The sequence below is a fragment of the Ornithinimicrobium sp. genome (assembly GCF_051004135.1).
GTDB lineage: Bacteria > Actinomycetota > Actinomycetes > Actinomycetales > Dermatophilaceae > Ornithinicoccus.
In genome coordinates this window covers 1-56199 of sequence record NZ_JBPCKQ010000247.1, presented here as the reverse complement: position 1 = coordinate 56199, position 56199 = coordinate 1, and the positions used below count along the sequence as shown (strand labels likewise).

The following is a 56199-nucleotide window of genomic DNA, read 5'->3' as shown; positions in this document are numbered from 1 at the left end:
ATGCACATGGGCGCTGCGCCCCAGGTGGCCGGCGAGCTCGCTCTCCCAACGGTGGGTCACCGCGGTGAGCGCGGGCAGGCTCACCGTCCCGATCCGGCGGTCGGACCGGGTGCCGGCACCAGCGTCAGTCGAGCCTCCTGGTCGACGCTGGAGATCACCGCCGCCACATCCGCGGCGGGCACGACCACCTGCACGGCCGCGCGCCCGACGCCCATGCCGAGCGCGCCGGGATCGGCCGGCACGTCGGCGACCAATGCCTGCTGCACCAGCAGCTCAGGATCGAGGTAGCGAGTCCCTGGGGCCTCGTCGTCCCGCCGACTGACCCAGATGTCGACCACGCTCCCGACGTCGAGGGTGGACGCGGCGGCGGGGTCGATCGGCACCGTGACGGTCTTGTCGCTCACCTGCTGGGCGCTGCCGACGGCAGAGAGGGGCAGCAGCTCACCCACCTGCACGGTGCGCAGCACGAAGGTGCCGGGCCGGACCGGCCTGGCGGCGTCCACATAGCGCCCAGCGGTGTCCTGCAGCCGCACCGAGATGCTGGTCAGGTCCTGCTCGGAGACCTCCTGGCCGGGCAGCAGCGGCCGGGCTGCGGCATACACCGGTGTGGAGTCGTCGAAGGAGGCGATCAGGCGCGCGCCTCCGAGGACGGACAGCAGCACCAGCAGCACACCGATCACCAGCCTGGCGTCTCGCCAGTTGGGACGGTGCAGTCGTCGTGCCGTCGGCACGGAGACCTCTGACATCAGGCTCACCTTCCTGGTACTGCCCCACTTTGTCCCGCAGCCGCTCACGACACGACCACTTCCCGCCATTATGGAGTCCGCACGGCCCGTCTCGCCAGCTTGTCCACAGGGCCCGTCTCGCCAGCTTGTCCACAGGGCAGCAACCGTGCAGGCCGTCGATCACTAGACTTGAGGGCGATCAGCAGTCGCAGCGCGACCCCGGCCGGGTGGAGGACATCATGGAGGCACGCTTTCTCACGCTGACCGACGTGGCCGAGACGCTCAACATCACCCTGGCCCAGGCCAAGTCGCTGGTGCGAAGCCAGGATCTCGCGGCGATCAAGGTCGGTGGTCGTGGGGTCTGGCGCGTCGAGCGCTCCGAGCTCGAGGCCTACATCCAGCGGATGTACGACGACACAAGGGCCTTCATCGCCCGCGGCGAGGGTCAGGAATCCGGACCTCAGATCTGACGCACCGTGGCCAGCGCCCACAGCGGCACGCTGTGCCAGGAGCGCACCGCCTCCGCGCGGCGGGGCAGGTCGGCAGCGTGGTCGGCCAGGTCCACGTAGTCCCTGCCCACCCGGTCGATGGTGCCGCTCTGCTGCCCGCCGCCGACATCGGTCAGCCTCAGCACCGACCGGTCGCGGGCAAGGGCGCGCAGAGCTGATCCCAGGGCGAAGCGTCGCTGGCCCGCTCCCTCGCGCTGGTCGACGTGCACGGGCAGTCCCTGGATGCGCAGCACCGTGGGCAGCCGCACCAGCACGTCCTGGCGCCGCTGCGGCCCGACGATGTCGGTGCGCAGCACACACCAGTCGGAGCCAACCTCGCTGAGCACGCCGCTGAGCTGGCCGGCGCCTTGGACGGTCAGGGTCAACGGAGCCGAACCGCTGGCCACCAGTCGCTGCACCAGGTCGGTCCGTGAGTGGGCCGCGCGGGCGTGCTCGGCGGCATCGGCGGCCAGCTCCGCCTGGTCCTGCCGCGCAAGCTGGGCCTCCAGGTCGTCGAAGAAGCGACTCCATCGCATGCCGTCCAGTCTGGCAGCACGGCAGCCACCGCACCCGGTATCCACAGCCCTTGCCAAAACGCAGCAAAGCGACTTAAATAACTGCAAACAACCGCAAATGGACGCAACTGAAGGGTAGTGGTTAGGATGGACCCTCGAGCAGTCCGGTGCGGCTCCTGGCCGGCCGCGGTCCTCGGCGTGACGCTGACCGGCGTCATGCTGGCCACCGCGTGGACCTGGTGGAGCGCCGTCCTGGCCGATGCGGCCACCCTGTGGTCGCTCAGTGCTCCGGCGCCCATCCTGGAGGGGACCCTTGTCCTCGTCCGGCTGGCGGCAGCCACCGCGTGGGCCCTATTGACCGCGATCCTGGCGGCGGGCACGGCCGCGGTGTTTCCAGGGCGGCGGGCCGAGCACGACGAGGTCGTCCGTCGCGCCCTGCCTCCCCGGGTTCATGCCCTGGCCTCTCGGGTGGCCACGGCGTTGCTGGTCGCGACCTTCACCAGCCCGGGCCCCTCCTCCGCCGCAGCCGGACCTGGCTTCGTCAACGCAGGCTCGGAGATCTCCTCCACCAGCTCGGTCGGCGAGATAAGCGACGCGCGGCAGAGCCAAGACGATGCCGAGGAGCCTGACGGCCACGATGCGCAGGGCAGTGACGCCAACTGCACCGGCGTCGGGATCCCGGTCCCCGGCTGGCTTCCTGCCTCCCGCGACCACGCAGCGGGGGCCGACGTCACCCTGGTGGCCCGCGGCCAGCACGACGACTTCCTCGTCACGGTGCGGCGGGGCGACACGCTGTGGTCCATCGCTGCCGACCGGCTCGGCGGGTCGGCGACGATCGAGCAGGTGGCGCAGGCCTGGCCGGCGTGGTATGCCGCCAACCGAGACGTGATCGGACCCGACCCGGACCTCATCCTGCCCGGCCAGCAGCTGCACCCGCCGGCCACGTCCCGCGAGGGAGCCCTGCCATGACTGGCGCTGCCGCCCTGCGAGTGCGGCCGATCCCCCGCACCGAACCCCCCGTCGTCCAGCTGCACCCGGAGGACTGGGGCCGGGCGTACCCGTCGGCGCTCGAGGGCGCCTACGTGCAGGGAACCCTCGCCGTCGACTTCGACCCCGCACGCGAGGATGACTTCTTCGGGCCGCAGGCCACCACCGCCAGAGAGCTGCCGGACCCGGGGCCGTGGGCCCGGCAGATGATCCGGGTGGCGCTGGAGATCATCGACGGTGTGCGCCCAGCCGCTCAGCTGAGCCGGTGGCTGACCCCGGAGATCCGCGACCGGCTGTCCCGGCGGGGGTTGCTGGCGCGTCGCCGCAGAGGTCGCCCCTGCCACCCCAACACGGTCCGCACCGTGCTCACGTGTGCCCCCGCGGACGGCGTCGTCGAGATCTCGGCCGTAGTCACCCACGGAGGACGGGTGCGGGCCGTGGCGGTGCGCATGGTCGGCGTGGACCGTCGGTGGCTGATCACGGTCTTCGACCTCGGCTGACCCCCGCCCCCACCGCAGGCCCTAGGACCTGGAGGATCTGGCGGACTTGCGTCGCTCGGCTCGGTTGTGGCCGCGAGCCTCCGCCCGCGTACGCGGAGCGCCGTCGGAGCCGACCTCATGCTCGCTGACCGACCCGTCCTCGCTGGGTGCCGAGTACGTCAAGGTTGCGGGCCGGCCGGTCCGCCCTGCCGCGCCCGCGGTGGCGGCAGCACTCGCGGCGTCCAGGGTCACCCCGCCCTCGCCGGCCGTGCCGGGTTGGTCCGCGCCGTCGGCCCGGGTGACCTCGGCGTGGAAGAGGAAGCGCACCGCCTCCTCCTTGATGGACTCCATCATCGCCTGAAACAGCTGGTAGCCCTCCCGCTGGTACTCCACCAGGGGCTCTCGCTGGGCCATCGCCCGCAGGCCGATGCCCTCCTTGAGGTAGTCCATCTCATAGAGGTGCTCGCGCCACTTGCGATCCAGCACCTGTAGCACGACGCGTCGCTCCACGTCGCGCATGAGGTCCTCCCCGACGCTCACCTCGCGATCGTCATAGGCGTGCTGAGCATCGGAGGTGAGCTGCTCCAGGAGCAGCTCGGGGGTGAGCGCTGCAGCACCACCGGCGGCCGACTCGACCTCCTGCACCGTGATCCCCACCGGGTAGATCCGGCCCAGCTGGCTCCACAGCTCGCTCAGGTCCCAGTCGTCGGCGAAGCCCTGAGCGCTGTTGGCGTGCACGTAGTCGGTCACCACGTCGTTGACGAAGTGCCGCACCTGCTCGTGCAGGTCCTCGCCCTCCAGTACCTTGCGCCGCTCCTCGTAGATGACCTCACGCTGGCGGTTGAGCACATCGTCGTACTTCAGGACGTTCTTACGGGTCTCGAAGTGCTGGGCCTCCACCTGGGTCTGGGCGGAGGCGATGGAGCGGCTGACTACCTTGGACTCGATGGGCACGTCGTCCTCCATGCCTGCCGTGGTCATCACCCGGTCCACGATCGCCGCATTGAACAGGCGCATAAGGTCGTCCTGCAGGGACAGGTAGAACCGGCTCTCACCCGGATCCCCCTGACGCCCGGCACGACCACGCAGCTGGTTGTCGATCCGGCGGGACTCGTGCCGCTCCGTGCCCAGCACGTAGAGCCCGCCCACGTCGCTGACCTCGTCGTGCTCGGTCGCGACCCCGGCCTCGGCCCGTTGCTCAGCCTCGTCCCACGCCGCTTCGTACTCCTCCGGTGTCTCGTGCGGGTCAAGCCCCCGCCGCCGCAGGTCCTCGACCGCCATGAACTCCGGGTTGCCGCCGAGCATGATGTCGGTCCCGCGCCCCGCCATGTTCGTGGCGACCGTCACGGCGCCCTTGCGGCCGGCCTCGGCGACGATCGCCGCCTCCCGCGCGTGCTGCTTGGCGTTGAGCACCTCGTGGGGTATGCCGCGCCGGCGCAGCTGCCCGGAGAGGTACTCCGACTTCTCCACGCTCGTCGTGCCCACCAGGACCGGCTGACCGTCCTGGTGGCGGTCGGCGATGTCCTGGACCACGGCGTCGAACTTGGCCTCCTCGGTGCGGTAGACCAGGTCGGATCGGTCCGCTCGGACCATCGGCCGGTTGGTCCGGATGCTGACGACGCCCACCTTGTAGATCTGGTGCAGCTCGGCCGCCTCGGTCTGCGCCGTGCCGGTCATCCCCGCCAGCTTGTCGTACATCCGGAAGTAGTTCTGCAGGGTGACGGTGGCCAGCGTCTGGTTCTCGTTCTTGATGTCCACCCCCTCCTTGGCCTCGATCGCCTGGTGCATCCCCTCGTTGTAGCGCCGGCCCGCCAACATCCGGCCGGTGTGCTCGTCGACGATCATGATCTGACCGTCCACGTTGACGTAGTCCTTGTCGCGCTTGAACAGCTCCTTGGCCTTGATCGCGTTGTTGAGGTAGCCGATCAGCGGGGTGTTGGCGCTCTCGTAGAGATTGTCGATCCCGAGGTAGTCCTCGACCTTCTCGATCCCGGACTCCAGCACCCCCACGGTCTTCTTCTTCTCATCCACCTCGTAGTCGCCCTGACCGTCCTCACCGCGGTCGAGCCGCTGGACGAGCCGGGCGAACTCGTTGTACCACTTGGTCGCCTGGTCTGCCGGTCCGCTGATGATCAGCGGCGTGCGGGCCTCGTCGATGAGGATGGAGTCGACCTCGTCGACGATCGCGAAATGGTGCCCGCGCTGCACCATGTCGGTCAGCGACCAGGCCATGTTGTCGCGCAGATAGTCGAAGCCGAACTCGTTGTTGGTGCCGTAGGTGATGTCCTTGGCGTACTCCTCCCGGCGCTGGGCCGGGGTCATCGAGGACAGAATCACCCCGGTCTCCAGGCCCAGCGCTCGGTGCACGCGCCCCATCAGCTCGGCCTGGTACTCGGCCAGGTAGTCGTTGACGGTGATGACATGCACACCGTCGCCGGTCAGCGCGTTCAGATAGCAGGGCAGGGTGGCCACCAGGGTCTTGCCCTCACCCGTGCGCATCTCGGCCACGTTGCCCCAGTGCAGCGCCGCACCACCCATCAGCTGGACGTCGAAGTGCCGCTTGCCCAGAGTGCGCTTGGACGCCTCGCGAACAGCGGCGAACGCCTCCGGGATCAGAGCATCGAGCTCCGCACCGTCGGCCAGGCGCTGCTTGAACGTCTCGGTCTCCGCGCGCAGCTCGGCGTCGGTCAACGCCTCGAAGTCGGACTCCAAGGCGTTGACCTGCTGGGCCACGGCCTCGAGGCGGCGGGTGATGCGGCCCTCGCCGGCGCGCAGGATCTTCTCGAAGAGTTTGGGCACACCCCTAGGCTAAGCGCTCATGGCCACAGGGCTCGCACGGCGTCACTCACGTCGGTGCTCAGGGCGGCCGAACCCCCCAGCAGCGTGATCCTCGTCGGGTCCAGCTCGAGCAGCGCCTGTGCGGTGCTGTCCATCAGCCGGTCCTGTCGGGTCAGCAGCAGTGGCGCCGGGATCCGTCCCGCCAGCACACTGCCGCCCAGCGCGTCGGGGAAGTCCTGTCCCGAGGCCAGCAGCACCCGCTCCGACTCCGGCATGAGGGCGGCAATCATCACTGCCGTCTTGTATCGGTCGTTGCCGGCCAGCCGGGACGTGTCGGCTGCGTAGGCCGAGGCGGCCACGAGCACGGCGTAGTCGATCCGGGCCTCTCCGCCGAGGACGACGATGCGATCGGGCGCCAGCTCCTCCAGAGCGGCCGCAGTCTCCGGGGGCAGCTCCTCGTCCTCGGTGAGCAGGACCGGGTCGTTGCCGACCCCCGCGAGCGGGCCGGCAGCCAGCGCGTCGGCGAACACCTCCCCGGAGGCCAGGTAGACGGTGTCGACGTCGGCGGGATCCCAGCGCTCGGCGATCCGGGCCGCTGTGTCGTAGCGGTTGGTCCCGGCGATCCGAGCCGGCGCGGCGCCGGTCAGAGCGGTGATCTCGGCCACCACGGGGAGGCCGATCCGGCGCTCCCCGCCGAGCAGGACCACCTGCTCGGGGTCCAGGTCGGTCAGCGCAGCGGCACTGGCATCCGGAAGGTCGTCGTCCTCGGTCAACAGGACCGCGGCGTCCTCGCGGATCGCCAGCGGCGCTCCGGACAGCGCGTCCGGGAAGACCTGCCCGCTGACGACGTAGACCGTGTCCACAGGTCCGAGCTCGCGGGCGATGTCCGCGGCGGTCGCGTAGCGGTCGACCCCCTCGAGCCGGTCCACCGCACGCTGCACGGGCTGCAGATCCATCCCGACCAGGATCGGGTCGTGGTCGCTGGAGCGGTAGGCATCCGGGGCGTAGAGCGCGTCCTGCGCGTCCTTCTTGAAGGAGGTGTCGTAGTCGAGCAGGCTGGGCTCGTCGGCGTTGATGTGCCACGCGGCGCTGCCCGTCACCTCGGGCAGGGCGCTGGGACTGGCCAGGGCGTAGTCAAGGTAGCCGAGCTGCCCGTCGAAGACGTAGGAGTAGGCGCGCTCGCCCCGCTCCTGGCGCAGCAGGTCGGTCCAGCCGGCCTCACGCAGCACGTCGATCGGGTCTTCCAAGTCATAGGAGTTGAGGTCGCCGATGATCAGCGACTCCGACGACCCCGAGTCCGTCGGGTCTCCGGCCAGCCAGTCGGCCAGTGCCCTTGCCGCGTCGGTGCGCACGCCGTTGCAGTTGCCCTGCCCGTCCGGATCCGTCGGGTCTCCGACGTCATCACACGATGACCCCTTGGACTTCAGGTGGTTGACGGCGACCGTCACCTCACCGCCGGTCTCGTTGTCCTGGAAGGTCTGGGCCAGGGCGGGCCGGTTCTTGCTGTCCAGGAACCGGGGGTCGTCGGCCGAAGTCAGCGTCGCGAAGTCGCCGACCGGGCTCACCCGGGCCGGCCGGTAGACGAAGGCCGTGGTGATCTCGTCGGTGCCGACCGGTCCGGTGGTGATCTCGGCGTAGGTGTCGGCCCCGGCCTGCTCGTTGAGCGCCTGCACCAGGGTGGTCAGCGCCGTGCCGTTGTTCTCGATCTCGATCAGCCCGACCACGTCGGCGTCGAGTCGGGTCAGTGCGGCCACGATCTTGGCCTCCTGGCGCTCGAACTCCTCCGCGTCGTCCGCCCCGCGGCTTCCGAGCGTGGTGAAGTAGTTGAGCACGTTGAAGCTCGCGATGGTGGTGTTGCCCCCAACGCCCGGCACGTCCGGGCGAGGGTTGGCCACGGTGAACTCCGCCCCCTGGGTCGGCTGCACCCGGTAGCGGTCGAACCGGTAGTCCAGCACGCCGGTCGCGTCGGTGACCAGGTCGCCCCCGCGGAACCCATTGTCCATCGTGAACTCCTCGCCGTTGGGGTGGATCGCGGGATCGGGGTTCTGCGCACTACGCCCGTCGTCGAGTGTGATCCGGGACAGCGCGTTGGCCTGCACGAGGGCTTCCGCGTCGGCCGAGCCGGGCTCGAAGACCGCCGTGGGCTGGAACTGACGGTCCGTGCCCAGCGCGATCTCGCCGAAGCGCCCGTAGTTGAAGTACTCCAGGATCGCCAGGGACTGCGGCAGCGTGACGTACATCCCCTCCGTGCTCTCCAGCTCGGCGTCGTCGGTGGGCAGCGTCACCGCCACCGGCCCGGGCAGCGTGGCCCCGACGGCGCAGACCTGGACCTCGGAGGCCGAGATCTGGGTCATCTCGTTGAACTCGCCGGCGGTGCCCGTGACCCGCACTCGGTCACCCTGGCCGACGTCGGCCCCGGAGGGCGCATAGACGAAGATCCCGTCGGACGTCGCAGGGTCGCCGTCACCGCCGTCCTGCACGTAGTAGCCGTTGAAGCCGCCCTCCTGGAAGTCGCCGACCACGACCCCCTCGACACTCACGCTCTGCCCGGCCAACGGGGTCTGCTCCCCGGGGCCCTGGACCTGCCCGATGACGGTGGCCGGTTCGCCGCAGTCCTGAGGCGGCGGCGGTGGCGCGGTGCCCGAGCAGTCGGTCGTGTGCGCCCCGAGACCGTCGAAGGTGTCCCGGGCGAACGCGGTCCACTCGGCGGCCGGGTCGAAGGCGTCGTCGACGACCGTGTCGCCGGCGCACACCGAGGCCATCCGGCGCAGCGTCATGTTCTGGGTGCTCACCTGACCGGAGGTCCAGGCCGATCCGGGGTCGACCCCGACCTGGCCGAGCGAGTCGACCACGCCGCCGGGCCCGCGCAGCACCACCGCGTCGTCGCCGTTCCAGAATCCGCCGGTCGCGGTCTGGTCGGCGAGGCTCGCCAGGTCCTCGTGGGCGTGGACGAAGGTGTCGCCGTCGGCCACTGAGCCCGTGAGCGCCACCGGCGTGGTGTCCGTGGCCCCGTTGAAGTAGACCTCGAGCACGTACCCACTCAGGTCGACCGGAGCCCCGGTCCCGTTGTAGAGCTCGACCGCCTTGTTGTTGCCGCTGCCCTCGACATACTCGCTGATGATCAGGTCCGCCGGCTCCTGGGCGGTCGCGGTGACCGGCACCAGCACCCCGGCACCGGCGAGGCCGAGCACGCCGATCAGCGCGGGGAGCAGACGGGTGGGCGAGGGGGCCTTCGGCATGGTCGCTCCGCAGGTTGGTCGAGGACGCTCGGACGAACCGAGACTAGGGCACAGTCACTGCTCGTGCAGCAGCGCCAGACGAACGAGGGATGACATCTGGGTGACGCTCACGGGAGTGCCACCCGGGCGAGGCCCAGCCACTGCGCGAGCGCATCCAGCTCGGCGTAGAGCTCCCGCAGGGTGTCCGGCGGGGCGTCCGGCTCCAGGTGCAGGGCGCGCACCAGCAGTCGGCCCCCTTCACGATCGGCCTTGAGGTCCACCCGGGCAGCCAGTCGATCACCGAGCAGGAAGGGCAGCACGTAGTAGCCGTGCACCCGGCGGGCGGCGGGGACGTAGATCTCGAGCCGGTAGCGGAAGCCGAAGAGTCGCTCGGTGCGCTCGCGCTGCCAGATCAGCGAGTCGAACGGACTGAGCAGTGCTCGGGCGCGCACGGAGCGGGGGCGGCGCGCGGTCGGGTCGAGGTAGGCCGGCCGGTCCCAACCACGGATCGCCACCGGCTCCACCTCCCCCTGGTGCAGCAGAATTGCAAGTGCCTCGCGGGAGCGGTCCGGTCGCAACCGGAAGTAGTCGCGCAAGCACGGCTCGGTGCCGATCCCGTGTGCGCGGATCGACCGGCGCATCAGCTGCACGGCGCACTCCTGGTCATCGGGCGCGCTTCCCTGACCGGGGGCCCGGGCGAGGACCTCCGCGGGCAGGACGTGCTCAGGCATGGCATACCGGCGCTCGAACTGCGCCGTGCGTCCCGCGCTGGTCACCCGGGTCAGCAGGAAGAGGTGCTCGACGCACGTCTTGACGGCCGACCAGTTCCAGCCCCATCCGTCGGTGCGGCGCTGCGCGCCGTGCGGCAGATGCTGCTCCACGGCCCGGGCGGTGAGCGGGCCGTGAACCGCAACGACGTCGAGCACGGCCTCGAGCAGACCCGGGTGGCGATCCTCGATCTCGGCGCTCCAGCCCTGCACCCTTGGCGTTCGCGACCGGTAGCCGAGGTAGGGCCAGGTGGTGACCGGCACCAGACTCGCCTCATGGGCCCAGTGCTCGACGAGGGCCCGGCCCTTCGCGGTCGGGACCTCGCCTGTGCCGTGGGACCTGCCATCCCGGAGCGCGTCGAGGCCGGCCTGCTCGTAGGAGCCCAGCCGGGACCAGAACGGCAGGTAGTGGCTGCGCGCCAGCACGTTGACGCTGTCGATCTGCACCACCTGGAGGCGGGCTGCGGTGCCCACCAGGTGCCGGCGCGTCACCGGTCCCGCGGGCGTCGGGCGACCGAAGCCCTGCGCGGCCAGCGCGATGCGGCGAGCCTGGGCCACGCTGAGCGTCGGGGTCACGTCGCTGGAGCCTAGGCCCGAGCACCGACATCGGGCGGGCACCCTGCCCCGCCCGTCGTCGAGTCAGCCGGCGGCAGCCGGCTGGACACGACTGTCGGTGGTCTCGCTCGCGTGGTCGGCGTCGTCGACTCCGTCGAGGCGAAGCACACCGTAGGACCAGCCGCGCCTGCGGTAGACGACGCTCGGCGTGCCCGAGTCGGAGTCGTGGAAGAGGTAGAAGTCGTGACCGACGAGCTCCATCTGACTCAGCGCCTGGCCCACCGACATGGGGGCGGAGGAGTGGGTCTTCTCGCGCAGCTCGATCGGGCTGTTGCCCTCGGTCCCCAGATCCCGGTCGACGGCCTCCTCGGCCGTGGGGGCCTCCTGCTCCTCCGGCTCGACCAGCGGCTCGGTCGGCAGACCGAACGTCGCCTCGGCGACGGACGCCGGTCGATGCTTGCCCGTGCGGCTGATCCGCCGCTTGTCGTGAGCCCGGCGCAGTCGCTCGGTGAGCTTGCCCATCGCGAGGTCGAGCGCGGCATACTCCTCGTCGGCGCTGGCCTCGGCGCGCACGACGGTGCGCTTGATGTAGCAGGTGATCTCCACGCGCTCACTGCTCTTGGCCAGGCGAGGGTTGGCCTCGGTGGTCAGCACCACCTCGATCCGCGAGACGCTGGGGGCCAGCTGGGGGATCTTGTCGAGCTTGTCGTCGAGATGACGGCGGAAGCGGTCGGAGACCGCCTTCCTCCGTCCGGTCACGGTCACATCCATGGGTGCTCCTTTGAAGAGGGTTCGGGGTCCGGGGCTGGTGCGCTGCCCTCATCGCGTCTGGCCCCACCCCCCAGCCCTCGCACCGAGCAGGTGCGGCGTCGACGACGGGGGGTGTCCCATGCACCCCACCCTAGACCGCCCTGCCGATGCCCGCCGGGATGTCATTCTGGTGATGACCCCGGTCATCTTCGTCATCGCCGTCGTGCTGACCTCGTGCACGACGCACCATCAGGCGTGCCGGTGGGTGGCGGCCAGGGTGACCGCGACGACGTCCGCGGCGCCCGCAGCGCGCAGTGCACGGGCGGCCTCGCTCAAGGTTGCGCCAGTGGTCACGACGTCGTCGACCACCACGGCCAGGGCGCCGTCCACCGACGCGGTATGGCGGGCGGACACCGTCATCGCGCCGCGCAGGTTGGCTCCCCGCTCCCGCGCGCCCAGCCCAGCCTGGTCGGCCACGGCCCGGGACAGCCCCAGAGCGGGCAGAGCCTGAACCTCGGGCTCTGCGGCAACGGCACGCAGGCTACGGGCCAGCAGGTCCTGAACCGGCCACCGACCGCGCCGCGCGGTCCCGGCCCGAGCGGAGGGAGCCGGCACGACATACACCTGCCTGCCGCGGCGCAGACCGGCGCGGATCCCGGGACCACCACGCAGGGCTGCGGCGAGCCCGCCGGCCAGCACCGCCGCGAGCACACCGGTCAGGTCCACCCGGTCCTCGTCCTTCCACGCCACCACGCAGGAGCGCACCGCCCCCTCGTACGGCAGGCAGGACCACGTCGGAGGCAGTTCCCGCGGCGCCGGCGTGGGCCACCACCGCGCGGGCTCCGCCCGACCGAGGACCCTCCGACAGTCACCGCACAGGCGCGCCCCACCTGCCGCGCAGCCGGCGCACACCACCGGCAGCCCCAGGTCGAGCAGACCCTGCAGCACCGGCAACACACCTCTGGCTCCCTGTCCAGGCACGCCACACAGCCTGTCACCTGCCGCGTGCCGGCAGCAGCCGTCCGGGCGGACTGTGGACAGCCCCGGCTCAGCCGACCGGCACGATCAGGGCATCGCCGTTGCGGTAGGAGTACCACCCGCCCCCGGACCGGTTGAAGATCTTCCCGTCGGTGGTCACCAGGAACAGCTCGGCCCCCTCTCCGTCGGGGACGGCGCGCAGCTGCTGGGACGACGACTCGGCAGGAAGCTCACCGATCCAGCCGTTCAACGGCACCTGGTATGGGGTGAGGATCTCCTCCTGCGCGGCCATGCCCAGCACGGCCAGCGACGTGGATGTGGCCCAGGCGACCGTGCTCACCGTTTCGAGGTCCCGCGCGACCGGGCGCGGCTCGGTCAGGGCTAGCGCGGTGCCGTCGCGATCACGGACGACCCCGACGACGCCGACGCTCTGCCGCCCGCTCGACTCGTCCTGCAGCAACACCACGCCACGTTGGGCGTCCGGGGCGAGGCGTAGGTCCTGCACGAGCGTGCCCGCCTGCAACCAGGGGGTCTGCACCCGCCGGGCCACGGCGTCCAGGGGGTCACCTCGGTCGAGCACCCAGACCCTCGGGCCGGTGGCCGACTGCCCGGCGACCCAGAGTGCTCCTGTGCGGTCGAAGGCAGGCGGCGACAGGTCGGTGCCGATCTCCTCCCTCGAGACCTCCTGATCCCCACGCCAGCGCCACAGCGTCGCATGGTCGCGGCTGATCGCGGCGAACTCATCGAGCCCGGCGTTGGTGGCCAAAGCCTCCCAGCGCACCGAGGGTCGCGGCAGGTCGAGGTCGTCGGCCCGCGCGGCGGAGAGGTTGTCCAGTGCGTAGTTGGTCGCATCGACGGGGGTGAGCTCCTCGCGCACCCGCAGCACGGCGACCTCCACGGCCGGGTCGACATCCCGGTAGCCGAGGTCGGTCACCGAGGCAACCGGGGAGCGGAGGCCGGGCACCTGGACCGGGGTGCCGTTGAGCTGCAGGTCGACTGAGCGCACCCCACCTGCCTGGGTGAGGGCGTAGACGAGCTGTGCCCACAGCAGTCTCATCATCTCGGGGTCCTCCCCCAACCCTGGAGCCCGCAGGTTGACCGTTGCCACCCCGCTCGCCGCGTCCACGGGAACCGACCCGGCGATCAGCTCGGTCTGGTCGTCCGGCGCGGTGACCACGGCGCCCGCCAGGTAGTCGGGCACCGGGTCCAACACTCCGCGGGCCAGCGCCGTCGGCAGTCCGTCGTCCCGGGCGAAGTACCGCACGTCCGGCACCAGCACGTCCTGGGTGCCTGCGCCGTAGCCGATGGAAGCGGTGCGGAACTGCCGCTCGAAGTCGCTGGCCGACAGCCACAGACCGAACTCCTCGGGGAAGGACTCGATGCGCCACTCCCCCTGGACCAGGGTGAGGGAGAAGGATCCCGCTCGGGTGGTCTCCGCGGGAAACTCCCGAAGCAGGCCGTCGCCGTCGAGCTCCCCCCGAGCCAGTGCACTGACCTCGATCTCGCCTTCGTCGACCGCCTCGTAGTCGGGCTCTCCGTCCAGGACCAGCACGTGGTCGGTGGGGACCCAGGACTCGCTCAACCCCTCGGTCAGGTGGGTCCGGGCCACCTCATAACCGTCGGCGAAGCCCACGCTGGCCAGGAGGAACCCGCGGACGACCTGCTGCGGGCTGGCTCCGGGCACGGGAGGGTCGGGCTGGGCCTGCACCAGCTGGCGGGGCTGCCCGAGCACGGCTTCGCCCGGGCGCGGGGAGCGGTCGGTGGGCAGACCCGTGCAGGCCGTGAGCGTGAGCAGTCCGACGAGCAGGGCCACGACCAGCCGGCACAGGACGCGAGGGGGCGAGGTCATCGGCGCGGCGCCCCCCGCTGCCCCGCAGTGACCCGGCCGCTCCCGGACCGGGGCGTCTCCCACTGCTCGGCGCAGGGCACCTCGAGGGCCTCGCCCGAGGTCAGGTTCTGGGTCACGGGCAGGACCAGGCGGAAGCAGGCACCCTGACCGAGGCGCCCGGTGGCGTGCAGCCCACCACCGTGCGCCGCCGCGTCTTCACGGGCGATGGCCAGACCGAGCCCGGTGCCCCCGGTGGTCCGGGTCCGGGCCGCGTCTGCGCGCCAGAAGCGCTCGAAGACCCGCTCGAACTCCTCCGGCGCCAGCCCCACGCCGTGGTCGCGCACGCAGAGCACGACGACGTCGCCGCAGCGGCGCAACCGGATGTCGATGGGCTTGCCCTCCCCGTGCTCGAGCGCATTGACGACGAGGTTGCGCAGCACCCGGGCGATCCTGCGCGCGTCCATCTGCACCGGCATCCCCGACTGGTCACACCTCACCCGGACGACACTGCCGGATCGTTGCACCAACGGCGCGACGGTCGCCAGGACCTCATGGGTCAGGGCGAGCAGATCGCCCGGCACCGCCTCGATCACGGTGGTCCCCGAGTCGTACCTGCTGATCTCCAGCAGCTCCTCCAGCAGCTCCTCGAAGCGGTCCAGCTCGCCGTGCAGCAGCTCGGCCGACCGGGCCACCGGCGGCGCGAAGTCGGCACGGGACAGGTGCAGCATCTCCCCCGCCATCCGGATCGTGGTCAAGGGGGTGCGCAGCTCGTGCGAGACGTCGGAGACGAACCGCTGTTGCACCTGGGACAGCTGCTCCAGCTGTTGGATCTGTCGCTGCAGCCCGTCGGCCATGGTGTTGAACGACATGGCCAGCTGCGCGAGCTCGTCGGTCCCGCGCACCGGGAGTCGCTCGTCGAGCTCGCCGCGCGCCAGGTCCTGGCTGACGGCGGCCGCCTGACCGACCGGCTCGGTGACCAGTCGGGTGGCCAACCAGGCCACGCCCCCGACGAGCAGGAGCAGGAGCACCCCTCCGACGAGGAACCACTCCCGGATCAGGTCGAGGATCTCCTGCTCACGGTCCATCGGATAGATCAGCACCAGGTCGTGCGGACCTGCGCGCGGGATCTGCACCCGGGAGCCCACCATCACCACCGGCGCCTGGTCGGCCCGATCCGAGGCCTGCAGACGCGTGACGAACACCTGCTGCAGGTTCGGGTCCTGGCTCAGCGCCTCCCGCAAGGGCAGCGGGACGACGGACGTGCCGATCCCGCCCAGCGTCACCGAGGTGATCCGGGCGTCCCGCTCGTTGTCCAGAGACCGGGTCAGCACCGCGAGCCGCTGATCGCGCTGCGCGCCAGGGGCCATCTGGTTGATGATCTCGTATGCGGCCTCCGACAGCCCACCGTCGTCGCGGCGGTCGGTGGTGTCCAGCTGCTCCTGGGCCAGCTGCACCTGACTGGCCGCGTCGGCCTCGGCGTTGGCGACGGCCTGGTCCACGAGCCCGTTGGCCACCCGCTGGTAGAGCAGCGTGCCGATCAACGTGGTGAGCACGGTGCCCAGCACCATGGTTGAGACGATGACCCGGACGCGCAACGAGGACTGCCACCAGCCGGCGACCCGGGCCCCGGCCCGCGCCACCGGTCCAGGGTCAGCTCCCGCCTGCTTTGTATCCGACACCACGCACCGTCACCACGATCTGCGGGTTGTCCGGGTCCTTCTCCACCTTGGAGCGCAACCGCTGGACGTGGACGTTGACCAGCCGCGTGTCACCCGCGTGCCGGTAGCCCCAGACCTGCTCGAGCAGCGACTCGCGGTCAAAGACCTGCGTCGGCTTGCCGGCCAGCGCGACCAGCAGGTCGAACTCCAGCGGCGTCAGCGGCACCACCTCCTCGCCCCGGGTCACCGAGTGTCCCGCTACGTCGATCACCAGGTCGCCGATCTGCAGCCGCTCCTCGCGGTGCCGGTCCAGTCGCCGCAGGCGGGCCCGGACCCGGGCCATCAGCTCCTGGGGCTTGAACGGCTTGACGACGTAGTCGTCGGCCCCGGCCTCGAGCCCGGAGACGACGTCCTGGGTGTCCGTCCGGGCCGTGAGCATCACGATGGGGACACCGGACTCGGCCCGCAGCTGTCGGCATACCTCCACGCCGCCCAGGGTCGGCAGCATGACGTCCAACAGGACCAGGTCGGGCCGGTACTCGCGGAACATCGTCATCGCCCGGCCACCGTCCGCGCAGTGCGCTACGTCGAGGTCCTCCTTGCGCAGGACGATGCCGAGCATCTCGGCCAACGCCTGGTCGTCGTCGACGACGAGGACACGGGGATTCACGCAAACCACCTCACGGGGAGTGCCTCAGTAGCGGTAGTGATCGGACTTGTAGGGGCCGTTCACATCCACCCCAAGATACTCTGCCTGCTCTTTGGTCAGCTCGGTCAGCTCGGCACCCAACGCCTCCAGATGCAGCCGGGCGACCTCCTCGTCGAGCTCCTTGGGCAGGACGTGCACCCCCAGCGGGTAGTCCTCCGGACGGGTGAAGAGCTCGATCTGGGCGAGGGTCTGGTTGGCGAAGGAGTTGGACATCACGAAGCTCGGGTGCCCGGTGGCGTTGCCGAGGTTCAGCAACCGACCCTCGGAGAGCACGATGATCGAATGCTGGTCTTCGGACTCCTCGCCCTGGCCGGGGATGATCCACTCGTGCACCTGCGGCTTGATCTCGATGCGCTGCACACCCGGGATCCGGGACAGCCCGGTGATGTCGATCTCGTTGTCGAAGTGACCGATGTTGCCCACGATCGCCTGGTTCTTCATGCCTCGCATGTGCTCGGCGGTGATGACGTCGAGGCAGCCGGTGGTGGTGATGAAGAAGTCGGCGCTGGCCAGGACGTCCTCCAGGCGAGCGACCTGATAACCCTCCATCGCTGCCTGCAGGGCACAGATGGGGTCGACCTCGGTCACCACGACCCGGGCACCCTGCCCGGCCATGGCCTCGGCGCATCCCTTGCCCACGTCACCGAAGCCGCACACGACCACGGTCTTGCCGCCGATGAGGGTGTCCGTGGCCCGGTTGATCCCGTCGATGAGGCTGTGCCGGGTGCCGTACTTGTTGTCGAACTTGGACTTGGTGACCGAGTCGTTCACATTGATCGCGGGGAAGAGCAGCCGGTCCTCCTCCATCATCTGGTAGAGCCGGTGCACCCCGGTGGTGGTCTCCTCGGTGACCCCGCGGATGCCCTCGGCGACCGTGGTCCACCGGGTCGGGTCCTGGGCCATCGAGTCGCGCACCGTGGCCAGGATCACCTTCCACTCCTCGGGGTCGTCGGCCGCCTCGGACGGGACCACGCCGGCCTGCTCCCACGAGCGTCCGTTGTGCACCAGCAGGGTGGCGTCCCCACCGTCGTCGAGGATCATGTTGGGACCGCTGCCGTCCGGCCACATCAGGATCTGGGTGGTGCACCACCAGTACTCCTGCAGCGTCTCGCCCTTCCAGGCGAAGACCGGCACCCCCTGCGGGCTGTCCACCGATCCCTCCGGCCCGAGGACGGCCGCGGCGGCGGCCTCGTCCTGGGTCGAGAAGATGTTGCAGGAGGCCCAGCGGACCTCCGCCCCCAGGGCGGTCAGGGTCTCGATGAGCACGGCCGTCTGCACCGTCATGTGCAGTGAGCCGGCGATGCGGGCACCGGCGAGCGGGCGACTCGATGAGTACCGCTCGCGTAGGGCCATCAGGCCGGGCATCTCGTGCTCGGCGAGCCGGATCTGGTGGCGCCCGGCCGGGGCAAGGGCAAGGTCGGCGACCTTGAAGTCGAACGTCATGAGGTATGCAGCATCCTTCGTCGTGGGGGTCGTGCGGAAGTGTCGAGGGCTCGGTCAGGTCTTGCCGGCGTCCCAGCTGGGGGCGGTCTCGGCGTCCTGGTGTCCGAGGTCGGGCTCCAGATACATGGTGAGCTGCAGGTCGGGCAGCGCGTCGCGGGCCCGCTTCTCGGCGGCGTTGATCTGCGCAGCGATGTCCTCGCCCCGCTCGCCCCGGTCGACGCGCAGCTTGGCGGCCACCAGCAGCGCCTCGGGCCCGATGTGCAGGGTGCGCAGGTGCATGACCTCGGTCTCCCGCACGGAGCCCTCGCCCTGCAGGGCCGAGCGGATGGTCTTGTTGTTCTCCGGGGTGGCCGACTCCCCGAGCAGCAGCGACTTCATCTCGATGGCCAGGATGATCGCCACGGTCACGAGCAGCAGGCCGATGCAGGCGGTGCCGGCGACGTCCCAGTACGCGTTGTCGGTCAACAGACTCAGGCCGATCCCGATCAGGGCCAGCACGAGGCCGACGAGCGCGGCGAGGTCCTCGAGCAGGATCACCGGCAGCTCCGGGGACTTGGCCCGGCGGATGAACTGGACCCAGGACTTCGAGCCGCGCACGTGGTTGCTCTCCTTGATCGCGGTGCGGAAGGAGAACGTCTCCATCACGATCGCGGCGCTCAGGACCAAGATCGGCACCCACCACCACTGGCTCTCCAGCAGCTTGTCGGGCTCGCCCGCGTGCACCGACTCGTACTTGTGGTAGGCCTCGTAGAGCGCAAACAGCCCGCCCACGCTGAACAGCACGATCGCCACGATGAAGGAGTAGACGTAGCGTTCCCGCCCGTAGCCGAACGGGTGCTCGCTGGTGGCCTCCCGCTGGGCCCGCTTACCGCCCAGCAGCAGCAGGCCCTGGTTGCCCGCATCGGCCACCGAGTGGATCGCCTCAGCCAGCATCGAGCTCGCGCCCGTCAGCAGCCAGGCCCCGAACTTGGTGACCGCGATCCCGGAGTTGGCCAGCAGCGCGGCGATGACTGCCTTGGTCCCGCCCTCAGTCGACATGGGCACCATCGTAAGGGCCGGGCAGGTCCAGACCGAGCAGCGCGTTCTCGACGACCTCGGCCAGGGCCGGGTGGATCCAGTACTGGCTCTGCGCCAGGTCGTGCACCGGGCGGCGCGAGCTCATCGCCTGGATCAGCGGCTGGATCAGGCTGGAGGAGTGCGGACCCATCAGGTGCGCCCCGAGCAGCTGGGCGGTGTCGCGGTCGGCGACGAGCTTGCAGATGCTGGTGGTGTCCTCCATCGCCCAGCCGTATGCGGTGTCCCCGAACGGCTGGACCTTCACCGTGACGTCGTGGCCGGCCTCGCGTGCCTCCCTCTCGGTCATCCCCACCGAGGCCAGCTGGGGATGGGTGAACACGGTCGCCGGGACGGCGTGATGGTCGACCCGCCGCAGGTCCTGCGGATGGGCGAGGTTGTGGGCGACCACCCGGGCCTCGTGGTTGGCGACGTGCTTGAGCTGGTAGGGCGAGGACACGTCACCGAGGGTCCAGACGCCCTCGGCGGTCGTGCGGCCGTGCTCGTCGGCGATCACCCGGCCGTCGTCGTGACACTCGATCCCCGCGCGGTCCAGGCCCATGTCGTCGGTGTTGGGCTTGCGCCCGGTGGCCACCAGCAGCAACCCAGCCTCGATGCTCGTGCCGTCGGTGAGGTCGAGGTGAACTCCCCCGCCGGCGAGCGTGCGCAGGGCAGCGGCCCTGACCCCCAGATGCACATCCCACGAAGCGCGCGCCTGCTCGGTGAACGCCGCGCTGATCTGCTCGTCCTGGGCGCGCAACAGCCGGTCGCCCCGGTTGACGATGTGCACCTGCACCCCGAGGGCCGAGAAGACGTGGGCGAACTCCGCGGCGATGTAGCCACCCCCCAGAATCACCATCGAGGCGGGAAGTGTGTCGATCCGCATCACGGTGTCGGAGGTGTGGAAGTCGACCCCGGAGTCCAGCACCACGTCCGGCACCCGCGGCCGGCTACCCGTGGCCACCACCACCTGGTCCCCGCTGATCCGGGCCCTCTCGCCGCCGGGCAGGTCGGTGATCTCCAGCTCGCGAGGGCCGACGAAGCGGGCCCGGCCCAGGTATGCCGTGGTCGGACCGGTGAGCCGGTAGTCGCGTCCCGCCTCGCTGATCGGGTCGATCCGGCCGAAGATCCGGTCTCGGATGTCGGTCCAGCGCACCTGGTCGATCATGGCGTCGATGCCGTAGCGGGAGGCCTCGCGGATCGAGGTGGCGACCTCGGCGGCATACACGAACATCTTGGTCGGGATGCACCCGACGTTGAGGCAGGTGCCGCCGAAGGTGCCCTGCTCGACCACGGCCACCCGCTTGCCCTCGAATTCAGGGGTGACCAGGGAGTTGCCGGAACCGCTGCCGAGGATGACCAGGTCGAAGTGGGAGGCACGCACAACGAACCAGGCTACCGGGCGGACCGCAACAAGGCAGCACCCACCCGGTCCAGACCGGTCTCGACCTCGGCGAACGTCGTCGACAACGGGGACAGCCCGATCCGCAGCGCATCGGGGTGCCGGAAGTCCGGCACCACCCCGTCGGCCCAGAGCTCGGCCAGCACGTCCTGGAATCCGGGATGCCGCAGCGTCAGGTGGCCGCCGCGGTGCCGGTGCTCCCGCGGCGAGGCGATCGCCACCCCCAGCTCGGCCGGCCACGACTCGACGATCTCCCAGGCGAAGTCGGTCAGCGCGAGCGACTTGGCACGGACGGCGCCAAGGCCGGCCTCGGCGAGCAGCTCGACCCCGGCCTGCACGGGCACCATGGCCACCACCGGAGGAGTACCGCTGACCAGACCCCGGATGCCCGGCGCCGGTTCGTAGCCGGGGCCCATCTCGAAGGGGTGCCGGCGACCCATCCATCCCTGCACCGGCTGCCGTGCCCAGGCCTGGTGCCGCTGCGCGAGATAGCCGAAGGCCGGTGCGCCCGGCCCCCCGCACAGGTACTTGTAGCTGCACCCGGCCGCCGCGTCGGCCGCCCACGCGTCGAGGTCCACCGGCACCACGCCCACCGAGTGGCTCAGGTCCCACAGCACGAGGGCACCCGCGTCGTGCGCCAGCGCCGTGATCGCCGCACCGTCGGCCACCCAGCCGGACCGGTAGGCCACGTGGCTGAGCAGCACGACCGCGCACCGCTCGCTGACCGCCTCGGCGACCTGCTCGGGGCGCACCCCGGTGTCGGGATCGGTCTCGATCCAGCGCAGCCGCATCGACCGCTCGGCGGCCACGCCCTCCGCCAGGTAGCGGTCGGTCGGGAAGTTGTCGGTGTCGAGGACGATCTCGGTGCGCCGCGAATCCGCGGTGGTCTGGGCGTCGGCCAGGGCCCGCAGCAGCTTGTAGAGCAGCACCGTGGTGGAGTCGGCGACCACGGTCTGCCCGGGGCCGGCACCCAGGGCGACCTCGCCGATCCGGTCACCCAGCCGCTCGGGCAGGTGCATCCACCCCTCGTCCCACCCGCGGATCAGCCGGGTGCCCCAGTCCTCGCGCACGAAGCTCGCCATCCGCTGCGCCAGTCCGGCGACCGGACGACCCAGGGAGTTGCCGTCGAAGTAGGCCCGCACCCCGGGCGCGGTCTCGAACCTGCTCGCGAAGGCGGCCAGCGGGTCGGCTGCGTCCAGCGCTGCCGCCGCGCGCCGGGCGTCCCCGGCACCGGTGTCGGCGCTCATGGCCCCTCCCCCGGCCGGTGGTCGTGGTAGCCCGCGGGCGTGACGTCCTGGATCCGGCTGCGCACCTCATAGAGCTCGGGGAAGAAGGTGAGGTCGAGCGCCCGGCGCAGGAACGGCACCCCGGAGGAGCCGCCGGTGCCGGGCTTGCTCCCGATGATCCGCTGCACGGTGCGCAGATGGTGGAACCGCCAGAACTGCATGTTGTCCTCGATGTCGACCAGCTCCTCGCACAGCTCGTAGACCCCCCAGTGCTGCGCGGGCTCGGCGTAGATGTCCGCGAGTACGTCGACCACGCCAGGGTGCGGGGTGTAGGGCTGACGCCAGTCGCGGCGCAGCACGGCGGTCGGCACGGCATACCCCTGCCTGACCAGCCACGCGAGCACCTCGTCGTGGAGACCCGGCTCGTCCAGGTATGCGGTGAGCTGGGCGTGCACCTGCGGGTCGTGCTCGAAGACCTGAAGCATCTCGGCGTTCTTGTTGCCGAGCAGGAACTCCACCGCGCGGTACTGCCAGGACTGGAACCCGGAGCCGGTGGCCAGGAAGCTGCGGAACTGGGCGTACTCACTCGGGGTCAGCGTCGCCAGCACCGACCACTGCTGGATCAGGGTGGTCTGGATCGCCTTGGTCCGGGCCAGCCGCTTCAACGCGGGCGGGAGCCGATCGGCGCGGATCAGCTCGCGAGCCGAGACCAGCTCGCGCCGCATCAGCTTGAGCCACAGCTCGGAGGTCTGGTGCTGGATGATGAACAGCATCTCGTCGTGCCGGGGCGGCACGGCCCGGGTGTGCTGCGCCGACAGCAGGCGCTCCAGGTCGAGGTACTCCGCATACGACAGGCTGCGCCCGAAGTCGCGCTCGATGTCTGCCTCGAGCTCGCGGCGGGAGGTCACGCCGGGCTCACCGCGTCCGGTCGCGCAGATCGGCCACGTGCGGAGAGACCGAGGGGTCCAGACCCAGCCCCAGGGCCAGGAAGGTGGCCGCGAAGTCAACGGTGGCCACGTGGTCGGCCAGTCGCACGATGGGCGGGCCGGGGGCCGCCTGTGCCTCGGTCACCCGCACCCCCGCCTCCGCGGCCGTCTGCAGCACCGCGTCGGTGAGGGCGACCGCCTGCGCGGAGGCGTCGGTGACCGGGTCGGGCGGAGCGTCGCGCAGCATCAGCAGCCCCAGCTGGGGGGCGGCGGGCCCATCCAGGTAGGGGTCCGCGAAGATGTCGCGCCCACCCGGTCCGGTCGGCTGCTCCATCAGCTCCCCCTCGGGCTCGGCGAAGTGATGCGGCTCCCACTTACTGGTGTCGATGTCACCCAGCCGGATGCGTCGCTCGTCATACGTCCCGGCGCGCGCGCCACCCGCCGCGGTGTAGGGCCCGTCGAAGTAGGCCACGATCTGGCTTGCGGCGTCGGGGAGCTCCCCGAACGGTGCCGGGATGCGCGCGGTGCGAGCCAGCATCGAGCTCGCGCGCGCCGCTGCCACCCCACCCAACGGACCGTCGCCCAGCACCATCGGCAGGGTCTCGGCGAGCTGCACCGCCAACATCTTGGCCGGGTTGACGAAAGACTCCGAGGAGGGCCGGAAGGACTCGGCACGCTCATCGAGGCGCTCAGCCACCTGCGCCATGGTGTCCTCGGGACAGTCGAGCAGGCCGAGCCCGTGCGCGCCGAGCAGCACCGGCGTCAGCAGACTCCACAGGGCCGTGCGACTGCTGGCGCGGCCCCGGCCGACGCCGACATGGACTCCGCGGGCCCGTCTGCAGACGTCGGCGAGCGGCGAGTCCTGCTCGCCCACCGTGAGCAGCGCCGCGCCACGCCGCGCCGCCTCGGCCGCGACGGCCACCGGGCCGGGCGCACGGCCGGACAGGGAGACGGCGACGACCAGGTCGAGCGGGCCGACCCACCCGGGCAGCGGCAGGTTGCGTCGGGCCTGGACCGGGACCGGCGAGCCCGGCTCGGCCAGCAGCTCGAGCACATCCGCGACCAGTGCCGACCCGCCGAGCGCGGCGACCAGGACGGACCGTGGTCGCTCCGAGCGGGAGAGCCGGTCCACTCCGGCCTCCCCGGCCAACGCGATGGCCTCGCGGGTCTGGGCCCCTGCGGTGGCCAGGGCGCGCAGCGTGCCCCGACTGTCCTTGCGCAGCAGCTCATCGGTGTCGTCGAGCAGCGCCTCGTCCAGGTAGGGCGCCATCAGTCCACCGGGCCGTCCGCTCGGGGTGTCAGCACGCTCTCGTGCGCCAGCAGGACAGGTATGCCGTCGCGCACCGGGAAGTGCCGCCGCGTCCCGGGCTCCGGGCAGTCCTGGTCGCACACGAGCACTGGAGATCCGTGCTCATCGGTGTCGTCCAGGAGCGGGTGGAGCCCTACGGGGCAGCGCAGGATGTCGCGGAGCCAGGGCTGGAGCGATGCGGTCACGGTGACACCGTACCGACCGTCGCCACCCGCGTCAGCGACTGCTGGACCCGGTGCACCGTGTGCTCGTCCGCGGCCTCGACGTTGAGGCGCAGCAACGCCTCGGTGACGCTGCCGCGCACCGAGGCCCACCACAGGGGTGGTCCCGGGTGCGTCAGCACGACACCGTCGACCTCCTCGACCTGGACGCCCTCCTGCTGCCGGCCCCACCGGCAGACCTGGCGCAGCGCAGTGGCCCGGTCGGTCACCTCCAGGTTGACCTCGCCGGACGTCGCGTAGGTCTGGAAGGGTGCCAGCAGCCGGGACACCGGCTCGGGCTGCTCGCCGAGGATGGCCAGGACGTGCATCGCGCCCAGCAGACCGCTGTCGGCGCCGAAGAAGTCGCGGAAGTAGTAGTGCCCGGAGTGCTCACCGCCGAAGACCGCCGCGTGCTGCGCCATCTGCGCCTTGACGAACGTGTGGCCGACCGGCGAGCGGACCGGCCTGGCCCCCCGTGCGGTGACGGTCTCCAGGACCACCCGCGAGCACAAGGTGGTGTGGACGACGTGCACCTGCTCCGGCGGCACACCGCTCGCCTGCTCCGCCGCGATCAGCCGCTGCGCGAGCAGGGCCACCACCGCCGAGGCAGGCACGGGCCGGCCGACCTCGTCGACCACGAAGCACCGGTCCGCATCGCCGTCGAAGGCCAGCCCGAGGTCGGCGCCGTGCTCCAGGACCGCCCGCCGCAGATCGGTGAGCGTGGCTGTGTCGAGCGGGTTCGCCTCGTGGTGCGGGAAGGAGCCGTCGAGCTCGAAGTAGAGCGGGATCACCCGCACCGGCAGGCCATGCTGCTCGAACACCGCCGGCACGGTCAGCCCGGCCATCCCGTTGCCGGCGTCGACGACGACGCTCAGCTCGCGGCTCGCACTGAGGTCGACCAGGCTGTGCAGGTGCCGGGCGTAGTCGGCCAGCAGGTCCACCTCATGCACGTGGCCCCGGCGAACAGGGGCACCCGGCCCCGGGTGCAGGTCACCCCGGTCCAGCAGCCACTGGGCCAGGTCTCGGATCTGCGGCAGGCCGCTGTCGGCTCCCACCGGCAAGGCCCGCGCCCGGCACATCTTCAGCCCGTTGTAGTGCCCCGGGTTGTGGCTCGCGGTCACCATGACGCCCGGCACAGCCAGCACACCGGTGGCGTAGTAGAGCTCGTCGGTGGAGCACAGCCCGATGCTGGTGACGTCGAGTCCTTGACCCCGGATGCCCTCGATGACGGCGTCGCGCAAGGCAGGCGAGGACTCGCGCATGTCATGCCCCACCACGGCCCCGGCCGCGCCCTCGGGCAGGAGCACGACCTGCGCGAAGGCCGAGCCGAGCGCCGCACAGACCTCGGCGTCGAGCTCGTCGGGGACGCGGCCACGCACGTCGTAGGCGTTGACCACCCGCTCCACCCGCCCGGAGGTCACCTCGCGCCGCTCAGGTATCGCGCAGGACGCGCAGGTGACCGCGGCGGGCGACCTCGGTGAGCGAGGGCCCGTCCGGGCGGCCACGCTCCCCGGTCGCCCTGGCCCCCGACCGTCCGCTCTCGCGGACGGCCTCGGCCAGGGCGACCAGATCGTCGAAGGGGACGGCGGTCTCCGCAGCCGCCTCCAGCCGGACGATGTCCCAGCCCCGCGGGGCGGTCAGTGAGTCGGCGTGCTGCACGCACAGGTCGTAGGAGTGCGGCTCGGCGTAGGTGGCCAGCGGGCCGAGCACGGCGGTCTGCTCGGCATACACGTAGGTCAAGGTGGCGAGCGCAGGCTGCCCGCAGGCCGTCCGGGAGCACTGGCGAGAGATCGTCACGAGCATCCACTCTAGGTCCAGGCACCGACATCCCCGCGGATCACCACGCCGCACGACGGCGCACCTGCCGACGGCTACGCTTCGGCAGGTGCGCAGTCGTCGACGAGACCGTCGGGGCCGGGGTATGCGGGGACCGCTGGCCTGGCCCTCCGTCCCGGCGATGGTGTCCCGCCGGCATCGCTTCGACGAGGCGGTGCTGGAGGCGCTGCAGGCTGTCGAGGAGCGGATCGGTGATGCGCTTCCTGCTTTGGAGGTGGCCGTCGAGGAGGTCCCCCCCTCGGACCCGGCCCCCTTCGAGCACGGGGTGGCGTTGGGTCGGCTGTTCCCCGCACACGGGTCACTGGCGGCCCGACTGGTGATCTATCGCCGCCCGGTGCTGGCGCACGCCGGCGGATTCGAGGAGGAGGGGGAGGCTCGGCTGGCCGCGGCAGTTCACCAGGTGGTGGCCGAGCAGATCGCGCAGATGATGGGGATCGACCCCGACGACGTCCTCTGAGGCTCGACTCCTCAGGGCAGCACCGGCTCCACCGAGGTGACCGGGCGCAGCAGCGGCAGCCCCGGCAACGGCGCGACGGCGAGCAGGTCTCCCCCCGGGTCGGTCAGCTCCCACACCACGGCCGCGTGCACCTGGCCGGCCAGCGGCCGCACCCACACGTCCCTGGAGCTCTGGCCGAGCGCCACCTCCGAGGTGTCCTGGCCCGTCAGCTCGATCCGCCGTCGGCGGACCGATCCGTCGTCGTCGACCACCACGACCTCCGCCGCGGCGGGCTGCACGGCGGTGAGCTGCAGCACGCGACCGGTCTGCTCGGGTGCCGGACCGTCGAGGACGAGGCCGGCCATACCGTGCAGCGGCGGCGTCGCCGGCGACCAGGCCAGGCCGCCGGCGCCGGCAGCGCCGGGCTCGGTCTGCGCGGAGGCGGCAACGACCACGTCCACGTCGCTGCTGACCTCGAGGCCGTGGCGACCTGGTGGCAGGTCGCTGACCTCGATGTCCTGGGTGCGACCACCGGACACCAGGGTGACGTCCTGCTGCAGTCGGACCGGACCCTGCCGGGTCAGCGCCCGGATCTGGACGACCGCCTGCTCGGCTCCGGGCACGGCCACCCTGACCCGGGTCCGGGCATCGGACCCAGCGGCACGCACCACCCCCGGGATCACCTGCCTCCTCGCCGGCGGGGACGTGGGCGTGGTGAGCTCCAGGCCTCGATCGGTGCTCCCCTGCAGCCACCGGTCTGCCAGGAACGCCGCGACCGGACCGCCGGCGGTGCTCACCCGGACCGCGGGGGCGCTGCCGCGCTCGGTCCCGGCGTCGATGAGCCGCACCATCCGCCCGCCACCGGGGACGACGACGTCCGCCCCGTCCCGGGGGTCGGGAGAGCGGTCACGGTCCAGGACCGTGACCGTGGCCGTGACCGGGTCGGTGCCCGGGTTGAGCAGCACCAGCCGCTCCAGGCGACCGGCCTGCCCGCCACCGGCGAGCAACCAGGACTCCTCGGCCGGGGGCAGGCAGGGGGTGACCTCCAGCCCACGACTCTGCTCCTGCAGCGACAGGTGGACCTGGGTCGCGGCCACGCCGGCAGCCAGCGGACCTCGAGCCTGGACGACGGCTCCCTGCGCACCCTCGAGCACGACGTCGGCGTCGCTGCCTCGCGAGGACGGCCCGGCGGCCGGTGTCGCCCCCGTCGGGACGATCAGCAGCTCACCGCTCGCGCCTGCGGCCGACGGGCCGACCTGGGCAGCCACCTCGGCGGGCAACGCGGCCAGGGGCGAGCTTCGTGCGGTGACGGTGACCCGCTGGACCTGCTCCGGCACCGTGGCGTCGGTCAGTCCCTGCTGCTCCGGGCCCGGGCAGACCAGCACGGTCGAGGTCACCGGCGCTGCCGCCCCTGTCGTCGTCTGGCGCCCCACCGGCGCAGACGGACGGTCCGCACCGGCCGCGGGGACCTGGACGGGCGAGCCCAGCCGCGCGCACCGATGGTCATCAGGACCACCAGGACACCGAACAGCACCGGACGCAACCAAACCCAGCGGCGTCTCACGGAGACCTGCCGGAGTGGGAGCCCAGCGGGAGCGCCAGGAAGGCCAGCAGGAGCGCCAACGCACCGGTGCCGACCCACCAGGGTCGGTGCTCCACGGGCAGCGTGACGGAGACCGTCCGCGTCTGTGCCGGCACGTCGTAGCGCACGGGCAGCCCACCGTGTGGTGGCAGCGTGGCGCCGTCGGCTCGCACCCTGGCCCGGTGTGACCACTGCTCCGGCTCGGACACCAGCAGCGTCGCGGCGGTGTCGGCGCCGCTGCCCGCGGGCAGCTGGATGGACCACTCGGGCGCGGCGCCGTGCGCGCCCGAAGGCACGACGATCTGCCTGCCCGTCGGCGGCTGGATCCGCACGCGCCCCGGTCCGGTGCCGGTCGGGCCGACCTGCGCCGAGCCCTCGGCCTCAGCCAGCACCCGCCACAGAGCCTGCGCACCCGTGGGGGTGGTGATCCGGGTGAGTCCGGGCACCTCGTCGATCCGCGCGACCAGCGGGTGGTCCGCCGGGGCATCCGCGGTGACGTAGCCGATGGCCAGGTCGGCCAAGGCGGGGGGGATCCCGCCCTCGCTCGTGCCGAGGCCGGGCAAGTCGCCGTCGACCAGCCGACGCACGGTCTCGTCGGTCACCGCGAGGGTGTCCGGCGCTTCGACGATCTCGCGGACGCGGTCGCGGACCCACGGGTCGGGCTCGGCGCCGGTCAGGGTGTAACGCACCGCGAAGCCCTCTCCCGCGCCCATCGGGGTCAGAGCAAGCCAGCGCGGTGCAGCCGGGCCACGGATCTGCTCCGCCACCACGGCCGGGGTCGTGGGCCGGGACACGGCCAGCGTCGGGTCCGGCGTGCCGAGTGCTCGCCAGCCGAGTGTGCCCAGCGTGGCCGCCACGGCGACCAGCACCATGACCGCGGCCCCTGCCAGGACAACGGGAGCGGCCGCCGCACGCCCACCCGGCGGTGCCGCGCGGCGGGTGAGGCTGCCCGCACCCGAGGCGGCCGCGAGCAGCAGTCCGGCCCCGGTCAGACTCAGGTAGGTGCCCGGCCACGAGGTGACGACCGAGCCTGCGTCGGGGTACCCACCGGCGACCGTCCCCCACTGCACCCGCGGGGCCGCCAGCGCCACCCCCAGCCCGCACAATGCGCAGGCCAGGGCGGCCGTTGCTCGGGAGCCGTGGCGTCCCGGAGCCACGCTGGACAGCAGCGCCAGCACCCACAGCGGCGCCGTCCACCACAGCACCGGCGGCAGCGGGCCCCCGGGGTGCAGCAGCAGCGTCTGCCAGACGGGAGGGACCTCGCCGCTGCCCGTCGCGCCCGCACCGCCGGCGAGCAACAGCGGGTGCTCGGCCAGTCGTCGCGCCCACGGACCCCACAGGGCCACCGGCACCGCCAGGATCAGCACCGCCCTCCACCGGCCCCAGCCAGCCGCTCCGAGCAGGATCAGCACCGCTGCCAGCACCAGCCACACCAGGACGCCGGGCACGAACCACAGGGCCGCGGCACCGGCCAGACCCGCTCCCAGCACGGCAGCGGTGCTCCGGCCGGCCGAGCCGCTGCGGTCCAGGGACCGCACCACGCCGGCGACGAGCACCGGAGCGAGCACATGCACGACGACCGGGCCGACCCGGCCCTGGTCGACGGAGACCCACAGCGGAGCCAGCGTCGCCCAGCACAGGGCCACCACGGCGCGCAGCCCCCGGTGCGGGGAAGCCACCCGGGCGGCGGAGTATGCAGTCAGGGCCGCGGCCGGGGGTGCGAGGAAGAGCAGCCATGCGGTGGCCACGCCGGCCGAGGACACGGCCCCGCCGCCGTCTGCTCCGGGCAGCTGCTCGGCCACCCAGCTCGCCCCGGCCAGCGGCAAGAGCCAGGGCGGTCCCGGCGCACCGGTCCCCAGGCCTGCTCCGCTCCACGGCAGCAGCCAGGCGCTCCAGACATCGTGCGCCCCGGTGTGCACCTGCTCGAGCTCTCCGCCACGCACACCGGAACCGCTCGGGGAGAGGCCGGCGTAGAGCCCCCGCCACCGGGCCAGCGTGACGGCGAGGCAGACCAGCACCGCCAACACCGGCCACCAGCTCCACCAGCCTCCTGCGCCGGCTCCCCGTTGGACGTTTTCGTCCGACCCCTCGATGCCGGGACCCGTCTCGACGGCGGACCGTCCGCGCCGCGCGGCGGTGGCGGGCGGCTCGCGCACGACGGCCGGGTCCTGCAGCGGCTCACCGGCGCTGCGCCAGTCGCTGCGGGCCGGCTCGAAGAGTCCGCGCAGGTCGCGGTCCCGCACCTGGCGACGTCCGCGAAACCGCCACCGCGCCGCGGTGCTCCGGCCCAGAGCCAGCACGGACCCGAGGTCGGCCAGCTCGGCCAGCGCGGCCCGGGGTCGCTTGAGTAGGAGCAGGAGCAGCGTGGCCAGCACCGCCCCGACGCACACGCGCAGCACGCGCCAGGGCGTGCTCCACAGCGAGCATCTGGCCAGCGCCACCTGGCGCATCCGGCGCCGGTGCCGGCTGGGCGAGGTCAACCCGAGTCCCGCGCTGCCCTGGGCCACCACGGCCTGGGGAGCCACCAGGACCCGGTGCCCCCGCAGGTGCGAGCGCCAGCACAGGTCGAGTCCCTCCGTGCCCTCGTCGAACGCCGGGTCGACCCCACCGATCTCGGTCAGGACGTCGCTGCGCACGAGCAGCCCAGGCAGCGGGAGCCCGACGACGTCGGTGCGGTCGTCGAACTGACCCTGATCGAGCTGGCCCGACCCGTCCTCGGCGACCGGCCGGCCGCCGCGGGTCAGCCGGTGCCCGACACCGAGCAGCGTCCGCGGATCGTCGGCCCGCACCAGCTTGGGTCCGACGACGCGGACCCGGGCGGAGCGCCGGGCCACGTCGAGGAGCGCAGCCAGCGCTCCGGGGCGCGGTCCGGAGTCGTCGTGCAGGATCCACACCCAGCGGGCCGGGTCCTGTGGGAGGTGCCCCATCCCGGCGCGGACCGAGACAGCCGCGGCAGAACCGGGGGCGTCAGCGCCGGTCGAGCCCGCGGGCAGGATCACGAGGGAGCAGGCCCCCGGCGGCCCCGAGAAGAGCGGATGCGCTCGGGCCGCCTCCTGCGCCTGCTGCGAGAGTCCCACAGCCACCACGACGTCAGGGCGTGGCCGCTGCTGCGCCAGCGCATCCAGCACCGGGTCCGGGGCCGGCCCGCCGGGACGCGCCAGGAGCAGCACACTCACCCCCTCCAGGGCGGCGCGACGCGGCGCCGGACTCATCAGCGTGGCGGAGTCGGTGACACTCAGACGGCGCGCTTCTTGAGCTTGCGCCGCTCCCGCTCGGACAGCCCACCCCAGATGCCGAACCGCTCATCGTGGGCCAGCGCGAACTCCAGGCACTCTGCTCTCACCTCGCAGCCGACGCACACCTTCTTGGCCTCCCGGGTGGATCCTCCCTTCTCCGGGAAGAACGCCTCGGGGTCGGTCTGGGCGCACAACGCGCGCTCCTGCCAGGACGCCCCCTCCCCGTCCACATCGTCCCCGGCCAACAACGTCAGCATCTCCATCCGGTGCACGACTCCTCCTCGACCTGCGCCGGCACGGGCATGCCTGGCGTCCAACCGGTTCCACTCAACACCTGAATTACACGCGTGTCATCCCGGTCCGTCAACCCATGATCTGGTAAAGACGCGGCGACCCCCGAGAATGGGACGATGCGGATCACAGTTCTGGCCGGTGGTGTCGGGGGCGCCCGCTTCCTCCGGGGGCTCGTGCACCACCTCCGAACCGAGCGGGGGGACGCCCGCTCACAGGTCACCGTCATCGGCAACACCGGCGACGACATCACCCTGCACGGCCTACGGATCTGCCCGGACCTGGACACCGTGCTCTACACCTTGGGCGGGGCAGTGGACGAGGTCCAGGGCTGGGGCCGGGACTGCGAGACCCACGCCGCCCAGGCCGAGCTGTCCGCGCTGGGAGTGGAGCCGCAGTGGTTCTCCCTCGGCGACCGCGACCTGGGCACGCACATCGCCCGCAGCCGCTGGCTGGGTCAGGGGGTTCCGCTGAGTGAGGTCACCTCCCGGCTGGCCACCCGGTGGGGCCTGCCCGAGCAGGGGGTGCGGCTGCTGCCGGTCACCGACACCCCCGTCGAGACCCACGTGATCCTCGACGACGGGCACGCCACCGAGCGGGCCGTGCACTTCCAACAGTGGTGGGTCCAGATGGGCGCTGCCGTGCCGGCCCAGCGGTTCGTCGTCGCCGGCCTGGACCGGGCGGTCCCCGCGCCCGGGGTGCTGGAGGCCGTGCGGGGAGCCGACCTGGTGCTGCTGCCGCCGAGCAACCCCGTGGTCTCGATCGGCATCATCCTGGGCGTGCCCGGGGTGCGCGACGCGCTGCGCGGCACCCGCGCGCCGGTGGTCGGGGTCAGCCCCATCATCGGCGGGGCACCCGTGCGGGGTCACGCCGATGCCTGCCTGGCGCCGTTGGGTGTCGAGGTCAGCGCCGCCGGGGTGGCCGGTCTCTACGCCGACTTCCTGGACGGCTGGCTGGTCGACGACGCTGACCGCGCGCAGCCGGTGCCGGCCGACAACCACCGGGTCCGCACCCGGGCCCGGGGCCTGCGCATGCGCGACGTGCCCTCGGCCGCCGGCATCGCCGGTGAGGCGCTGGACCTCGCCCTGGAGCTCGCCGCGGACGCCCCCGGAGCGACGGGCGCGTGAGCGAGAACACCGCGGTGACGATCATCCCGCTGCGCGGCATACCGGAGGTGCAGCGGCACCACGATCTCGGAGTGCTGCTGCGCGCGTCGCTGGACCGCGACGCCCTGGTGCTGCAGGAGGACGACGTGGTCGTGGTCTCCAGCAAGCTGATCTCCAAGGCTTGGGGCCTGCGCGTGCACGACACAGAGCGGGACGACGTGGTGCGCAGCCAGAGCCGCCGAGTCGTGGCCGAGCGGCGCGTCCCGACCGGCATCACCCGGGTGGTCGAGTCGGTGGCGGGCCCGGTGCTGGCCGCGGCGGGGATCGACGCGTCCAACACGGGCCCCTCGGGTGGCCTGCTGCTGTTGCCCGAGGATCCTGACCTGAGCGCCCGGGCGCTGTATGCCGCCCTGCTCAGTGCCTACGCGCCTGCTCCGCTGCCACAGATCGGCATCGTGGTCAGCGACACTGCCGGCCGGCCGTGGCGCCAGGGACAGGCCGACTTCGCGCTGGGCGCCTGCGGGGTGGCGGTCCTGGAGGACTTACGCGGCGAGCACGACGCCGACGGCCGCCGGCTGAGCGTCACCGCCCGCGCCCTGGCCGACGAGATCGCCGCCGCCGCCGACCTGGTCAAGGGCAAGACCGGGGGGGTGCCGGCTGCCCTGGTCAGGGGTCTGCCGCAGGGGACCGTGGGGGCTCCGGGACTCCCCGGAGCGGCACACCTGGTCCGGACGGGTCCCGACGACTGGTTTGCCCACGGTGCCAGCGAGGCCGTCCGCGCTGCGCTCGGGGTGCCGCCCGGCAGCGCCGCCGCCGACCGGGTCGGGGTGGCCGACGTGCTCCCCGAGACCGCAGAGGTCAAGATCTCGCGCGCCATCGCCCTGGCCCTGTGGGAGCCCACGGGGGCTGCGACTCCGGATGCGGTGCGGACCGGTGGCCACCCGGCGCAGACTCACCACATCCAGAATGCCGTGGAGGTCCACCCGGGCGAGCATGCCGTGGAGGTCAGCTGCACCGACCCCTACCAGCGAGGCCGCATCTGCGCCCGGTTGGAGGTGGCGCTGCACGCCGAGGGACTTGCGGGACTGTCCGTGCGCGCGGTCGACCCCTCAGCCCAGGGGTAGGTGGCGGCGGGGCGCCATCCGCGGTCCACGCCTCGGCCGAAAGGCGCCGGTGAGCTCCAGCAGTCGCTGGACGCGGTAGCGGTGCCCTGTCCACGGCGCCAGCAGGTCGGCCAGACCCGTGTCGTCGACCTCCCGACCGGTCAGCGCCCAGCCGATGTTCTTGGCCACGTGGTAGTCGCCGAAGCTCACCGCGTCCGGGTCGCCCAGGGCCCGCTGTGCGGTCTCCGCGGCGGTCCACACCCCCACGCCGCGCACGGACATCAGCCGGCGGCGGGCGGCCGCCGCCTCGAGGGAGGGCAGCTCCTCCATCCGTGTCGCCACCTCCAGCACCCGCATCAGGGTGTCGGCGCGCTGCGGACTGATGCCCATCTTGAGCCACTCCCAAGAGGGCAGCGCCCGCAGCCGCGGCACATCCGGAGGCACCCGCAGCCCCAGTGCCGCCCCGGGTCCGGGTGCCGGCGTGCCGTGCCGCCGGACGAGCCGTCGCCACCCGCCGAACGCCTCCTGCCCAGTCACCTTCTGCTCGATCACGGCCGGGACGAGGGACTCCAGCACCAAGCCGGTGCACGGCACCCGCCACCCGGGACGGCGCCGCATGGCCTGCTCCAGCACCGGGTGACGTGGCACGAAGCCGGTGACATCGTCGTCGGCCCCCAGCATCCGCGGCAGCCGGTCGAGCACGGTCTCGACCGCGGCGACGGAGCCCCAGGCGTGGGCGACGACCCGCGCGTCCCCGCGCTGCCCGGCGACGCGCAGCGTCAGCGGCCCCTGTGCCGTGCTGATCCCCCGCCACACCGCGCGTCCGTCGCTGTGCCACGCGGGGTCGCCGGCCCCGCGCCGCAGGGTCCCCCAGGTGGCCGCCACGTCGACCGGCCGCCCCGGGCGCCACTCCCGGCGACGAGCCGGCGCGGTGGCGTCGGCGAGGTCCGCGGCGGTCATGGCCACACCTTCGCACAGCCCGCTGCGCACCCCTGAGGCACCCGGGCGGTGCACTAGGTTGGGCGGGTGCACACCCCTGCCGACATGCTGGCCGCGCTGCTGGCGGACGACGCCACGCGCCCCGCGTTGACCTACTACGACGACGCCCCCGGCCCGTGCGCCGGTGAGCGGATCGAGCTGTCCCGCAAGGTGCTCGGCACCTGGGTGGCCAAGGCCGCCAACGCCCTGCAGGAGGGCTTCGACGTCCACCCCGGGTCGGTGGTGCGCCTGGACCTGCCTGCGCCACACTGGCGGCTGACCTACTGGGCCCTCGCGGTGTGGGCCGTGGGGGCGACGGTGACCCTCGACGCGCACGAGGGGGCCGACGTGCTGGTCACCAGCGAGCCGGAGTCCCCCGATGCGGACGACGCCGACGAGGTCATCGCGGTGGCGCTGCCCGCCCTGGCCCGCAGCTTCGGTGCCGACCTGCGCTCCGGTGTCATGGACGAGGCCCGCGAGATCGCCTCCTACGGTGACGACTTCACGGCCTGGGACGAGCCCGAGCCCACCGACCCGGCGCTGGTCGCGGGGGGGCGGCGCACGACATACCGGGAGCTGCTGGCCGACTCTGCCGGGACAACCGGGCGGGTGCTGGTCACCGCGACCGACCCCAGCACGGCCCTGCGCCAGATCCTGCACGTATGGAGCACCCTGGGCTCGGTGGTCCTGGTGCGCGGCGGTGAGCCGCAGCCCGACGACGAGCGGATGCGCTCCGAGGGGGTCGACCGGAGCGCGCCCCACGTGTCGCGCGAGGAGGGGGCCGACTAGAGTCCACGGGCATGGACAAGGTCGTCAGGAGCAGCACGGAGGCGCTGGACGGGGTCACCGACGGCATGACGCTGGCGGTGGGCGGGTTCGGGCTGTGCGGCATCCCCTCGGTCCTCATCGGGGGGTTGTTGGACCGGGGCACGAGCGACCTGGAGGTCGTCTCGAACAACTGCGGGGTCGACGGCTGGGGGCTGGGTCTGCTGCTCGAGGCCGGCCGGATCCGCCGCATTATCGGCTCCTACGTGGGGGAGAACAAGGAGTTCGCCCGGCAGTACCTCTCCGGGGAGCTCGAGGTGGAGCTGACCCCACAGGGGACCCTCGCCGAGAAGCTGCGCGCCGGTGGCTCGGGCATCCCTGCGTTCTACACCGCCACCGGGGTCGGCAGTCAGGTGTCACAGGGCGGCATGCCGTGGCGCTACGACAGCGAGGGCAACGTCGTGCTCGCCTCCCCCGCCAAGCAGACTCGTGAGTTCGACTCTTTCGGGCAGGTGCGCGACTACGTGCTCGAGGAGGCCATCGTCGCCGACTTCGGGCTGGTCCGGGCCCAGAAGGGCGACCGGCACGGCAACCTGGTGTTCCGGGCCAGCGCCCGCAACTTCAACCCGCTGTGCGCGATGGCCGGTCGGGTCACCGTCGCTGAGGTCGAGGAGCTGGTGGAGCCCGGCCAGCTGGACCCCGACGCCGTCCACCTGCCCGGCATCTACGTCCAGCGCGTGCTGCCGCTCACGCCGCAGCAGGCAGGCGACAAGCGCATTGAGCGCCGAACCACCCGCCCGGCGGCTGGTGAACACGACACGGAGGGCTGAGATGGCACTGACCCGAGAGCAGATGGCGGCCCGGGCCGCCCAGGAGCTGGCCGACGGCGACTACGTCAACCTGGGCATCGGCCTGCCCACCCTGGTGCCCAACTACGTCGCGGACGACGTCGAGCTGGTGCTGCAGTCCGAAAACGGCATCCTCGGGGTCGGTGCCTACCCGGTCGAGGGCAGCGAGCACCCCGACCCGATCAACGCCGGCAAGGAGACCGTCACGGTGCGGGCCGGCAGCTCCTTCTTCGACTCGGCCCTGAGCTTCGGGATGATCCGTGGCGGCAAGGTGGACGCGGCGATCCTGGGTGCCATGCAGGTCTCGGCCGGCGGCGACATCGCCAACTGGATGATCCCCGGCAAGATGGTCAAGGGCATGGGCGGTGCGATGGACCTGGTGCACGGCGCCAAGAAGGTGATCGTGCTGATGGAGCACGTGGCCCGGGACGGCTCGCACAAGATCGTGCGGGAGTGCTCGTTGCCGATCACCGGCCTGGCGGTGGTGCAGCGGATCATCACCGACCTGGCGGTCATCGACGTGACCGAAGAGGGTCTCGTCCTTCGCGAGCTCGCCCCGGGCGTGAGCGAGGCGCAGGTGCGCGAGCGCACCGAGCCCGAGATGCTCAGCGCCCTCGCAGACCCCACAGGAAGCCGGCCCCCCAGCTGAGGTGCATCGTGGCCAGGGCCGCCGGCACCCGCACCCGCACCGCAGCCGACTGACCTTGCGCGATGGCGACACCACCGACAGCCACAGCCACGGCATACCCCAGCGGCAGCACGCCGAACGGGGGCCACCACGGCGATCCCAGCGCACCCCCCACCACGAGCACCAGCGTCACCGGCGGTGCGAGGTAGCGCGGACCCAGGGCATTCTCGTGCTGGGTGGCCAGCCGGCGGCGCCACTGGCCGGTGGCGAAGAACTGCCGGGCCAGGGCGGTCAGCGAGCTGCGTGGCCGGTAGGTCACCCGGAGATCGGGGGTGAACCAGACCACCCCCCCGGCCTGCCGGATGCGCAGGTTGAGCTCCCAGTCCTGGGCGCGGTCGTAGGCGGGGTCGAAGCCGCCCACCCGCTCGATCCACTCTCGCCGGAACACTCCGGGGAAGACGGTCTCGGCCTCGCCCTCGCGGCCGCCTACCCGGAAGCGTGCCCCGCCCATCCCCAGGGGTGAGCCCATCGCCACGGCGATGGCCTGCTGCATCGTGGTGCGCCCCTCGGGCAGCGCCACCCCGCCGACGTTGGCCGCCCCGGTGCGCAGCAGGGTCGCCACCGCGGTGTCCAGATAGCCGGGTGGCAGCGCGCCGTGACCGTCGACCCGGGCCACGATGTCGTGCCGGACCAGCGTCATCGCCAGGTTCAGGCCGTCCGGGGTCCGCCCCGAGGGGTTGTCCACCACCACGACTCGCGGGTCCAGCTCAGCCATCTCCCGGGCCAGCCGGGGTGTGTCGTCGCGACTCGGACCGACGGCGAGGACCACCTGGATGCCGCCGGGGTAGTCCTGACCCAGGACCGAGCCCACCGCTTCGGCCAGGTGATCCGCCTCGTCGCGCACCGGCATGATGACGGAGATACCCGACAGCCGGTCAGGGGGCGAAGCGGCGGGCACGCTGGGCAGGCTACCGCGGCCTGCCTCCAGCACGGGCACAGTCACCTCATCTACTCTCTTGGGCGTGCCGCACCGACCCGAGGATGACTGGACCCGCCCGATGCCGCGCACGCGGCGCGGGCAGCCGGTCAACGACTGGGAGGTCGACGACCGCTCCGAGCGACAGGGGTGGCGCGAGGACGCGTGGGAGGACGATCCGAGGTATGCCGAGTCCTACGCCGGGGGGCAGGACTTCTCGGACGACGACTGGGACGGCTACCGGGAGCGCGAGGTCCCCGAGCGGGGCCGCAGCCGCACCGGCCCTGCTGGCCCGCCGCCGAGGGCCCCCCGCGGTCGAACCCGGCGTCCCCGCTACGGCGTGCGGCGCTTCCTGGTCGCGCTCCTGGTGCTCGTCCTGGTGTGGGTCGGCGGGACGATCTGGGCCCTGGGCGCCAGCTGGCAGGCGATCGAGCGGGTCGACGCCACACCGCAGAACCCCGATCGACCCGGGTCCGCAGCCGGCAGCAACATTCTGCTGATCGGGACCGACAGCCGGGAGGATCTCACCGACGAGGAGCGGCGGGAGTTCAAGACCGGCAGCACCGAGGGCGCCCGGGCCGACACCATCATGCTGCTGCACCTGGCCGGTGGTGGCGGTGACCCGACCTTGCTGTCGATCCCCCGGGACTCCTTGGTCGAGATCCCCGGCTCAGGGAGCAACAAGATCAACGCGGCCTACTCCGGCGGCGGTCCGGCGCTGCTGGTCGACACCGTGGAGCAGTCGACCGGACTGCCGGTCGACGGCTATGTCGAGATCGGCTTCGACGGCTTCGTCGACGTGGTCGGGGCCGTCGACGGGGTGCGCATGTGCCTGCCCGACCCGGTCGTCGAGGAGCGCAGCGACCTGGACCTGCCGGCCGGCTGCCAGGACCTGGCCGGCAAGGACGCCCTCAACTACGTCCGGATGCGCTATGCGGACCCCCGGGGTGACCTGGGGCGGGTGGAGCGTCAGCGACAGTTCCTGGCCTCGCTGGTGCAGCGGCTGACCGAGCCGAGCACCGTCCTGGTCCCCTGGCGACTGCACGAGGCCGGGACGGCCACCGGTGCCGCACTGCAGATCGGGGAGGACACCTCGATGTGGGAGATGCTCCGGGTGGCGCTGGCGATGCGCGACATCTCCGGTGACCAGGGCAACTCGGTCACCGTGCCGGTGGCCGACCCCAGCTACGTGGTGGGCGGGCAGAGCACGGTGCTGTGGGACGAGGCGGGGGCGCAGGAGCTCTTCGAGGCGCTGCGCACCGACGGGCCCCTCACCGTCGAGCCCTGAGGGGGACCTTGGACCCTGGCGGGCGGACAACGGGGATGGGAGACTGCAGGTGTCCCACAGCCCCCGGAGGTAACCATGGCAGCTCTGACCACTCGTCCCGTCGTCGTCGGCTACGATGGCTCGCCCCACTCGGAAGCGCCCCACTCGGAAATCGTGCACTGACTCAGCGCAGGCCGCGTCAGGATGTGATCAGATCTGAGGACTTCCCGGAAGCCGGATCCGGCTCGTTCTGGAAGCGGAAGCCGATCCCTCGCACGGTGACGATGTGATGCGGGTGGTCGACCTCGTCCTCGAGCTTGTGGCGCAGCACCGAGACGTGCATGTCGAGGGTCTTGGTCGACCCGCCCGTCCACGGGTGCCAGACCTCGCGCATCAGTTCCTCCCGGGTGACGGTCCTGCCCTCTTCGCGAAGCAGGACCTTAAGCAAGGCGAACTCCTTGGTCGTGAGGGACAGCTCCCGGCCCTCGACGAACGCCCGGCGGGCGCCGACGTCGATGACCACCGGACCATCCGCGTGTTCCCTACCCTCGGTCGGACGGCGCAGCAGGACCCGGACCCGCGCCAGCAGCTCGGCGAGCCGGAACGGCTTGGTCACGTAGTCGTCCGCGCCCACATCCAGGCCGACCACAATGTCGGTCTCATACCCGCGAGCCGTGAGGATCAGCACAGGGATTGTCACGCCGTTCTGCCGCATCCGTTGGCACACTTCCAGGCCGTCCATCCGGGGCAGCCCGAGATCGAGGATCACCAGGTCCGGGGTCTCCCGCTCGGCCCGTTCCAGGGCGGCGAGACCGTCCACTTCGACCTGCACCTGGTAGCCCTCCCTGCGTAGCGCGCGCGCCAGAGGCCCGGACAATGTGTCGTCGTCCTCGACCAGCAGTAGCTCCGTCATCGGTGTGGACCACCCATCCATACGCCCGTCCATGTCGGCATCATCCGATCCCCCTTGCGTCGTCGGTGCCCCAATCGTATACGCACAATTGGATCACGCAATGCCAAAGAGAGAGTCAAGTCCGCAGTTCTGAGGCGTGGCGGCACCCCTTGCCGGCTCTCGAGTGCCCACAGCTCAGCAGGTGCTGCACCATCACCACGCGCTACATCTCATTCGTGCCCTCGTAGATCCGAGTGATCAACGCGCGCGCTCACAAAGTTAAGGCCCGCATGGTGATGTACGACGGGAGCCCGTGAGTGCGTTTTACCCACTCACGGGCTCCCGTCCGCGGACGCTTCTGCTGGTGGCGACCAGTCGGGTCAGGAGAGCAGCGACGGCAGCCATTCGGCATAGCGGGCGTGGGCGAGTGCGAGCTGGTGCAGCTGGTTCGCAGGCTGGTGCCACGACTCGCTGCGGCTGGTGGATCGTGATGCCAAGCTCTTCCTGACACTCCCGGGCCAGTGCGGCCTCAGCCGTCTCTCCTGGCTCCGGATGACCTCTGGGCAGGTCCCAGCAATCAGGGTATGAAGCACGACGGGGATGCCGATGGCGCAGCAGCACGCGTCCCTGGTGACGCCGCCCTGCCGCCGCCACTTCATCCGGCATGTGCACTCCTCAGCTCATGCACCACGGCAAGCGGGCACGGCAACTACCGGATCCAGTTCGGTTGGGTGGACCAGCGTACCGGCTCCGTGTTCTCCAGGCCGGGATAGTGAACCGCCATGCCGCGCTCCGGCGCGAGTGACCACAGCTGCAGATCATCCGAGCTCGCCTGAGCCTCCCACGCCTCGCTCCAGGCATCCAGGTAGCGCTCGTAGATCGAGCGGACGCGGGTCGGTTCCGGTGGCTCCAGCCTGGCCGGACCCGTGACCCGAACCTGCCGCACGTCTGCCGGCGGGTCGAAGGTGGCGACCATCGCCGCCACCTCATGACCGTGCTCAGCTGCGGTCAGGAACGGGCTGGGTCGCACGCCCGAAGTCGGAGTGTGGAACCAGAAGCGCCCCTCGGCCAGCTCGAACCACATGGTCGCCAGGGCCGGTCGCCCTCGTGGTGTCACGGTGGCAACACTCGCGGTATGGCGAGGCTCGCGCAAGAAGCCGGGAATGTCGAAGGCGGCGCTCACCCTCTGAGTGTCCCAGCGCTCTTGCAGGGCGCCCACCTGACATCGCCCTTACTTGGACAGAAGCGCTCGTGCCATGACCACGCGCTGAATCTGGTTGGTGCCCTCGTAGATCTGGGTGATCTTGGCGTCGCGCATCATCCGCTCGACCGGGAAGTCCTTGGTGTAGCCGGAGCCGCCGAGCAGCTGCACGGCGTCCGTGGTCACCTCCATCGCGACGTCAGCGGCATAGCACTTGGCCGCGGCACCGAAGAACCGAAGATCGGCGTCGTCGCGCTCGGACTTGGCCGCCGCGACGTAGACGAGCTGCCGGGCCGCCTCGAGCTTCATCGCCATGTCGGCGAGCATGAACTGCACCCCCTGGAACTGGGCGACCGCCTGGCCGAACTGCTGCCGCTCCTTGACGTAGCCGACCGCGAAGTCCAGCGCCCCCTGGGCGATGCCGACAGCCTGCGCACCGATCGTGATCCGGGTGTGGTCCAGGGTGCGCAGCGCGATCTTCAGGCCCTCCCCGGGTGCGCCCACCATCCGGTCGCCCGGGATCCGGCAGTGCTCGAAGAGCAGCTCGCGGGTCGGCGAGCCCTTGATGCCCAGCTTCTTCTCCGGCGGCCCGAAGGCGAAACCCTCGTCGTCCTTCTCCAGCACGAACGCACTCACGTTGCGCCCCCGCGGCCCGTCCGGGTCGGTCACGGCCAACACCGTGTAGAACTGCGACACCCCCGCGTTGGTGATCCACGACTTCTGCCCGTCCAGCACGAACGAGCCGTCGGACGCCTCGATGGCCTTGCACGTCATCCCGGCGGTGTCGCTGCCGGCCCCCGCCTCAGACAGGCCGTAGGAGAACATCGCCTCGCCCCTGGCCACCGGAGGCAGGTAACGCGACTTCAGCTCCTGCGATCCCGCCAGGATCACCGGCATGCTGCCCAGCTTGTTGACGGCCGGGATCAGCGAGGACGACGCGCAGACCCGGGCGACCTCCTCGATCACCAGGCAGACGGCCAGGGCGTCGGCACCGACGCCGTCGTAGTCCTCGGCGATGTGCGGGGCGTGGAAGTCGGTGGCCACCAGAGCGTCGTGTGCCTCCTGCGGGAAGACCCCCTCCTCGTCGACCCGGGCGGCGTGCGGGGCGATCTTGGCCTCGCTGACCGATCGCACGGCCTCCCGCAGCGCCTGGTGGTCCTCGGAGATCTGGAACAGGTCGAAGTCACTCACCCCCCACACTTTACTGCTCAGTAACCGGGCGTCGCGGCCTGCCTCGGCCCCGCAGGGCCGGGAGGACCTCGCTCTCGAACAGCTCCAGGCCCGACGTGTCGTAGGCGGCCTCGACGAAGTAGGTGATGGCGTAGGTCATCCCCGCCCCCGCCAGCGCACGCAGACTCTCGACGACCTGCTCCGGGGTGCCGACGGCAGGTCCGCCGCGCAGGCCGGCCACGACCTGGTCGGCCTTCGTCTCGGTGAGCCCGGCCCGCAGCGCATGGTCGCGAACCCACCCGAACCGGTCCTCGACCTCCGCCTCGGTGGAGCCGATGACCACGTTGTAGTTGGCGCTGCGCACGATCTCGCCGTAGTCCCGGCCCACGTCGGCACAGTGCCCCGCGAGCACCTGCGACTTGTGCCGGAACCCCTCCGGCTTCCCGTCGAAGTTGGTGTAGTCGGCATACTCCGCCGCGAACCGCAACGTCTTGCGCTCACCCCCGCCGGCCACCCACATCGGTATGCCGTTGCGCGGCGAGCCGGGGTGGCTGGTCCCCTGCAGGGGCTGCGGGTGGCAACGTGCACCGTCGACCTGGTAGTGCTCGCCGGCCAGGTTCGCCGACCCGGTGGTCCACATCTGCCGGAAGATCTCGACCCCTTCGCGCAGCCGGGCCAGCCGCTCCCCCGCCCGCGGGAAGCCGTAGCCGTAGGCGCGCCACTCGTGCTCGTACCACCCGGCGCCGATGCCCATCTCCAGGCGACCCGCCGAGATGGCGTCGACGGTCGCGGCGACCTTGGCCAGGTAGGTCGGGTCGCGGTAGCTCATGCAGGTGCACATCTGGCCCAGCCGCACCCGCGAGGTGACCGCGGCCAGCGCAGACATCAGGGTCCAGGCCTCATGGGTGGCGTGCTCACTGGGCTCGGGCACGGTGTGGAAGTGGTCGTAGACCCAGATCGACTCCCAACCGTCGTGGTCGTCGGCCCGGCGGGCGAGGTCGGCCAGCACCCCCCACTGGTCCTGCGGGTCGATCCCGACCAGGTCCATCCGCCAGCCCTGGGGCACGAACAGTCCGAAGCGCATCGCCCTATCCTCCTCGCGAGCGCAGTCGCTCGCCCTTGGCGTGGGCCTGCCGGCGCAGGTCCTCGGCGAAGTCCGTCAACCGCTCCCGCAGCACCTGCGCCTGGTCGTCGGTGCCCGAGGCCAGGATGCGCGCGGCGAGCAGACCGGCGTTGCGGGCTCCGCCGATCGACACGGTAGCCACCGGGATGCCCGCCGGCATCTGCACGATCGAGAGCAGCGAGTCCATCCCGTCCAGGTGCTGCAGCGGCACGGGCACGCCGATCACCGGGAGCACGGTCACCGCGGCCAGCATGCCCGGCAGGTGTGCGGCTCCGCCGGCCCCGGCGATGATCACCCGCAGTCCGCGCTGCGCCGCCCCCTGCCCGTAGTCGAGCATCTCGGCCGGCATCCGGTGGGCGGAGACGACGTCGGCGGCATACCGCACCCCGAGGTCGTCCAGGACCAGGGCTGCCTGCTCCATCACCGGCCAGTCACTGTCGCTGCCCATCACCAGGGCGACCTCGACGCCGAGGCCCTCACTCATCGATGACTCCCTGCAGGTAGTCGGCGGCGTGCCGAGCCCGGGCGCGCAGCTGCTCGAGGTCGTCACCGCACACCGTCACGTGGCCGATCTTGCGTGCTGGCCGCACCCCCTTGCCGTAGAGGTGCACCCGCAGACCCGGGTCCCGGGCCAGCAGGTGCCGGCAGGCGGGGTAGAGCTGCGGATGCTCGCCGCCGAGCACGTTGGCCATCACGCTCCACCGGTCCCGAGGCCGGGTCTCCCCCAGCGGCAGGTCCAGCACGGCGCGAAGGTGCTGCTCGAACTGGCTGGTCACCGAGCCGTCGATGGTCCAGTGCCCGCTGTTGTGCGGCCGCATGGCCACCTCGTTGATCAGGTATGCCGGGGCACCGGCCGCGCGGGCCGCCGCGCTGACCTCGAACATCTCGACCGCGAGCACCCCCGTAACCTGCAGCTCCCCGGCAATCCGCAACGCGGCCTCGGTCGCCGCCGCAGCCAGCTCGTCGTCGAGGTCGGGGGCCGGCGCCAGCACCTCGGTGCAGATGCCACCGCTTTGCACGGTCTCCACCACCGGCCACGCGGCGGCCTGTCCGCTGGGGCTGCGGGCCACCAGCACCGCCAGCTCGCGGCGGAAGTCGACCGCCTGCTCCAACAGGATCCCGTCGGCCAGCGGCCCGGGACGGCCGACCTGCCCGAGCCAGTCCGCCAGTTTGTCGGCCCGGTGCACGACCCGCACTCCCTTGCCGTCGTAGCCTCCGCGCGGAGTCTTGGCCACGAGCGGCCAACCCACCCGCTCACCGAAGTCGTGGACCTCCGCGGTGGTGTGCGCCGCGGCCCACACGGGGCACGGCAGCCCCAGCTCGGTGAAGCGGGCGCGCATCGCGAGCTTGTCCTGGGCGAAGACCAGCGCCGCCGGGGAGGGGTGCAGGGGGACGCCGTCGTCCTGCAACGCCTGCAGCACCGGCTCCGGGACGTGCTCGTGGTCGAAGGTCACCACGTCGCAGTGGCGGGCGAACGCCCGCACCTGCTCGACGTCGGTGTGATCGCCCACCGGGCTGGAAGGCACCACGAGGGCCGCGGCCGCCGTCGGCGACTCGGCCAGCACCGACAGCGTCAGCGACAAACCCACGGCAGGCGGCTGGCACATCCGGGCGAGCTGCCCGCCCCCGATGACGCCGACGACCGGGAAGCCGCCCTCGGCTCGGCGGGGCAGGGTCTCGGTGCCGGTGTCCACGCCGACAGAGCCTAGCCCCACCCGCACGACGTATCCTGCCCCCGTGTCCCCTGCCCAGCCGTCCCTGCTGCGGCGCGCCCGCTCGATGGTGGACAGGCTGCGACACGAGGTGGGCAAGTTCGGCGCCGTCGGTCTCACGGCCTTCGCCATCGACACCGCCATCTACAACGTGCTGGTCTTCGGCATCCCGGGTGCCGGGTCCGCCGGAGTCATGGTGGAGATGCCGTTGCGGGCCAAGATTCTGGCCACCTGCATCGCCACCGTCTTCTCCTGGCTGGGCAACCGCTACTGGACCTTCCGGCACCGGCGGCGCGGGCGCAAGACGCAGGAGTTCGTCTTGTTCTACGTCTTCAACGCGCTCGGACTGTTGATTGCCCTGGCCTGCCTGGGCTTCTCCCGCTACGTGCTGGACCTGCACAGCCAGCTGGCCGACAACCTCAGCGGCAACGGCGTGGGCCTGGTCCTGGGCACGCTGTTCCGCTTCTGGGCCTACCGCACCTTCGTCTTCGCCGAGACCGGCGAGGGCCTCACCGCAGACCGGTCGGGCGCTCAGCGGGCCGGTGTCATGGACACGTAGAGCGCGAACACCGCCGGGCTCGTCTCGGCCAGCTCCAGCCGACCGCCGAAGGACTCGGCCGTCGCCCGAGCGACCGCCAGACCCAGGCCCGTGCCGGCGCCACTGGTCACCGCGCGGTCGAAGATCCGCCGGCTGAGCTCGGGGTCGATGCCCTCGCCCTCGTCGCTGATCTCGATCAGGGCCGAGGGGCCGCTGCGGCAGGCCGCCACCCGCACCCGGCCGGCCCCGTGCTGCAGCGCGTTCTCGACCAGGGTGTTGAGGATCTGGGAGATGGCTGAGGCACTGGAGCGCACGATCATGGCCCGTTCGGCGCCGACCACGATCGAGCGGCCCACCGCCTCGAAGGCCGGGGTCCACTCCGCCTCCAGCCCCGCCAGGACCGTGTCCAGCGACACCGAGCGCCCACCGTCGGAGTGCCCGGCGCGGGTCCGGTGCAGCAAGTCATCGACCACCCCGGCCAGCCGCTCGGTCTGCCCGATCGCCACGTCGGCCTCGATCTTGGCCTCCGCCAGGTCGTCGGTATGCAGGATCTCGTCCAGTCGCATCAGCAGGGCGGCCAGCGGGGTGCGCAGCTGATGTGAGGCGTCGGCGGCGAAGGACCGCTCGGCGGACAGCGACCGGTTCAGCGACTCGTGCGTGCGATCCAGCATCCGCCCGACGGTGTCGACCTCGCCGACCCCGGTGTGCCACCCCCCGTCGGACCCGGACTGGCCCCCGCCCTGAGAGGCGTAGCCGCCGGAGCCGAACTCATCCGCCCGCTGGGCGAGCCGGTTCAGCGCACTGGTCAGCACCCCCAACGGCCGAGCGATGAGCACCAGCGCGACGACGGTCGACAAGGCCAGAGTCAGCGCGACCACGAGGAGCAGCCCGGCCACCGGCCAGGAAAGCGGCATGAGATCCAGCGCGTAGCGGTCGGGCGCCAGTCTGCGCAGCACCACCACCAGGAGCGCGCCCAACACCAGGGCGATGCCCGAGCTGGATAACGCCACCCGCAGGGCCAGTCGCCGCAGCAGGTGTCGCACGGTCGGAGCAGGCGGTGGGGTCAGTGCTCCGGCTCGTTCTGGAATCTGAAGCCGACCCCCCGCACCGTCACGATGTGGCGCGGGCTGTTGGCGTCGTCGCCCAGCTTGCGGCGCAGCACCGAGATGTGCATGTCCAGGGTCTTGGTCGAGCCGAACCAGCTGTCCCACACCTCGCGCATCAGCGCCTCCCGGGACACGACCCGCCCTTCCTCACGGGTGAGCACCCGCAGCAGGTCGAACTCCTTGGCCGTCAACGACAGCTCCTGGCCGTCGAAGAACGCCCGGCGGGCTTTGATGTCCATCGTGATCGGACGGTCACCGACCTCCTGCGGGTCGGTGCCGCGGCGCAGCAGGGCGCGGACCCGGGCCAGCAGCTCGGCGAGCCGGAACGGCTTGGTGACGTAGTCGTCGGCGCCGGCATCGAGGCCCACGACGGTGTCGACCTCGTCGCCCCGCGCGGTGAGGATCAGGACGGGGGCGGTCAGCCCCTCCTGGCGCATCCGCCGGCACACCTCCAACCCGTCCAGGTAGGGCAGCCCGAGGTCGAGGATGACCAGGTCAGGGGTCTCCTCCTCGGCCAGCACCAGGGCGGCGCGGCCGTCCGCCCCCACGTCCACGACATATCCCTCGCGGCGCAGCGCGCGCGCCAGCGGTTCGGAGATGGTCTCGTCGTCTTCGGCAAGCAGTACCCGGGTCATGGTGCGATCATACGTATACGATCCTCATACGTCTGGCCAACGCGGCCGACGCCTCTCGGCAAAAGCCGATACGCCCTCCTGGCGATCAGCGGAGAATGCCGTGGTGCGCCACGCGGCATCCTCCACCTCCAGACCGGTCGCGAGGTCGACGTCGGCCCCCAGCCGCATCGCGCGCTTGGCGCTGCGGATCCCGACCGGGGAGTGACCGGCGATCAGCGTCGCCAGCTCCAGCGCACGGTCCCGGGCGCTGCCGGCGGCCACGACCTCGTCGACCACACCCAGGGCCGCCGCCTCCTGCGCGGGCACCCGGCGCGCCGTGAAGATCAGCGACGCCGCCCGCGACCAGCCCACCCGGCGGGTGAGCAGCTGGGTGCCGCCCCCGCCGGGGATCACCCCCACGGACACCTCGGGCAGGCCGACCTGCGCACCCTGCCCCGCGACGATCAGGTCACAGGCCAGGGCCAGCTCCAGGCCCCCGCCGAGGGCGAAGCCCTCGATCGCCGCGAGCGCCGGCACCGGCAGGGCCAGGACCCCGCCGTAGGCGCCCCGGGTGATCACCCGCTGCGCCATCAGCTCGGCGTCGCTGAGCCCGTTGCGCTCCTTGAGGTCGGCGCCCACGCAGAAGGCCCGCTCCACAGCGCTGCTGAGCACGACGGCGCGCACACTCCGGTCGTCGGCGAGCCGCCGGGTCGCCGACGCGATCTGCTCGGCGAAGGCGGTGGAGATCGCGTTGAGCGCCTCGGGGCGGTCCAGCACCAGCTCGACGACGTGGTCGCCCTCCCCGTGCCTGGTCTCGCGCAGCATCACCGGTGTCGTCATGCACCGCAGGGTATGCCGACCAGCCGAGCGTCGCGATCAGTCGGGCCGCACGTGCACGACATCGCCGGCGTGGTGCACGCTTCGTCCCTCCGGTCCCTGGACCACGAGGGCGCCGGACTCCTCGACGTCTGCGGCGCGGCCCTCGACGCTGCGCCGCTCGGGCAGCTCGATGCGCACCTGCCGACCCAGCGTGCGGCACTGCTCCCGGTATGCCGTGCGCACCGCCGCCGGGTCCCGGTCCAGCTCGGCGAGCAGGTCCGCGAGGTGCGCCAGGTAGTCGGCGACCCAGGCCTGCCTCGTGCCCTCCGGCAGCTCCTCTCCCCCGCGCGCCAGCCGCCACGACGTGACCGGGCTCAACGGAGTGGTCACGGGGAGCTGCTCGCGCGTCTGGTCGATGTTGAGCCCGGCCCCCACGACGACGGCGGGCCCCGAGACCTGGGCCAGCACACCGCATACCTTGGACCACCGGCCCCGCTCGGGCACCAGGACATCGTTGGGCCACTTCAGCGCGACCGGCACGGCACACTGGCTGCTGCCCACGGCGCGCAGCACCGCGAGCCCGGTGAGCGGCGGCACCCACCCGAGCACCTCGGGGGCGGGCGCCGGCAGGGCCACGCTGATCGCCAGCGCCGTGCCCGGTGGTGCCGACCAGACCCGGCCGCGACGACCCCGGCCGGCGCTCTGGTGCTCGGCGACGACGACCCGCCCGGGCACCGGGTCCGCCAGCAGGTGGGTCTGGGTCGAGTCGATGCTCCGATGCCACTCCGGGCGCGCCCAGCGGTGTGCATCCATCCGGTAAAGACTAGGTTGTCGGGCATGAGCGACTCCAGCACCGGATCCGAGCCGGACCTGCGCACGACCGCCGGCCGGCTGGCGGACTACCGTCAACGGATCGACGAGGCAGTGCACGCGGGCTCGCAGCGCGCCGTGGAGAAGCAGCACGCCAAGGGCAAGCAGACCGCCCGCGAACGGATCGAGCAGCTGCTGGACGAGGGCTCCTTCACCGAGCTCGACGAGCTGGCCCGGCACCGGTCAACCACCTTCGACCAGCAGGCCAACCGGCCCTACGGCGACGGCGTCGTGATCGGCTACGGCACGGTCGACGAGCGCCCGGTGGCGGTCTACGCCCAGGACTTCACGGTGTTCGGCGGTTCGCTCGGCGAGGTCTTCGGCGAGAAGATCGTCAAGGTGATGGATCTGGCGATGAAGGTCGGCTGTCCGGTCGTCGGCATCAACGACTCCGGCGGCGCCCGGATCCAGGAGGGCGTGGTCGCCCTGGGGCTCTACGCCGAGATCTTCCGGCGCAACGTGCACGCCTCCGGGGTGATCCCGCAGATCTCGCTGATCATGGGCCCGTGCGCGGGCGGCGCCGTCTACTCCCCGGCGATCACCGACTTCATCGTGATGGTGGAGGAGACCTCGCACATGTTCATCACCGGGCCCGACGTGATCAAGACGGTCACCGGCGAGGACGTCAGCTTCGAGGACCTCGGCGGCGCCCGGTCGCACAACACCCGCTCGGGGGTGGCGCACTACTGCGCGAGCGACGAAGCCGACGCCATCACCTACGTCAAGGACCTGCTGGCCCACCTCCCGCAGAACAACCTGGAGGACCCGCCGGTCTTCGACGCCGACGTCGAGATGGAGGTGACCAGCCACGACGAGGAGCTGGACACCCTCGTGCCGGACTCGCCCAACATGCCCTACGACATGGCGACGGTGATCGAGCACCTGCTCGACGACGGCGACTTCCTGGAGGTGCAGGCGCTGTTCGCGCCCAACATCGTGGTCGGCTTCGGCCGGATAGAGGGCAGCTCCGTCGGGATCGTGGCCAACCAGCCGATGCAGCTGGCCGGCACCCTCGACATCGACGCCTCCGAGAAGGCCGCCCGCTTCGTGCGCACCTGCGACGCCTTCAACATCCCGATCGTGACCCTGGTGGACGTGCCCGGCTTCCTGCCTGGCACCGACCAGGAGTGGGGCGGCATCATCCGGCGCGGCGCCAAGCTGCTCTACGCGTATGCCGAGGCCACGGTCCCCCTGGTCACCGTGATCACCCGCAAGGCCTACGGCGGGGCGTATGACGTGATGGGCTCCAAGCACCTGGGCGCCGACGTCAACTTCGCCTGGCCCACCGCGCAGATCGCGGTGATGGGCGCCCAGGGCGCGGTCAACATCCTCTACCGCAAGCAGCTCAGCGACGCCGCTGCATCCGGCGGGTCCGAGGCCGTGGACGCGGAGCGGCAGAAGCGGATCAGGGAGTACGAGGACACCCTGGCCAACCCCTACATCGCGGCCGAGCGCGGTTATGTCGACGCCGTGATCGCACCGTCGATGACCCGGGTGCAGGTGATCAAGGCGCTGCGCACGCTGCGCTCCAAGCGGGCCAACCGACCGCCCAAGAAGCACGGGAACATCCCGCTGTGAGCGCCGACCCGCAGCCGGATCCGCCGGTGGTCACCGTCACCGGCGGCGCGACCCCGCCCGAGGTGGCGGCGATCGTCTCTGCCCTGGCCGCCCTGCGCGCAGACGGGGCCGAGCGCGCCGCGGGCAGCCATGCCCGGCGCTCACTGTGGAACGCCCGTGCGCGAGCGGCGCGGCCCCGGCTCTCTCCTGGTCCCGGCGCCTGGCGCGGCTCTGCCCTGCCGCGCTGACCAGGACTCTCGGGCGACCGGCGGCTCCGTCGGACGCCGAGTGCGGCTCAGCCTGATGCCTTCAAGCGCCGAGCGACGAGATCGCTCAGCTCGGCGTGATGAGCCCGGTCGAGGCACTCGGCGTCCAGCACGGCCCGGGCTGCGTCGAGGTCACCCATGAACGCGCGGAACGTTGTGCGCACGTCGATCCCGTGCCCTGGTGCCCCCGACACGACCACCTCGTTGCCTGCCCGCACCTCACCGGGTGTCTGGACCGCCAGGTAGGCCCCGCTGCGGCCGCGGTCGGTGAACCGCTTGACCCACCGCGCCTCGCCCATGTGCCCGGCGAAGGTCCGGCACGGGATACGCGGCCCACAGACCCGCAGCACGACGGTGTCACCGACCTGCCAGCGCGAGCCGATCACCGCGTCGTCGACCGCCAGGCCCGAGGTGGTGAGATTCTCCCCGAACATGCCGTCCGGCAGGTCCCGTCCGAGCACGCCCGCCCAGTGGTCCAGCTCCTCGCGCGCCACCGCATACACCGCCTGGGTGTCCCCGCCGTGATCACGCCGGTCGGCGATCCCGTCGCCCACGACCCCGCTGCCCAGGCCGCCGGACTTGCTGCCGGGCGCCCGCAGCTCGGCGGTGCCCACGGGGCGCTTGTCGATCGCGCTGCGGCCGATGCCCGCGTGCGCAGCGTCCACGACCGGGCCGGCGTTGACCGATCGGATATGGGCGGCGATCACGGTGCCCAACGTAGTACCTTCACCTGCGTGAGCGAGCCCATCCGCCCCCATACCGAGATCGACCGCATCGCGGAGGCACACCTCGACGCGGAGATCGAGCTGAGCCCGTTGCTGGCCACCTACCTCGGGGTGCCGGGACACGACGAGGCGATCGACGACCTGAGGATCGAGCGGACCCGCGCGGTCGTGGCGCTGGCCCGGCGCACCCTGCAGACCCTGACCGACGTCGAGCCGAGTGACGACGTCGACAAGGTCACGGTCGCAGCCATGCGAGAGCGACTCGACCTGGACGTGCAGCTCGGTGAGCGGGTGTTGAACGGCACCGACCCCGTGGCGCTGGACGTCATCGCCTGCCCGGTGCAGGAGGTGCGCGACGTCTTCGACCTGATGACCAAGGAGTCCGCGGGCGACTGGCAGACGATCATCACCCGGCTGCGGGCTGTGCCGGTGGCCCTGGAGCAGTACGCCTCGGCACTGCGATGGTCGGCGCAGCGGGGCGCCGTCGCACCGGTGCGGCAGGTGCACAAGGTCGCCGAACAGTGCCGGGACCAGACCGGCGCGGACAGCACGTATGCGGTGCTGCTCGTCGAGGCGGAGGATGCCGGGATGGGCGCGGGGTTGCGGGAGGAGCTGGCCGAGGCCGCGGCCGAGGCGTGCGCCGCATACGGACGGCTGGCCGGGCTGCTCACCGACGAGCTGGCGCCCCAGGCGCCGGAGTCCGACGCGGCCGGGGTCGAGCGCTACCGGCTGCTGTCGCGCGCCTTCCTCGGTGCGCAGATCGACCTCGCCGAGACCTACGCCTGGGGGCAGCAGGAGCTGGCTCGGATCACCGAGCTGATGGAGCAGACCGCCGAGCAGATCCGGCCCGGCGCGAGCGTGCACGAGGCGATCGAGATCCTGGATGCCGACCCGCGCTATCAGCTGGCGGACACCCAGGCTCTGCTCGAGTGGATGCAGGGGGCCGCGGACGAGGCGATCGAGGCCTTGGCCGACACCCACTTCGACGTCCCCGCGCCGGTCCGTCGGATCGAGTGCATGATTGCGCCGAGCCAGACGGGGATCATCTACTACAGCGGTCCCTCGGAGGACTTCTCCCGTCCCGGCCGGATGTGGTGGTCGGTGCCGAAGGGGACGACGGCGTTCAGCACCTGGCGTGAGCTGACCACCGTCTACCACGAGGGCGTCCCGGGTCACCACCTGCAGATCGCGCAGACCGCCTACCGCTCACAGCTGCTCAACCGCTGGCGCCGGCTGGCCTCGTTCACCTCCGGGCACGCCGAGGGCTGGGCGCTCTACGCCGAGTGGCTGATGGCCGATCTGGGCTTCATGGACGACCCGGGTATGCGGATGGGCCTGCTGGACGGCCAGTCGCTGCGAGCCGCGCGAGTCGTGATCGACATCGGGGTGCACTGCGGGTTCGAGGCACCGGCCGAGGTCGGCGGTGGGGAGTGGACCTATGACAAGGCGTGGCAGTTCTTGGGCGCCCACGTCAACATGGATGAGGGCTTCGTCCGGTTCGAGCTCGACCGCTACCTCGGCTGGCCGGGCCAGGCGCCCGCCTACAAGATCGGCGAGCGGCTCTGGCTCGAGCTGCGTGACGAGGCGCGGCGAACTGAGGCCGCAAACTTCGACCTGAAAGCCTTCCACCGTCGCGCCCTGGACATCGGTGGCGTCGGCCTCGACACCTTGCGCGACGCGCTCCTCGGTCGGCTCTGAGCGTTGCTCAGCGCTTGTATGTCGGCTGCTGTTGCGGCTGCTGCCGGCTGAACTCGCCACCGGCGCGCCCACCGAACGGGCGACCGTGATCGGCATACTCCTCCCGGGAGTACGCCACTGACCATTCACCCAGCTGGATCCGGGATCCGGTGCGCAGCAGCTGACCGTCGGGCACCTCGCCGTTGACCCGGGTCACTCCGGCAGCGCTCGTCGCGACCAGGACATACTCGTCGCCCTCGTGCTGGCGGAGCACCTCGGCCTGGTGCGGCTCGAGACCGGACAGCACGAGATCGCACGAGGGGTCGCTGCCGATCGTCGAGGTGCCTTGCTTGAGGTAGAAGACCCGGCGGGTCACCCCGACGACCGGCGCCTGGCCGACGGAGAAGACCAGCCGAGGTCCGCCCCCGCCGAGAGGGTCGTGCGTGGTCCGGGCGACCCGCCGCCGGACCCGGAACATGGGCGTCGGCGGCCACGGCGTGGCGGGGGGCAGCAGGTCACCCAGTCCCATCTTGCTGCCCCGACGGCGAGTGCGCACCAACCTCACCACGCGGGACCAGTCGTCGATCCGCACGTCCCGCGACCGGGTGGCCAGCCGGGTCAACAAGGATGCACGCACGGCCCCGACGGTGACCAGGGGTCCCTCCCGGTCGCGCAGGGTGAGAGTCAGCCCCTGCTTGGCCACCTGTGCTGCGGCTGCCCGCCCGGAACGCACCAGGGTGCGTCGCGTCCCACCCGGTATGCCGGGACTCACCGCGGACAGATCGTCCAGCGTGACGTCGACGTGCGGACCGTCACCCGTGACGGTCCCGCTCACCATCGTCTCGCCGTCTTGAGCAGTGGGTGCCTGAGCCGAGAAGCGCAGGTCGGCGTGCAGCCGCAGCTGGTGTGTCACAGCAGGTCAGGAACGCATCGGGTCAGCACCCGACGACTCGTCGTCGCTCGTGGTGATCCGCAGGGTGCCGTCGAGCTTCCAGGTCGCGCGCGGGGCGTCCGGGCCGGTGTCCCGAGGCACCTCGACGGACATGTCGACGAAGCTGTAGTTGATGGCCGCGCCGCGGCCGGTCAGGTAAGCCCACAGGTCCTGGCCCAGGTCGGTCCAGGAGACGTTCTGTCCGCCGCTGGCGGCGGGCTGGCTGTGCTCCGTGCTGGAGGTCATGGTCGATCTGCTCCCTACGTCGATTTGTTTAGGACTTATTATGATCCACCCATCGTAATTCTTCCGCAACGGCACCCCCCTGGGCCGATAGGGTCCGGCTGTGGTAGCCCTCGTTCTCGCCTCCGCCTCCCCTGCTCGGTTGAGCACTCTGCGCCGGGCCGGGGTCGATCCCGACGTGGTCGTCTCCGGGGTCGACGAGGACGCGGTCCTGCGCTCGGTCACCGAGGAGGCAGGGCCGCCTGCGCTCGCGCAGGTGCCGCTCATCCTGGCTCGGGCCAAGGCTGAGCACGTCGCCGGTCGGCTGCAGCACTCAGGCAGGGTGCTGGTGCTGGGTTGCGACTCCGTGCTGGAGCTTGACGGCGAGGTGCACGGCAAGCCCGGCGACCCGCATACCGCCATCGCTCGCTGGCAGGGGATGCGCGGCCGGTCCGGCGTGCTGCACACCGGGCACTGGATCGTCGAGCTCGACGGCAATCCCGTGGGCCGGGCGGTCGGGGCCACCGCGTCGACCACGGTGCACTTCGCCGACCTGAGCGATGCGGAGATCCGAGCCTACGTCGACACCGGTGAGCCGCTGCAGGTCGCTGGTGGGTTCACCGTCGACGGTCTCGGCGGGCCCTATGTCACCGGCATCGAGGGTGACTACCACGCCGTCGTCGGAGTCAGCCTGCCGCTGCTGCGCGACCTGCTCGCCGAGCTGGGTGTCGCCTGGCACGAGCTGTGCGTCTCGGGCTGACCCTCGCACCCCTCCCCGACACCTCCCCCTCTCCGGCACCAACATCGATGGCGCATGGCGGTCCACACCCCTCGCGCGCTCCGTGCTTCGTCCACAAGAGTGTGTCGCGCCCAAGTTTCACCCACCAGCCGGTTCGAGGACGTCAAGCGCAATCGAACCTGTGTACTATGCTGATGGGTATCGAGGTTGCTCGGCTGATTCGGGTGATCGACCCTGGCGAAGGTGGTGGTGGACGTGTCGGTGATGGATCAGGAGGGTGTGCCGGGCACGGGGACGCCGAGTCTTTGCGACGTGACCGTCGGCTTCGACGCCTCGCAGTGGACCAGCGAGCAGCTGATCGCGTTCCTCACGCGCTCCCCGCAGCGGGTCGCGCTGGACCAGGTGGCGCAGGGTCTGGGTGGGTTGGGCCTGCCGTCGGGGGTTGCCGATGCGGTGCTGGCGGTGGTGACGTCCGCGGCCGCGCACCAGGGCGGCGCTGCCGGGGAGAACGGTGCTCAGGGGGAGTCCGTGACGGCCCGGGTGGCCTCGACGGAGGCCATCGGTGATGACGCGGTGCTGGCAGCGGCGCACGGGGCTCGGGTGTTGCAGGGCTTCGCCGCGGGTGCGCTGATCGACACTGCGCGCACTCTGGCGGACCGGACCGGACCGGGGCCGGGCTCGGCCCGTTCGCCGACGCTTCCTTCGACGCCGGATGGACCATGAGCACCCTGCTACACGTGGCGAACGCAGACTTCGACCTCGCCATGGCCGAGATGGTGAGAGCAGACGCTCCAGAGGTTCGGCTCAGTGGAACAGAAGTCGACGTGGCCGGCCAGAAGGAACTGCACTGTCCGTGGGTCGTGCCGCACACCGCAGTAGTCTCCCCAACCTCTGGCGTGGTCACTCCGCTGCGGAGCAGGCGCCCGTCAGACCGGGGGGATGCCGCGGTGCCGGGTGGAGAAGTGCCGGTCCCGTCGTAACGCGTAGCGCA

55 protein-coding genes (1 of these 55 only partly in view) are annotated in these 56199 nt (G+C 71.7%); 16 read left to right on the top strand and 39 right to left on the bottom strand.

What is annotated here, in order from left to right; all coding sequences use genetic code 11:
- A protein-coding gene (locus ACR2FV_RS17830) for an AAA family ATPase (RefSeq protein ID WP_434017050.1) crosses the window boundary here: on the bottom strand, nucleotides 1–84 show its beginning. Its footprint begins 1269 nt before the window's first position; only the first 84 of its 1353 coding nucleotides appear in the window; its start codon is at nucleotides 82–84; its stop codon lies beyond the left edge, outside the window.
- Nucleotides 81–746, bottom strand: a complete 666-nt coding sequence (locus tag ACR2FV_RS17825; protein ID WP_434017049.1) for a hypothetical protein — start codon at nucleotides 744–746, stop codon at nucleotides 81–83. The genes ACR2FV_RS17830 and ACR2FV_RS17825 overlap by 4 nt, the downstream gene beginning before the upstream one ends.
- Nucleotides 747–964: 218 nt before the next feature.
- On the opposite strand from ACR2FV_RS17825, the gene ACR2FV_RS17820 reads away from it, so the two are divergent.
- Nucleotides 965–1195 carry a helix-turn-helix domain-containing protein gene (locus tag ACR2FV_RS17820; RefSeq protein WP_434017048.1) on the top strand — a complete coding sequence of 77 codons (231 nt, stop codon included), beginning with the start codon at nucleotides 965–967 and terminating at the stop codon, nucleotides 1193–1195.
- Here the strand turns inward: ACR2FV_RS17820 and ACR2FV_RS17815 are convergent.
- Nucleotides 1186–1749 (bottom strand): hypothetical protein, encoded by a 564-nt coding sequence (locus tag ACR2FV_RS17815; RefSeq protein ID WP_434017047.1) that lies wholly within the window; start codon nucleotides 1747–1749, stop codon nucleotides 1186–1188. The genes ACR2FV_RS17820 and ACR2FV_RS17815 overlap by 10 nt on opposite strands.
- Before the next feature lie 126 nt (nucleotides 1750–1875).
- On the opposite strand from ACR2FV_RS17815, the gene ACR2FV_RS17810 reads away from it, so the two are divergent.
- Together ACR2FV_RS17810 and ACR2FV_RS17805 are read left to right on the top strand one after the other, a co-directional pair.
- Entirely contained in the window at nucleotides 1876–2697 is an 822-nt protein-coding gene (locus tag ACR2FV_RS17810) for a LysM peptidoglycan-binding domain-containing protein (RefSeq protein ID WP_434017046.1), read from the top strand.
- Entirely contained in the window at nucleotides 2694–3215 is a 522-nt protein-coding gene (locus ACR2FV_RS17805; protein WP_434017045.1) for an Rv3235 family protein, read from the top strand. Before ACR2FV_RS17810 ends, ACR2FV_RS17805 begins: the two co-directional genes overlap by 4 nt.
- Before the next feature lie 21 nt (nucleotides 3216–3236).
- On the opposite strand, the gene secA is transcribed toward ACR2FV_RS17805, so the two are convergent.
- The 17 genes from secA to ACR2FV_RS17720 all read right to left on the bottom strand — a co-directional run bounded on the left by secA (nucleotide 3237) and on the right by ACR2FV_RS17720 (nucleotide 25797).
- Entirely contained in the window at nucleotides 3237–5993 is a 2757-nt protein-coding gene (secA, locus tag ACR2FV_RS17800) for a preprotein translocase subunit SecA (protein ID WP_434017044.1), read from the bottom strand.
- Nucleotides 5994–6010: 17 nt separating this feature from the next.
- A complete protein-coding gene (locus tag ACR2FV_RS17795) occupies nucleotides 6011–9211 on the bottom strand; it encodes an ExeM/NucH family extracellular endonuclease (RefSeq protein ID WP_434017043.1) in 3201 nt (1066 codons plus the stop codon).
- 107 nt (nucleotides 9212–9318) lie between these two features.
- Nucleotides 9319–10533, bottom strand: a complete 1215-nt coding sequence (locus tag ACR2FV_RS17790; protein ID WP_434017042.1) for a winged helix-turn-helix domain-containing protein — start codon at nucleotides 10531–10533, stop codon at nucleotides 9319–9321.
- 63 nt (nucleotides 10534–10596) lie between these two features.
- Nucleotides 10597–11283 (bottom strand): ribosome hibernation-promoting factor, HPF/YfiA family, encoded by a 687-nt coding sequence (gene hpf / locus ACR2FV_RS17785; protein ID WP_434017041.1) that lies wholly within the window; start codon nucleotides 11281–11283, stop codon nucleotides 10597–10599.
- A gap of 228 nt (nucleotides 11284–11511) precedes the next feature.
- Nucleotides 11512–12219: a ComF family protein gene (locus ACR2FV_RS17780; RefSeq protein ID WP_434017040.1), complete on the bottom strand. Its 708-nt coding sequence runs from the start codon at nucleotides 12217–12219 to the stop codon at nucleotides 11512–11514.
- Between the two features lie 91 nt (nucleotides 12220–12310).
- Nucleotides 12311–14089: an LpqB family beta-propeller domain-containing protein gene (locus ACR2FV_RS17775; RefSeq protein WP_434017039.1), complete on the bottom strand. Its 1779-nt coding sequence runs from the start codon at nucleotides 14087–14089 to the stop codon at nucleotides 12311–12313.
- On the bottom strand, nucleotides 14086–15708 hold the full coding sequence (gene mtrB, locus ACR2FV_RS17770) for an MtrAB system histidine kinase MtrB (RefSeq protein ID WP_434017038.1): 1623 nt from the start codon (nucleotides 15706–15708) through the stop codon (nucleotides 14086–14088). The genes ACR2FV_RS17775 and mtrB overlap by 4 nt, the downstream gene beginning before the upstream one ends.
- Nucleotides 15709–15718: 10 nt before the next feature.
- A complete protein-coding gene (gene mtrA, locus ACR2FV_RS17765) occupies nucleotides 15719–16396 on the bottom strand; it encodes an MtrAB system response regulator MtrA (protein ID WP_434017037.1) in 678 nt (225 codons plus the stop codon).
- A 24-nt stretch (nucleotides 16397–16420) separates the two neighbouring features.
- Nucleotides 16421–17878: an adenosylhomocysteinase gene (ahcY, locus tag ACR2FV_RS17760; protein WP_434017036.1), complete on the bottom strand. Its 1458-nt coding sequence runs from the start codon at nucleotides 17876–17878 to the stop codon at nucleotides 16421–16423.
- A gap of 54 nt (nucleotides 17879–17932) precedes the next feature.
- The gene (locus ACR2FV_RS17755; protein ID WP_434017035.1) at nucleotides 17933–18916 is read right to left on the bottom strand and encodes a cation diffusion facilitator family transporter; all 984 of its coding nucleotides are present in this window, start codon (nucleotides 18914–18916) and stop codon (nucleotides 17933–17935) included.
- Complete coding sequence (gene mtr / locus ACR2FV_RS17750; RefSeq protein ID WP_434017034.1) at nucleotides 18906–20315, bottom strand: mycothione reductase; 1410 nt, start codon at nucleotides 20313–20315, stop codon at nucleotides 18906–18908. Before mtr ends, ACR2FV_RS17755 begins: the two co-directional genes overlap by 11 nt.
- Before the next feature lie 11 nt (nucleotides 20316–20326).
- Entirely contained in the window at nucleotides 20327–21580 is a 1254-nt protein-coding gene (locus tag ACR2FV_RS17745; RefSeq protein ID WP_434017033.1) for a kynureninase, read from the bottom strand.
- On the bottom strand, nucleotides 21577–22467 hold the full coding sequence (locus ACR2FV_RS17740; protein ID WP_434017032.1) for a tryptophan 2,3-dioxygenase: 891 nt from the start codon (nucleotides 22465–22467) through the stop codon (nucleotides 21577–21579). The genes ACR2FV_RS17745 and ACR2FV_RS17740 overlap by 4 nt, the downstream gene beginning before the upstream one ends.
- 7 nt (nucleotides 22468–22474) lie before the next feature.
- The gene (locus ACR2FV_RS17735) at nucleotides 22475–23755 is read right to left on the bottom strand and encodes an SIS domain-containing protein (protein ID WP_434017031.1); all 1281 of its coding nucleotides are present in this window, start codon (nucleotides 23753–23755) and stop codon (nucleotides 22475–22477) included.
- Entirely contained in the window at nucleotides 23755–23979 is a 225-nt protein-coding gene (locus tag ACR2FV_RS17730) for a Trm112 family protein (protein WP_434017030.1), read from the bottom strand. The genes ACR2FV_RS17735 and ACR2FV_RS17730 overlap by 1 nt, the downstream gene beginning before the upstream one ends.
- Nucleotides 23976–25415 (bottom strand): phosphomannomutase/phosphoglucomutase, encoded by a 1440-nt coding sequence (manB, locus tag ACR2FV_RS17725; RefSeq protein WP_434017029.1) that lies wholly within the window; start codon nucleotides 25413–25415, stop codon nucleotides 23976–23978. The genes ACR2FV_RS17730 and manB overlap by 4 nt, the downstream gene beginning before the upstream one ends.
- A gap of 10 nt (nucleotides 25416–25425) precedes the next feature.
- A complete protein-coding gene (locus ACR2FV_RS17720; protein WP_434017028.1) occupies nucleotides 25426–25797 on the bottom strand; it encodes a DUF3499 domain-containing protein in 372 nt (123 codons plus the stop codon).
- An 82-nt stretch (nucleotides 25798–25879) separates the two neighbouring features.
- Between ACR2FV_RS17720 and ACR2FV_RS17715 the strand changes: the two genes are divergently transcribed.
- Complete coding sequence (locus ACR2FV_RS17715) at nucleotides 25880–26287, top strand: metallopeptidase family protein (protein WP_434017027.1); 408 nt, start codon at nucleotides 25880–25882, stop codon at nucleotides 26285–26287.
- A gap of 11 nt (nucleotides 26288–26298) precedes the next feature.
- Here the strand turns inward: ACR2FV_RS17715 and ACR2FV_RS17710 are convergent, their stop codons facing one another.
- The 3 genes from ACR2FV_RS17710 to ACR2FV_RS17700 form a co-directional block, all read right to left on the bottom strand.
- Nucleotides 26299–27663, bottom strand: coding sequence for a DUF5719 family protein (locus tag ACR2FV_RS17710; RefSeq protein ID WP_434017026.1), 1365 nt, complete (start codon nucleotides 27661–27663; stop codon nucleotides 26299–26301).
- A gap of 163 nt (nucleotides 27664–27826) precedes the next feature.
- Entirely contained in the window at nucleotides 27827–31060 is a 3234-nt protein-coding gene (locus ACR2FV_RS17705) for a glycosyltransferase (protein ID WP_434017025.1), read from the bottom strand.
- 23 nt (nucleotides 31061–31083) lie between these two features.
- On the bottom strand, nucleotides 31084–31347 hold the full coding sequence (locus tag ACR2FV_RS17700; protein ID WP_434017088.1) for a WhiB family transcriptional regulator: 264 nt from the start codon (nucleotides 31345–31347) through the stop codon (nucleotides 31084–31086).
- Between the two features lie 147 nt (nucleotides 31348–31494).
- Here ACR2FV_RS17700 and cofD point away from each other — a divergent pair, with 147 nt between their 5' ends.
- The gene (gene cofD / locus ACR2FV_RS17695) at nucleotides 31495–32502 is read left to right on the top strand and encodes a 2-phospho-L-lactate transferase (protein ID WP_434017024.1); all 1008 of its coding nucleotides are present in this window, start codon (nucleotides 31495–31497) and stop codon (nucleotides 32500–32502) included.
- Nucleotides 32499–33605: a coenzyme F420-0:L-glutamate ligase gene (locus tag ACR2FV_RS17690; protein ID WP_434017023.1), complete on the top strand. Its 1107-nt coding sequence runs from the start codon at nucleotides 32499–32501 to the stop codon at nucleotides 33603–33605. Before cofD ends, ACR2FV_RS17690 begins: the two co-directional genes overlap by 4 nt.
- Here ACR2FV_RS17690 and ACR2FV_RS17685 read toward each other — a convergent pair.
- Complete coding sequence (locus ACR2FV_RS17685) at nucleotides 33591–34544, bottom strand: DNA-3-methyladenine glycosylase family protein (protein WP_434017022.1); 954 nt, start codon at nucleotides 34542–34544, stop codon at nucleotides 33591–33593. The genes ACR2FV_RS17690 and ACR2FV_RS17685 overlap by 15 nt on opposite strands.
- Before the next feature lie 66 nt (nucleotides 34545–34610).
- Between ACR2FV_RS17685 and ACR2FV_RS17680 the strand changes: the two genes are divergently transcribed.
- The 3 genes from ACR2FV_RS17680 to ACR2FV_RS17670 are packed head-to-tail and all read left to right on the top strand — an operon-like array spanning nucleotide 34611 to nucleotide 36824.
- Complete coding sequence (locus ACR2FV_RS17680; protein ID WP_434017021.1) at nucleotides 34611–35351, top strand: TIGR03089 family protein; 741 nt, start codon at nucleotides 34611–34613, stop codon at nucleotides 35349–35351.
- A gap of 11 nt (nucleotides 35352–35362) precedes the next feature.
- Nucleotides 35363–36157, top strand: a complete 795-nt coding sequence (locus ACR2FV_RS17675) for a CoA transferase subunit A (RefSeq protein ID WP_434017020.1) — start codon at nucleotides 35363–35365, stop codon at nucleotides 36155–36157.
- A gap of 1 nt (nucleotide 36158) precedes the next feature.
- Nucleotides 36159–36824, top strand: a complete 666-nt coding sequence (locus tag ACR2FV_RS17670; protein WP_434017019.1) for a 3-oxoacid CoA-transferase subunit B — start codon at nucleotides 36159–36161, stop codon at nucleotides 36822–36824.
- Here ACR2FV_RS17670 and ACR2FV_RS17665 read toward each other — a convergent pair.
- A complete protein-coding gene (locus ACR2FV_RS17665; protein ID WP_434017018.1) occupies nucleotides 36781–37806 on the bottom strand; it encodes a glycosyltransferase family 2 protein in 1026 nt (341 codons plus the stop codon). The two genes, ACR2FV_RS17670 and ACR2FV_RS17665, sit on opposite strands and share 44 nt — an antisense overlap.
- 19 nt (nucleotides 37807–37825) lie before the next feature.
- Between ACR2FV_RS17665 and ACR2FV_RS17660 the strand changes: the two genes are divergently transcribed.
- On the top strand, nucleotides 37826–39067 hold the full coding sequence (locus tag ACR2FV_RS17660; RefSeq protein ID WP_434017017.1) for an LCP family protein: 1242 nt from the start codon (nucleotides 37826–37828) through the stop codon (nucleotides 39065–39067).
- 178 nt (nucleotides 39068–39245) lie between these two features.
- Here ACR2FV_RS17660 and ACR2FV_RS17655 read toward each other — a convergent pair whose 3' ends face one another.
- The 7 genes from ACR2FV_RS17655 to ACR2FV_RS17625 form a co-directional block, all read right to left on the bottom strand.
- A complete protein-coding gene (locus ACR2FV_RS17655; protein ID WP_434017016.1) occupies nucleotides 39246–39959 on the bottom strand; it encodes a response regulator transcription factor in 714 nt (237 codons plus the stop codon).
- Nucleotides 39960–40262: 303 nt separating this feature from the next.
- On the bottom strand, nucleotides 40263–40604 hold the full coding sequence (locus ACR2FV_RS17650; protein ID WP_434017015.1) for an NUDIX domain-containing protein: 342 nt from the start codon (nucleotides 40602–40604) through the stop codon (nucleotides 40263–40265).
- Nucleotides 40605–40647: 43 nt separating this feature from the next.
- Nucleotides 40648–41121: a pyridoxamine 5'-phosphate oxidase family protein gene (locus ACR2FV_RS17645; RefSeq protein ID WP_434017014.1), complete on the bottom strand. Its 474-nt coding sequence runs from the start codon at nucleotides 41119–41121 to the stop codon at nucleotides 40648–40650.
- Between the two features lie 48 nt (nucleotides 41122–41169).
- Nucleotides 41170–42330, bottom strand: a complete 1161-nt coding sequence (locus tag ACR2FV_RS17640) for an acyl-CoA dehydrogenase family protein (protein ID WP_434017013.1) — start codon at nucleotides 42328–42330, stop codon at nucleotides 41170–41172.
- Nucleotides 42331–42340: 10 nt separating this feature from the next.
- Nucleotides 42341–43393 (bottom strand): LLM class F420-dependent oxidoreductase, encoded by a 1053-nt coding sequence (locus ACR2FV_RS17635; protein WP_434017012.1) that lies wholly within the window; start codon nucleotides 43391–43393, stop codon nucleotides 42341–42343.
- 4 nt (nucleotides 43394–43397) lie between these two features.
- Nucleotides 43398–43916, bottom strand: coding sequence for a 5-(carboxyamino)imidazole ribonucleotide mutase (gene purE / locus ACR2FV_RS17630; RefSeq protein ID WP_434017011.1), 519 nt, complete (start codon nucleotides 43914–43916; stop codon nucleotides 43398–43400).
- Entirely contained in the window at nucleotides 43909–45126 is a 1218-nt protein-coding gene (locus ACR2FV_RS17625) for a 5-(carboxyamino)imidazole ribonucleotide synthase (RefSeq protein WP_434017010.1), read from the bottom strand. Before ACR2FV_RS17625 ends, purE begins: the two co-directional genes overlap by 8 nt.
- 43 nt (nucleotides 45127–45169) lie before the next feature.
- On the opposite strand from ACR2FV_RS17625, the gene ACR2FV_RS17620 reads away from it, so the two are divergent.
- Entirely contained in the window at nucleotides 45170–45703 is a 534-nt protein-coding gene (locus tag ACR2FV_RS17620) for a GtrA family protein (protein WP_434017009.1), read from the top strand.
- Here ACR2FV_RS17620 and ACR2FV_RS17615 read toward each other — a convergent pair.
- Genes ACR2FV_RS17615 through ACR2FV_RS17600 form a run of 4 tightly spaced genes read right to left on the bottom strand, consistent with a single transcriptional unit; the run spans nucleotide 45676 to nucleotide 49034 of the window.
- Nucleotides 45676–46725: a sensor histidine kinase gene (locus tag ACR2FV_RS17615; protein ID WP_434017008.1), complete on the bottom strand. Its 1050-nt coding sequence runs from the start codon at nucleotides 46723–46725 to the stop codon at nucleotides 45676–45678. The two genes, ACR2FV_RS17620 and ACR2FV_RS17615, sit on opposite strands and share 28 nt — an antisense overlap.
- A 20-nt stretch (nucleotides 46726–46745) precedes the next feature.
- Complete coding sequence (locus ACR2FV_RS17610; protein WP_434017007.1) at nucleotides 46746–47423, bottom strand: response regulator transcription factor; 678 nt, start codon at nucleotides 47421–47423, stop codon at nucleotides 46746–46748.
- A gap of 24 nt (nucleotides 47424–47447) precedes the next feature.
- A complete protein-coding gene (locus tag ACR2FV_RS17605; RefSeq protein WP_434017006.1) occupies nucleotides 47448–48242 on the bottom strand; it encodes an enoyl-CoA hydratase/isomerase family protein in 795 nt (264 codons plus the stop codon).
- 36 nt (nucleotides 48243–48278) lie between these two features.
- Nucleotides 48279–49034 (bottom strand): biotin--[acetyl-CoA-carboxylase] ligase, encoded by a 756-nt coding sequence (locus ACR2FV_RS17600; protein WP_434017005.1) that lies wholly within the window; start codon nucleotides 49032–49034, stop codon nucleotides 48279–48281.
- 24 nt (nucleotides 49035–49058) lie between these two features.
- Here ACR2FV_RS17600 and ACR2FV_RS17595 point away from each other — a divergent pair, with 24 nt between their 5' ends.
- On the top strand, nucleotides 49059–50669 hold the full coding sequence (locus tag ACR2FV_RS17595; protein WP_434017004.1) for an acyl-CoA carboxylase subunit beta: 1611 nt from the start codon (nucleotides 49059–49061) through the stop codon (nucleotides 50667–50669).
- Nucleotides 50666–50896, top strand: a complete 231-nt coding sequence (locus tag ACR2FV_RS17590) for an acyl-CoA carboxylase epsilon subunit (protein WP_434017003.1) — start codon at nucleotides 50666–50668, stop codon at nucleotides 50894–50896. Before ACR2FV_RS17595 ends, ACR2FV_RS17590 begins: the two co-directional genes overlap by 4 nt.
- 47 nt (nucleotides 50897–50943) lie before the next feature.
- Here ACR2FV_RS17590 and ACR2FV_RS17585 read toward each other — a convergent pair whose 3' ends face one another.
- Nucleotides 50944–51621, bottom strand: coding sequence for an MOSC domain-containing protein (locus tag ACR2FV_RS17585; protein WP_434017002.1), 678 nt, complete (start codon nucleotides 51619–51621; stop codon nucleotides 50944–50946).
- Here ACR2FV_RS17585 and ACR2FV_RS17580 point away from each other — a divergent pair.
- Complete coding sequence (locus ACR2FV_RS17580) at nucleotides 51607–53337, top strand: DUF885 domain-containing protein (protein WP_434017001.1); 1731 nt, start codon at nucleotides 51607–51609, stop codon at nucleotides 53335–53337. The two genes, ACR2FV_RS17585 and ACR2FV_RS17580, sit on opposite strands and share 15 nt — an antisense overlap.
- 7 nt (nucleotides 53338–53344) lie before the next feature.
- Here ACR2FV_RS17580 and ACR2FV_RS17575 read toward each other — a convergent pair whose 3' ends face one another.
- Nucleotides 53345–54229, bottom strand: coding sequence for an FHA domain-containing protein (locus ACR2FV_RS17575; RefSeq protein ID WP_434017000.1), 885 nt, complete (start codon nucleotides 54227–54229; stop codon nucleotides 53345–53347).
- Between the two features lie 6 nt (nucleotides 54230–54235).
- Entirely contained in the window at nucleotides 54236–54493 is a 258-nt protein-coding gene (locus ACR2FV_RS17570) for a hypothetical protein (RefSeq protein ID WP_434016999.1), read from the bottom strand.
- A 100-nt stretch (nucleotides 54494–54593) separates the two neighbouring features.
- Between ACR2FV_RS17570 and ACR2FV_RS17565 the strand changes: the two genes are divergently transcribed.
- Both ACR2FV_RS17565 and ACR2FV_RS17560 read left to right on the top strand, forming a co-directional pair.
- Nucleotides 54594–55229, top strand: coding sequence for a Maf family protein (locus ACR2FV_RS17565; RefSeq protein ID WP_434016998.1), 636 nt, complete (start codon nucleotides 54594–54596; stop codon nucleotides 55227–55229).
- Between the two features lie 222 nt (nucleotides 55230–55451).
- Nucleotides 55452–55931 carry a hypothetical protein gene (locus ACR2FV_RS17560; protein WP_434016997.1) on the top strand — a complete coding sequence of 160 codons (480 nt, stop codon included), beginning with the start codon at nucleotides 55452–55454 and terminating at the stop codon, nucleotides 55929–55931.
- Nucleotides 55932–56199 lie beyond the last annotated feature (268 nt).

Excerpts from the sequence above, each read along its gene's own strand:
- ACR2FV_RS17825 (WP_434017049.1), bottom strand. The coding sequence starts at position 746 with ATGTCAGAGGTCTCCGTGCCGACGGCACGACGACTGCACCGTCCCAAC.
- ACR2FV_RS17820 (WP_434017048.1), top strand. The coding sequence starts at position 965 with ATGGAGGCACGCTTTCTCACGCTGACCGACGTGGCCGAGACGCTCAAC.
- ACR2FV_RS17815 (WP_434017047.1), bottom strand. The coding sequence starts at position 1,749 with ATGCGATGGAGTCGCTTCTTCGACGACCTGGAGGCCCAGCTTGCGCGG.
- ACR2FV_RS17810 (WP_434017046.1), top strand. The coding sequence starts at position 1,876 with ATGGACCCTCGAGCAGTCCGGTGCGGCTCCTGGCCGGCCGCGGTCCTC.
- ACR2FV_RS17805 (WP_434017045.1), top strand. The coding sequence starts at position 2,694 with ATGACTGGCGCTGCCGCCCTGCGAGTGCGGCCGATCCCCCGCACCGAA.
- ACR2FV_RS17795 (WP_434017043.1), bottom strand. The coding sequence starts at position 9,211 with ATGCCGAAGGCCCCCTCGCCCACCCGTCTGCTCCCCGCGCTGATCGGC.
- hpf (WP_434017041.1), bottom strand. The coding sequence starts at position 11,283 with ATGGATGTGACCGTGACCGGACGGAGGAAGGCGGTCTCCGACCGCTTC.
- ACR2FV_RS17775 (WP_434017039.1), bottom strand. The coding sequence starts at position 14,089 with ATGACCTCGCCCCCTCGCGTCCTGTGCCGGCTGGTCGTGGCCCTGCTC.
- ahcY (WP_434017036.1), bottom strand. The coding sequence starts at position 17,878 with ATGACGTTCGACTTCAAGGTCGCCGACCTTGCCCTTGCCCCGGCCGGG.
- ACR2FV_RS17755 (WP_434017035.1), bottom strand. The coding sequence starts at position 18,916 with ATGTCGACTGAGGGCGGGACCAAGGCAGTCATCGCCGCGCTGCTGGCC.
- ACR2FV_RS17745 (WP_434017033.1), bottom strand. The coding sequence starts at position 21,580 with ATGAGCGCCGACACCGGTGCCGGGGACGCCCGGCGCGCGGCGGCAGCG.
- ACR2FV_RS17735 (WP_434017031.1), bottom strand. The coding sequence starts at position 23,755 with ATGGCGCCCTACCTGGACGAGGCGCTGCTCGACGACACCGATGAGCTG.
- ACR2FV_RS17720 (WP_434017028.1), bottom strand. The coding sequence starts at position 25,797 with ATGCTCGTGACGATCTCTCGCCAGTGCTCCCGGACGGCCTGCGGGCAG.
- ACR2FV_RS17705 (WP_434017025.1), bottom strand. The coding sequence starts at position 31,060 with ATGAGTCCGGCGCCGCGTCGCGCCGCCCTGGAGGGGGTGAGTGTGCTG.
- ACR2FV_RS17700 (WP_434017088.1), bottom strand. The coding sequence starts at position 31,347 with ATGGAGATGCTGACGTTGTTGGCCGGGGACGATGTGGACGGGGAGGGG.
- cofD (WP_434017024.1), top strand. The coding sequence starts at position 31,495 with ATGCGGATCACAGTTCTGGCCGGTGGTGTCGGGGGCGCCCGCTTCCTC.
- ACR2FV_RS17685 (WP_434017022.1), bottom strand. The coding sequence starts at position 34,544 with ATGACCGCCGCGGACCTCGCCGACGCCACCGCGCCGGCTCGTCGCCGG.
- ACR2FV_RS17675 (WP_434017020.1), top strand. The coding sequence starts at position 35,363 with ATGGACAAGGTCGTCAGGAGCAGCACGGAGGCGCTGGACGGGGTCACC.
- ACR2FV_RS17670 (WP_434017019.1), top strand. The coding sequence starts at position 36,159 with ATGGCACTGACCCGAGAGCAGATGGCGGCCCGGGCCGCCCAGGAGCTG.
- ACR2FV_RS17655 (WP_434017016.1), bottom strand. The coding sequence starts at position 39,959 with ATGACGGAGCTACTGCTGGTCGAGGACGACGACACATTGTCCGGGCCT.
- ACR2FV_RS17650 (WP_434017015.1), bottom strand. The coding sequence starts at position 40,604 with ATGCCGGATGAAGTGGCGGCGGCAGGGCGGCGTCACCAGGGACGCGTG.
- ACR2FV_RS17635 (WP_434017012.1), bottom strand. The coding sequence starts at position 43,393 with ATGCGCTTCGGACTGTTCGTGCCCCAGGGCTGGCGGATGGACCTGGTC.
- purE (WP_434017011.1), bottom strand. The coding sequence starts at position 43,916 with ATGAGTGAGGGCCTCGGCGTCGAGGTCGCCCTGGTGATGGGCAGCGAC.
- ACR2FV_RS17610 (WP_434017007.1), bottom strand. The coding sequence starts at position 47,423 with ATGACCCGGGTACTGCTTGCCGAAGACGACGAGACCATCTCCGAACCG.
- ACR2FV_RS17605 (WP_434017006.1), bottom strand. The coding sequence starts at position 48,242 with ATGACGACACCGGTGATGCTGCGCGAGACCAGGCACGGGGAGGGCGAC.
- ACR2FV_RS17600 (WP_434017005.1), bottom strand. The coding sequence starts at position 49,034 with ATGGATGCACACCGCTGGGCGCGCCCGGAGTGGCATCGGAGCATCGAC.
- ACR2FV_RS17595 (WP_434017004.1), top strand. The coding sequence starts at position 49,059 with ATGAGCGACTCCAGCACCGGATCCGAGCCGGACCTGCGCACGACCGCC.
- ACR2FV_RS17580 (WP_434017001.1), top strand. The coding sequence starts at position 51,607 with ATGGGCGGCGATCACGGTGCCCAACGTAGTACCTTCACCTGCGTGAGC.
- ACR2FV_RS17570 (WP_434016999.1), bottom strand. The coding sequence starts at position 54,493 with ATGACCTCCAGCACGGAGCACAGCCAGCCCGCCGCCAGCGGCGGACAG.